The following is a 56,827-nucleotide window of genomic DNA, read 5'->3' as shown; positions in this document are numbered from 1 at the left end:
GCGGCGCAGATCGTGTTGCGGCCAACGCCGAAGCACGAGCAGACCGTCGGTCCGGGGTCAAGCCCGGCTTGCACGGCGCGGCCGGCCAGCAGCGTGGCCCGTTCGCGCGGACCCAGTTCGGGTGCGGCGAACAGCCCGCCCAGCCACGCGCGCGCCGGCAGATCGGGCACGCGCGCCACGAACAGGCAGGCTTCCAGGCGACCGTCGACCAGCAGCGCGGCGCGCAGCATGCCCGCCGACTGATCCTGGTACTCGATCCAGTCGGCGTCTGCATCCGCCGCTTCTCCAGTACCCAGCAATGCACGCGCCATGTCGAGCGTGACCGGTGCGCGCCCGGCCAGCTCATAGCGAATGAAACCGCTGCCGCGCACCCGCGTCCAGTGGGCCACCTGCTCAAGACCGAGATCTCGCCGGCTCATGATGAAGCCATACCAGGCCACGCCGAACGGTTCGATCCGCACGGGCGTGTGCTTGAATTCGGGCTCGCCCGAGACCGGGTCGACGGCCGGATTGACCAGCGCACCCACCCGCGCATCGGACGCCGTCTGCCCGTTCCAGTGAATCGGCACGAACGCGGCGCCGCGCGCGATGCCGCCGCCGTGCGCCACGCGCGCGACCATCGCGCCCCAGCGTGAGCTGATGCGGGCCAGCTCGCCCTCACGCACACCGGCCAGCAGCGCATCGTGCGGATGCAGGTCGACGAACGGCTCGGCCGCGTGGCCGGCCAGGCGCGGCGACTTGCCGGTGCGCGTCATCGTATGCCACTGGTCGCGCAGGCGCCCCGTGTTGAGCACCAGCGGAAATTCACTCGAAGGCACATTGGCCGGTGCGCGCACGCCCGTCGCGATGAAGCGCGCCTTGCCGTCCGGGTACGAAAAACCGCCGCTACCAAACAGGCGCGCGGTGCCCTCCCCCGCTGCATTCACCGGCCACTGCACCGGTTGCAGCGCGTCATACGCGGCGCGGCGCATGCCCACCAGCGGATCGAGCCGGAAGGCGCGGCGGTGGCCATCGTCGTCATTCTTCCAGGCCGACAGGCGCGCGTGTTCGTCGAAGATCGCATGTGCGCTGTCGAAGTCGAACCCGGCATACCCCATGCGCTGCGCGACATCGCACAGCGCGCGCCAGTCGGCCCTCGCCTCGCCCGGCGCCGGCAAAAAGGCGCGCTGGCGCGAGATGCAGCGTTCGGAATTGGTGACCGTGCCATCCTTCTCGCCCCAGGCCAGCGCCGGCAGGGCCACATGCGCGTAGGGCGCCAGGTCGGTGCTGGCCATGACGTCCGATACCACCACCAGTTCGCAGGCCGCCAGCGCACGCCGCACCTGGTCGGCGTCCGGCATGCTGACCACCGGATTGGTCGCCATGATCCACACCGCTTTCACGCTGCCCGCTTCGATCGCGCGGAACAGGTCCACGGCTTTCAGGCCCGGCTTGTCGGCAATGCGCGGCGCATCCCAGAATGTGCGCACGGCGTCGCGGTGCCCTGCGTTGTCCAGGTCCAGGTGCGCCGCCAGCATATTGGCCAGGCCGCCCACCTCGCGCCCGCCCATCGCATTGGGCTGGCCGGTCAGCGAGAACGGGCCCATACCGGGCCGGCCGATGCGGCCGGTGGCCAGGTGGCAGTTGATGATCGCGTTGACCTTGTCGGTGCCGCTGCTGGACTGGTTCACGCCCATCGAGAATGCGGTGACCACTTTATCGGTGCGGGCAAACAGGTCGTAGAACGCGTGCAGGTCGTCCGGATCGAGGCCGCAGGTACGCGCCACGTCATCGCCTGCGTTGGCGACATCGAGCGCCGCATCCAGGCCGGTCGTGTGCGCTGCGACGTAATCAGCATCGAACGCATCGCTGCGTGCCAGGTGCGCGAGCAAGCCGTTGAACAGCGCCACATCGCTGCCGGGTTTTAAAGCCAGGTGCAGGTCCGCCAGCTCGCAGGTGGCCGTGCGGCGCGGGTCGAGCACGACGATCTGCAAGTCAGGACGTGCTTCCTTGGCTTTTACGATGCGCTGGAACAGCGTCGGATGACACCAGGCGGCGTTCGAGCCCACCAGCACGATCGCATCGGCCAGCTCGAAGTCCTCGTAACAGCCCGGCACCACGTCTTCGCCGAAGGCGCGCTTGTGGCCGGCCACGGCGGACGACATGCACAGGCGCGAATTGGTGTCGATATTGGCGCTGCCGACGTACCCCTTCATGAACTTGTTGGCGACGTAGTAATCCTCGGTCAGGATCTGGCCCGACACGTACAGCGCGACCGCGTCCGGCCCGTGCTCGGCGATGATGCGGGCGAAGCCGTCCGCCACGGTATCCAGCGCCTCGTCCCAGCTGGCGCGCACCAGCGCCCCTTTCTTCCGCACGGCCGGATGCAGCAGGCGGCCGTCCAGATCGAGCGTCTCGCCCAGTGCCGAGCCTTTCACGCACAGGCGGCCGCGGTTGGCGGTGTGCTCAAGGTCGCCTTCGATCGTCGCGCCGCCACCGGGCAGCGCGGTCGCTTTCACGCCGCAGCCGACGCCGCAGTAGGGACAGGTGGTACGCACAGCGTGGATCGGAATGGTCATGGGGTAGCTTTCTAGGCAGCCTGCGCGTCGCACAACGCAGGGCCGAACAACAGGCGGTCGCGCATTGCCGAGATGTCGACGCCGCGCCCGATCAGGTCGAAATACCAGGGGCCGTCGGCCACGTCGCCATACAGCACGGCGCCCGTGAGGCGATTGCCGTCGAGGACCAGGCGCTTGTACATGCCGGAGCGGCGGTCGCGCAGCACCAGATCTTGCGTGCCCGGGCGGCCGACGATGTCGCCGGCCGAGTACAGGTCGATTCCCGTGACCTTGAGTTTGGTGGCCACGGCCTGCTGCACGTAGCGGCGGTGGCCGAAGCCGGCCAGGTGCGCCGCGCAGACGCGCGCCTGTTCCCAGATTGGCGCGACCAGGCCGAAGGTCGCACGGCGGTGCTGGACGCATTCGCCTACCGCATACACGCGCGGGTCGTAGCTTTGCAGCGTGTCGTCGACGACGATCGCACGCTCGACATGCAGGCCGGCGGCGCGCGCCAGCGCCACGTTGGGCCGCACACCGGCCGCCATCACCACCAGGTCGGCCGGCAGCGTGACGCCGTTCGAGAGGCGCACCGATGCGACCTTGCCATCACCCAGAATGGCCTCGGTCTGCACGCCCAGCAGGATGCGCAAGCCGCGCCGCTCGAGCGCGCCCTTGAGCAGCAGCGATGCATCGCCATCGAGCTGCTGGTTCAGCAGGCTGCCGGTCAGGTGCACGACCGTCACGTCCATCCCGCGCCGCAGCAGGCCGTTGGCCGCTTCCAGTCCGAGCAGGCCGCCGCCGATCACCACCGCGTGCCGGCCGTCGCGCGCCGCCTGCAGCATCGTGTCGACGTCAATCAGGTCGCGAAAGCCCACCACGCCCGGCAGGTCTGCGCCCGGCACCGGCACGATGAATGGCTGCGAACCGGTGGCCAGCAGCAGGCGGTCATACGCCACCTCGACGCCCGATTGCGAGCGCACGCTGCGGCGGCGGCGGTCGATGGCCACGACCGGGTCGCCCGTGTGCAGCGTGATGCCATGTTCGGCGTACCACGCGCGCGGATGCAGCACGATGTCGTCCTGCGTCTTGTCGCCCGCCAGCACGGGCGAGAGCATGATCCGGTTGTAGTTCACGTGCGGCTCGGCGCCGAACACGGTGATGTCGTACATGCCTGGGGCCAGCGCGAGCAGTTCCTCGACCGTGCGCATCCCGGCCATGCCGTTGCCGACCACCACCAGCGCGGGCCTGTGCGCCGTGTTCATGCGGCCACCCACACGGTGTCGCCATCGATCCGGGCCGGATAGCTCGCCACCGACTGCGCCGGCGCCTCCAGGCACTCGCCGCTGGCCAGGTCGAAGTGCTGCTTGTAGATGGGCGAAGCCACGACGATGCGCTCGCCGATGCTGCCCACCAGCCCGCGCGAGAGCACGGCGGCCTGCGAGTTCGGGTCGTAGTTATCGATGGCGAACACACGCGGCTCAAGGTCGCCGATGCGGAACACGGCCACCTGGCGGCCGTTCAGCAGCGCGCATACGCCGGTGTCGGGGACGATCTCGTCGAGCCGGCAGACCGCCGTCCAGTTGGCAAGTTGGGGGTCACGATGCATGGTCATTCTCCTCAAGCCACAGCGATGGGAATCGTGCGGCGGCGTTCATCGAACGTGGCCGGGCGCACCTGCCCCCGCTCGGGCACGAACACCACGTTGCTGTCTGGTTCTGCGCTGTTGACGAAGTGGCGGAAGCGGCTGCGCACGGCCGGATTGGTAATGGCTTCCTTCCATTCGCAGGCATAGGTGTCGACCACGTGCTGCATCTGCGCTTCGAGTTCATCGCCGATGCCCAGGCTGTCCTCGACCACAACCTGCTTCAGATACTCGAGGCCACCTTCGAGGTTCTCGCGCCAGGTCGACGTGCGCTGCAGGCGTTCGGCCGTGCGCACGTAGAACATCAGGAAGCGGTCGGTCAGGCGCACGACTTCGGCTTCGGTCAGGTTCGATGCGATCAGCTCCGCGTGGCGCGGCTTCATGCCGCCGTTGCCGCACACGTACAGGTTCCAGCCCTTGTCGGTGGCGATCAGGCCCACGTCCTTGCCCTGCGCCTCGGCGCATTCGCGGGTGCAGCCCGAGACGCCAAACTTGATCTTGTGCGGTGCGCGCAAGCCCTTGTAGCGGTTTTCCAGTTCGATGGCAAAGCCCACGCTGTCGCCCACGCCAAAGCGGCACCAGGTCGAGCCGACGCACGATTTGACGGTGCGCAGCGACTTGCCGTAGGCGTGGCCCGACTCGAAGCCGGCGTCGATCAGCTCTTCCCAGATCGCCGGCAGCTGGTCCACGCGCGCGCCGAACAGATCGACCCGCTGGCCGCCCGTGATCTTGGTGTACAGGCCATACTTCTTGGCCACCATGCCCACGGCGATCAGGCCGTCTGCCGTCACTTCGCCACCTGGCATGCGCGGCACGACCGAGTAGGTGCCGTCCTTCTGGATGTTGCCGAGGAAGTAGTCGTTCGAATCCTGCAGGCTGGCGTGCTTCGGCTTGAGCACGAAATCGTTCCACACCGAGGCCAGGATGTTCGCGGCGGTCGGCTTGCAAACGTCGCAGCCCAGGCCCTTCCCGTGGCGCGCCAGCAGTTCGCCAAATTCCTTGATGCCTTCCACGCGCACCAGGTGGTACAGCTCCTGGCGCGAATATGCAAAGTGTTCGCACAGGTGGTTGTTGACGGCCACGCCCAGTTTTTTCAGTTCGGCGTTCAGCACCTGCGTCACCAGCGGCACGCAGCCGCCGCAGGCCGTGCCGGCCGTCGTGCAGCTTTTGAGCGCGCCGATCGTGGTGGCGCCGCCGGCCACCGCCTCGCACAGCGCGCCCTTCGAGATGTCGTTGCACGAGCAGACCTGCGCCGTGGCCGGCAGCTTGTCCACGCCCAGCGCAGGCCGCACGGTGTTGCCGCTTTCGGGAAGGATCAGGTATTCGGGCGCTTCGGGCAGCTCGATCTTGTTGAGCATCGTCTGCAGCAGCGCGCCGTACGATGCGGCGTCGCCCACCAGCACGCCGCCGAGCAGGTACTTGCCGCAACTCGAGACGACGATCTTGCGATAGGTCTGGCGCCGCTCATCCAGGAACTGGTAACTGCGGCTGCCCGGCGTGGTGCCATGCGCGTCGCCCAGGCTGGCCACGTCCACGCCCATCAGCTTGAGCTTCGTGCTCATGTCGGCGCCGGCAAAGCCGCATTCGGCGCCCAGCACATGGCGCGCCGCCGTGCGCGCCATGTCGTAGCCCGGCGCCACCAGGCCAAACAGCTGGCCGCTCCACAGCGCGCATTCGCCGATCGCGTAGATGTGCGGGTCGGACGTCAGGCACTGGCCGTCGATGACGATGCCGCCGCGCGCGCCCAGCTCAAGGCCGGCCTGGCGCGCCAGTTCGTCGCGCGGGCGGATGCCGGCCGAGAACACGATCATGTCGGTGTCCAGACTCGTGCCGTCGGCGAACTGCATGCGGTGGGTCGTGGCGTCGCCATCGACGATGGCCAGCGTGTTCTTGCCGGTGTGGACGCCGACACCCAGTTCTTCGATGCGGGTGCGCAGCACGCGTGCGCCGGCATCGTCGACCTGCACCGCCATCAGGCGCGGCGCAAATTCGACGACGTGCGCCTGCAGGCCCAGGTCGCGCAGCGCCTTGGCGCACTCCAGGCCAAGCAGGCCGCCGCCGATGACGACGCCGATGCGCTGGCGCGTGCCGTCGCCGCGGGCGGCGCATTCCTTCATCTTCTCGAGGTCTTCGATCGTGCGGTACACGAAGCAGTCCTTGCGCTCGGCCCCCGGCACGGGCGGCACGAACGGGTACGAGCCGGTGGCGAGCACCAGGCGATCGTAGGAGACGGCGCTGCCGTCGCCCAGCAGCACCGATTGCGCAGTGCGGTCGATGGCCACCACCTTCGCGTTCAGGCGCAGCACGACGCGCTCGGCCAGCTCGGCGCGCTCGAAGTAGCCCGGCGCGACCAGCGACAGGTCATCCGCACTTTTACCGGCAAAGAATTCCGACAGGTGCACACGGTCGTAGGCCGGGCGCGGCTCTTCGCCCAGCACCGTGACCCGCAGCGGTGTCGCCGGGTCCTGCATGCTGCTGGCAGCGAGCGTTTCGAGGAATTTGTGGCCCACCATTCCGTGGCCGATGACGACGATATGCATGACGTTCTCCTTTATGCTGCAACGGTTGCGGACGGGATGCTGGACGGGATGCGGGACGTGCTGCCGAAGCGCGCGCCAAGCGCGCACAGGCTGGCCACCACCACCAGGCCGCTCAGGATCGTGAGCGTGCTCTGGATGTCACCCGTACCCTTCATCAGGAAGCCGGCGGCGACGGCGCCCACATTGCCCCCGGCGCCGACGATGCCGGCCACCCCGCCCAGCGCCCTGGGTGCCACGAACGGCACCAGCGCATAGGTCGCGCCGCAGGCCATGTGCGTGAACAGGCCGAACACCAGCATGGCCACCACGGCGAACACGATGCCGTCGGCCTGCGCGAACCACAACAGGCCCAGCGCTTCACCGATCATCAGGACGAACAGGATGGTCACGCGGCGATTGACGTCGCCACCGCGCGCTGCGCGGTCCGACAGCCAGCCGCCCAGCGCGCGGGCGAACAGCGCCAGCAGGCCGAAGCTGCCAGCCGCCATGCCGGCCTCGCCCAGGGTCAGGTCGAAATGATCGACGTAGTAGACGGCGGCGATGTTGTGGATGAAGATCTCGATGCCGAAGCAGGCGCCGTAGGTGACGAACAGCAGCCAGGCGCGGTAGTTGCGGCAGCCTTCGGTGAAACTGGCCCAGCCGCCCTTGCCGGCGCTGGCCGGCAGATTGCCGGTCTTGCGCAGGTCGTCGTAGTTACCGGCCGGGCAATCCTGCGTGTAGCGCCAGTAAACAAAGGCCATGATGATCATCATGACGCCCGGGACCACCAGCGCCACACGCCAGCTCATCGACTGGCTCACGCCCAGCATCACGACGGCGGTGAGCAGCAGCGGCATCAGCGCCTGCGCTGCGCCGCCGCCGGCATTGCCCCAGCCGGCAGCGGCCGCGTTGGCGGTGCCGACCACCTTCGGCGAAAACATCACCGACGTGTGGTACTGGGTGATGACGAAGCTGGCGCCGACCGCCCCGATGCCCAGGCGCGCCAGCAGGAATGTTTCGTAGCTCTGCGCCATCGCCACGCCCAGCACGGGAATGGCGCCGATCAGCAGCAGGCCCGTATAGGTCTTGCGCGGGCCGTAGCGGTCGCACAGGGGGCCAACCAGCAGGCGGACAAAAATCGTGATCGCCACCGCCGCGATATTGATGTTGGCGATCTGCTCCATCGACAGGCCGAACTCGCCTTTGATGACGGGCATCAGCGGCGCGCAGGCGAACCACGCGAAGAAGCAAATGAAGAAGGCCACCCAGGTCAGGTGGAAGGCGCGCATCGGCGCGCCCTGGAACGAGAAGAGGTTGATGTTGTCTGCTTTGCCGGTCATGATTTTCGTCCTTGGAAAACAAAAAGGCGTCCGCGCTGCTGCCTGGGGCAGAAGCTGCGGACGCCGTTGTCCTGGTGCCGGCCCGTCGTTGGGCTGGCGTTATATGAAGGAGATCGTCATTGATCCTGTCTCTGTATCAGCAAGAGGCGTGCCACGCGCGGTTCAGGGCGGGGCCGGCAAGGGGCGCATCACGAATGCTGCATTGCGGTGCACCATTCCCCAAGATGATGCACCGGCGTGCACCGCGACCGGCGTCAAGCCGGTGCGAGGCTGGTGGCATAGGTGTGTGGGTCGCTGCCATCCCAGACCCGGCCATCCATCAGCGTGGACGTGCGCAGCGTGGCAGCAGGCAGCGGCGTGCCGGTACGCTCGGCCGCTTCGCGGTACAGGTCGATGCGGTTGACCTGCTGCGCCAGCGCCAGGTAATCGGGATCGGTGCGGAGCAAGCCCCAGCGGCGGTGCTGTGTCATGAACCACATGCCGTCGGACAGCCACGGGAAATTGGCCTCGCCGTCCGCGTAGAAACGCAGACCGTTGTGGCCATGCCAGGCCGCGCCTTCCGAAGGCCCGGCCAGGCAATACTGCAGCGTCTCGCGGCTGGCATTGACATACGCAGGACTGGCCAGCACCTCGGCCGCCGCTTCGCGGTTGGCGCGCGAAGCGTCAAGCCAGCGCGCGGCCTGCAGCAGCGCGGCGATCATGGCGCGGCAGGCATTCGGGTGGGTGGCGGCAAAGGCAGCGCGCGTGCCCAGCGCCTTGCCGGGATGGTTGGGCCACACTTGCTCGCTCGACGCGGCCTGCACACCGGCACCGTCGCGCAGCGCGCGCTGGCCCCACGGCTCGCCCGCACAGAAGCCATCCATATGGCCGGCCGCGAGGCTCGTCGCCATCTGCCCCGGTGGCACTGTCACCAGCTGACAATCCTTCATCGGATCGACGCCCTGCGCCGCCAGCCAGTAATACAGGAACATCGCGTGGTTCCCGGTCGGGAACGTATGCGCCAGCGTCAGGCGCTGCCCGGCCTGCACCAGGCGCGCCAGCCCGCCCGGTTCTGCTGCTGCGTCGGCCCAGGTGCGCGAAAGCGTGATGTTCTGGCCATTCTGGTTCAGGTTCATCAGCACGGCCATGTCGCACTGGCCGGTGCCGATGCCGTTCTGGATCCCGTACACCATGCCGTACAGCGCCTGCGCCGCATCGAGCTGCCCGCCCACCAGGTGCTCGCGCATGCCGGTCCAGGATTGTTCGCGGCTCAGTGCAAAGCGCACGCCGTACAGTTCATCGAAGCCCAGCACCGACGCCATCACCAGCGGCGCGCAGTCGGCCAGTGGCATGAAGCCGATGCGGATGGTCTCGATCTCGGGACGGTCGGTACCGGCGATCCATGCGCCCTTGCCTGCCAATGTCATAGATATCCTGATGTTCTTGTTAGCTGCAGGGCGCTCAGCCCAGCAGGTCTTCCACGTCGATCAGGCGCTGCGCGACGTCGACCAGCTTCATGTTCTTGTTCATGGCCAGGCTGCGCAGACGCTGGTAGGCCTGGTCTTCGGTCAGCTGGTAGCGCGTCATCAACATGCCCTTGGCGCGGTCGAGCACCTTGCGCTCAGCCAGCTTCTGCCGGGTATCGCTCAATTCGTCGAGCAATCGCTGCTCGCGTCGGAAGCGCGCCAGTGCGACGTCGAGCACCGGCTTGACGCGTTCGGCCTGCAGGCCGGCGACGATGTACGCCGACACGCCCGCTTCCAGTGCCGCGTCCATGCTGGCCGGTGCGTCGTCTTCGGTGAACAGCACGATGGGCCGGCGCGCGTCGCGGGTGGCAATCACGATGTGTTCGAGCACGTCGCGGGCGTCGGACTCGCTGTCGAGGATGATCAGGTCGGGCTGCAACTGCGCGATGCGCTCGGGCAGGAACACGTCGGCCGGGAGCGATGCGACCAGGTCGTAGCCCGATTCGAGCAGGCCAATGCGCAGCGCGGTGCTGCGCCGGGTCTGCGCTGCCTGGGCCGCGTCGGGGTCGGCGCCTGGTGCCGTTGCGGACAGCACGACAACAATGCGCAAATGTGGGGTTGTTGTGTCTCGCGGTTTCATGCCGTTTTTGCATGCAAGAATCGTACCGTGTTGCCCCATTGCATTGAATCCTTGCCCTTCTTATGCGTGTACCGATTGTCGAGATATGCGTCAACCGCATATCTTTCCAGTGAGCAACTAAACAATTATTCATTTTGTGAATCGCAGGAATCACGAATGAAAAGTTTTCTTATGACTCGATGACTCTTATACTGCAACGCAACATGACAGTATTTAACCAGGAGCGCAACATGACTGCAGCTATCCAGCAAACCAATTTCTTCGCAGCGGCCATCGCCGCCATCCGTAGTTTCTCGCAAGACCTGTACATCGCCCACGGCGGTTACGCTCCATCGGTGCGGGGTTAATCATGCATCCACTCGAATACCTGACCATCGCACTGGCCGTGCTGACCGTTGCCGCGCGCGTCTCGATGTACCTGCCACGCCCGCCAAAAGGCCCGTTCAAGGCAATGTAAGCAACAGGGCAAACGCCCCGATCAAGGTGGAATAATCCGCCTGTTTCACCAAGCGCCGGCCGTATTTACATACTGCCGGCGTTTGTATTTATAGTAAAAAAACCTTCTCCGATTCGCGCGCCGTGGCAAGTGGCTGCGCTAGAATGCATTCGCATTTCTGGCCAGAAAGCCCCTTCTTTCACTTACCACATACCCATGCGCACACCTGCACTCACCCTCTTTGCGGCCTCGTTCGCGGCCTCGCTGGCATCGATCGCACTGCCGGCAGCAGCAGCACCCACGCCCATCACCCTCGACCAGGCCATGAGCCATCCCGACTGGATCGGCACGCCGGTGGAGGACGCCTGGTTCAGCTGGGACAGCAAGCAGGTGTACTACAAGCAGAAGCGCACCGGCTCGCCCCTGCGCGACACCTTCCAGGCCGGCGCGAACGCCGGCAAGGCGCAGATGGTGAGCGACACCGAGCTGGCGAAGATCGACAGCGCCGACGTGGTCTACAACCGCAACAACACGCGCATGCTGGTCATCCGCAACAACGACCTGTTCGAGCGCGACCTGAAATCGGGCCAGCTGGTGCAGGTCACGCGCGGCGCGACCCGCATCGGCAACGCGCAGTACGCGGCCGACGAGCGCTCGGTGCAGTACCGCATCGGCACCGACTGGTATGTGTGGGACCGCGTCACCCGGGTCACCGGCCCGGCAGCACTGCCGCGCGCCGCGAAGGATCCGAATGCACCGGAAGACGACGCCTACCGCGCCACCGAGCTGCGCCTGATCGAGCACCTCAAGCGCCAGAAGGATGACCGCGACGCGCTGCGCGCCCGCAACGACGAACTGCGTCGGGTCGATGCCTCGATGGCGCCAACGCCCGTCTACCTGGGCGACAAGGTCACGCTGGAGGCAAGTTCGCTGTCGCCGGACGGCCGCTGGCTGCTGGTCGTCACCGCTGCCAAGAGCGCCGACAAGGGCCGCGTGGGCAAGATGCCGCGCTACGTGAACGAGTCGGGCTACGAAGAGACCGAAGACGTGCGCACGCGCGTGGGCCGCAACATGCCGCCAGCGCATTCGCTGAAACTGATCGACCTGCGCACGAATACCGTCAAGGATATCGGCTTCGACACCCTGCCCGGCATCACCGTCGATCCGCTGGCCGCGCTGCGCGCCGCCGCCAAGAAGGATCCACTCAAGGGCAACCGGCCGGTCGTCGTCTCGGGTGGCCGCAACGCGATCGACTGGAGCAGCAACGGCGCCAACGTCGCCGTGATGCTGCGCTCGGTCGACAACAAGGACCGCTGGATCGCCAGTGTCGACCTGCGTGACGCCAGGCTGAAACCCCTGAACCGCGTCACCGACGGCGCCTGGGTCAATTACGACAACGCCGAATTCGGCTGGCTGCCGGACAACCGCACGCTGTGGTACCTGTCGGAAGAATCGGGCTACTCGCACCTGTACACGCAGGACACCATGGGGTCGGCCGCGCCACGCGCGCTGACCTCGGGCAAATGGGAAGCCAGCGACGTGCGCTGGAACGCGGACGGCAGCACCGCCTATATGCTGTGCAACCACGAAGCGCCGGGCGACTACGAAGTCTGCGCCGTGAGCGCCAGGGGCGGCGCGGTGCGCGAAGTAACGAAGCTCGACGGCGTCGAACGCTTCAACCTGTCGCCGGACCAGAACAAGCTGCTGGTGCACTGGTCGTCGAGCTACACGCCGGTCCAGATCGCGACCGTGCCCGTCTCGGGCGGCGCCGCCACCAAACTGACCGATACCCGCACGCCCGACTTCAAGGCGCGTGAGTGGATCGAGCCGCAATACGTGGCCGTGCCATCGAGCGCCGGCGGCGATCCGGTGCACGCCAAGCTGTACCGGCCCGCGCAGCTTGAAACCGGCAAGACCTACCCGGTCGTGATGTTCGTGCACGGCGCCGGCTACCTGCAGAACGTCAGCAAGCGTTATCCGGTCTACTTCCGCGAGCAGATGTTCCACAACCTGCTGGTCCAGCAGGGGTACATCGTGCTGGACATGGATTACCGCGCCTCGAAAGGTTACGGCGCGAAATGGCGCACCGCGATCTACCGCCAGATGGGCCACCCGGAACTGGACGACTACCTCGACGGCGTGAAGTACCTGGTCGGCCAGCAGCAGGGCGACGCCAACAATATTGGCGTGTATGGCGGCAGCTACGGCGGCTTCATGACCTTCATGGCCCTGATGCGCGCACCGGACGTGTTCAAGGCCGGCGCCGCGCTGCGCCCCGTGACCGACTGGACCAGCTACAACCACGAGTACACGGCCAACATCCTCAACACGCCGGACATCGACCCGGAAGCGTATAAAAAATCGTCGCCGATCGAGTACGCGCAGAACCTGAAAGGCCACCTGCTGATCTCGCACGGCATGATCGACGATAACGTGCTGTATCAGGACTCGGTGCGCATGGCGCAGCGCCTGATCGAGATGAAGAAGGACCACTGGGAGATGGCGAGCTACCCGCTGGAACGCCATGGCTACGTGCAGCCGGAAGCGTGGTACGACCAGTACCGCCGGATCTATCAGCTGTTCGAGCGCTCGCTCAAGCAGAAATAATCCACGCGCCGGCAACCGCTGCGCATACCCTGTTTGCATAGGCATTACAGGATGTAAGCGCGATTGCCGGCGGCGCGCGGCTGGTGCACCTTATGACAACCATCACGTCATGAGGTCCTGCCATGCCACGCTCGCGCGCCACCACCCTGCCCCTCCTTGCAGCAACCATGCTGCTGGCTGCCTGCAGCGCCCCGCAGCAGCTGCAAGTGGATAGCGCCGCAGCGCCACCGCCGCCGCCAGCGCCCGGGACGCGGGTCGAGGTGACTGGCAGCGCACTCTCCTCGTATTCAGGCTACGCCGGCGCGCCGCCGACGTCCTTCCAGCGTCGTATCGCCACGATGCCTTATCCGATGCCGCAGTACGCACCTGGCGCCGAGCGCTTCCCCGATGTCCAGGCCAACCGCGCGGTGCTGGTCGAAGAACAGCCAGTGTCCACCTTCAGTAGCGATGTCGACACCGCCTCGTATGCGTACGTGCGGCGCCAGTTGAGCGCCGGCCGGCTGCCGCCACCGGCCGCCGTGCGGGTCGAGGAAATGGTGAACTACTTCCCCTACGCCTATGCCGCTCCTAGCAAGGCCAGCCAGCCATTTGCGCTGACCACCAGCGTCATGCCCAACCCATGGAATGCGGACAACCAGCTGCTGCACGTGGCCGTGCGCGGCTACGATCTGCAGCGCGCCGAACGGCCGCCGATGAACGTCGTGCTGCTGGTCGACGTGTCCGGCTCGATGGCCCCGCAGGACCGCCTGCCGCTGCTCAAGCAGGGCTTTCGCCTGTTCGCACAGGGCTTGCGCGAACAGGACCGGGTGGCGATCGTCACCTACGCCAATGGCACGGCGGTGGCGCTCGAGCCGACCACGGGCAGCGACAAGCAGAAGATCATCGATGCCATCGATGCGTTGCAGGCAGCCGGCGGTACGGCCGGCCGCGATGGCCTGGAGCGCGCCTACGCCATGGCCCAACGCCACTTCGATGCGAAAGCCGTCAACCGCATCATCCTGGCCACCGACGGCGACTTCAATATCGGCGTGAGGGACCCGCGCCAGCTCGAAACCTTCATCGCCGACAAGCGCAAGAGCGGCGTCTACCTGTCGATTTTCGGCGTCGGCGACGGTAACCTGAACGATGCGCTGATCCAGCGCCTGACGCAGTCAGGCAATGGCAATGCTGCCTATATCGACTCGCTGCTCGAAGCGCGCAAGGCGCTGCAAGCTGAACTTGGCTCGACCATGTTCCCGATCGCGAACGACGTCAAGATGCAGGTCGAGTTCAACCCGGCCCGCGTGGCGGCCTACCGCCTGATCGGGTACGAAACGCGCATGCTGGCGCGTCAGGACTTCAAGGACGACAAGGTCGATGCGGGCGACATGGGCGCCGGCCACACGGTGACCGCGATCTACGAGATCACGCCGGCAGCGGGTGCTGCCAAACTGGTCGATCCGCTGCGCTATGGCGGCGGCAAGAAAGCCGCACCCGCGGGCAAAAATGACGAGCTGGCGTTCGTGCGGGTGCGCTACAAGCTGCCGGGCGAGAGCAAGAGCCGCCTGGCCGAGCAACCGGTGCGCCAGGCGACAGCGCGCGCCATGCTGGCCGCCGCGCCGGCTGACCAGCGCTTCGCAGTGGCCGTGGCCGCGTTTGGCCAGCGCCTGCGCGGCGAGCCGCAGGTGAGCGACTACAGCTACGCCGACATCGCCACGCTGGCGAACGACGCCCGGGGCAACGATCCGGACGGCTATCGTGCCGAGTTCGTGAAGCTCGTGCGGATGGCGGAATCGCTGGGCCAGGCCGGGGCGACCGGGCGGCCTTGACCGTTCACGGCGCGCCCAGCATATCCAGCAGCGTCAGCGCCACCACCTTGGTGGCGCTGCGCAAGTCTTCCAGCGCCAGCCGCTCGTCGGCCTTTTTCGCATTGGCCTCCGTGACCGTACGCGGCCCAGCCCCGTACAGCACGGCTGGAATACCGCGCTCGCCGTACAGGCGCGCATCCGCATACAGCGGCGTCCCGACGGCGGGAATGGCTTCGCCCAGCACGGTGTGCGCATTGCGGCGCAGGCTCTCGACCAGCGGCTGCGCGCCGGGCAGCGGGCGCAGAGCCTGCGACAGCAGCAGGCGCTTGACCTCGAGCCGGATGCCGGGCATGCCGGCCACCGCGTCGTCGATCAACGCGCGCACCTGTGCTTCGACCGCGACCGGGTCTTCTTCGGGAATCATGCGCCGGTCGAGCTTCAGCACGACCTTGCCCGGCACCACATTGGTATTCGTGCCGCCGTCGATGCGTCCGACGAGCATCGTCGGCGAATCGATGCCGGGCACGCCCGACTTGATGGTCTTGAGCCGTGGCAGGTCGCCGTAGATCGCATTCAATACCCGCGTGGCTGCCTGCAGCGCATCGACCGCTGTTTCGGGCATCGCGCCGTGGCCGGCCTTGCCGTGCACCGTCACCTCCAGCTGCAGGCAGGCGTTGTGCGCCGTGATAATGCTGTAGCCGAAACCGGCGGCGATCACGTAATCGGGCTGCGTCAGGCCCTGCTCCAGCAGCCAGCCCGGCCCCAGCAGCCCGCCGAATTCCTCGTCATAGGTAAAGTGCAGCTCGACGCCGCCACGCAGCGGCGCGCCCAGGGCTTCGAGCGCGCGCACCGCGAAGACATAGGTGGCAAAGTCGCTTTTCGATACCGCTGCCGCGCGCCCGTACAGGTAGCCGTCTTCGATCACGGCGCCATACGGCGGATGGGTCCAGCCTTCGCCCGGCGGTACGACGTCGCCATGCGCATTGAGCGCCAGCGTCGGCCCGTCTTCGCCATACAGCCGGCGCACGATCAGGTTCGTGATGCTTTCCAGGCCGTAGTCAATCACCTGCTGCGCTGGCACCGCATGCCGCTCGACCGGCCAGCCGGCGCCCTCGAGCATGTCGGCCACGGCCTCGGCGTGCGGCGCGTTGTTGCCCGGCGGCGTATCGGTGGGGATCCGCACGACGGCCTGCAGGAAGTCCACTTCGTCATTGAAGTGCGCGTCGATCCAGTCGGTCAGGCGTGTCTGCAATGCGTTCATGGTGTATTTCCTGTTTTGGCGCCGGCTTCGAACCAGGCCTTGACCACGGCGCGTTCGGCATCGGTCATGTGCGTCAGATTCGCCAGCGGCATGGCCCTGGTTTGCACGGTCTGCTGGTAGATGCGCGCGGCGTTCCGGCCGATCTGCTCGGGTGTTTCGAGCATGACGCCCAGCGGCGCGGCCGCAAAGCCGGGCTGTGTCGGTTGCGCTGCATGGCACGAAACGCAGCGCGCCCCCATGATCGTGCGGACTTCGGCAAAGCGTGCTGCATCGGCCGTCGCGGTAGTAACCACCGGATCGACGCGCACCGGCCGGACTGGCGCCAGCAGCACGCCAAGTCCAAGCAGCAGCACGGCGCCCGCCACAGGGTAACGCCATTCGATCCGGCCCTTGTGGCGCAGGTTGAAGAAATGGCGGATCAACACGCCGGCCAGCATGATCACGCTCAGCACCGCCCACGCATGCGGGTGGTTGTAGGTCATTGCGTAGTGGTTGCTGATCATGATGAACAGCACCGGCAGCGTGAAGTAATTATTGTGGACGCTGCGCTGCTTGGCCCTGATGCCGTGGACCGGGTCGGGTTTCTGCCCCGCCAGCATCGCATTCACCATCTTGCGCTGGCCGGGAATGATCAGCATCGCCACGTTTGCCACCATCATCGTGCCGATCATCGCGCCCACGTGCAGGTACGCCGCACGGCCGCTGAGCAGGTGCGTGAGCACCCAGCTGCTGCCAACCAAAAACAGGAAGATCGTCGCGCCAAAGGCCAGCTGGCGCTGCACCAGCGGTGAGCGGCACAGCAGGTCATAAACGATCCAGCCCACGACCAGGCTGCCGATGCCGATCCCGATCGCCTGCCCGCTCGACAGATCGGCCACGCTGCGGTCGATCATCATCGCTTTCGCATTCATGTAATACACGATGCTCAAGAGCGCAAAGCCCGACAGCCACGTGGAATAGGCTTCCCACTTGAACCAGTGCAGCTCCTTCGGCAGTTCGGCAGGCGCCACCAGGTATTTTTGCGGGTTGTAGAAGCCGCCGCCGTGCACCGCCCACAGCTCGCCGGCCACCCCTTTGCGCTCGAGGTCCGAGCCGGGCGCCGGCGGCTTGATCGTGTTGTCGAGCCAGACGAAGTAGAACGATGCGCCGATCCAGGCGATACCGGTGATGATGTGCAGCCAGCGCAACAGCAGATTGAGCCATTCGAGAACGTAGGGGGCCAGGTATCCGGGGTCGAACATGGGCGTCCTTCAGGGTCGCAGATTCAAGGGAACATACGCAAGCGCGCCAGTGCAACCATGGCGACCGACGGCTTGACGATACGCTGATTTCCATTTCTGCAACAACAAAATCGGCGTATATTCGACATATCCGACTCGATATACAACCAAGATTTCACGGCCATGTCCAGCCTGCCCCGCAACCTCGACCTGCACCTGATCCGCATCCTCTACTTGCTGCTGGTGGAGAAAAACGTTTCGCGCGTCGCGCTCAAACTCAATCAACCGCAGCCCTCGATTTCGGCGTCGCTGCGCAAGCTGCGCGAGCTGACGGGCGATCCGATTCTCGTGCGCGGTGCGCGCGGCATGGTGCCGACGCAGCACGGCGAGGGTCTGCTCAAGCCCGCCAAGCGCATTCTGGACGAAGCTGAGAGCCTGTTCGTGCGCAAGGCGCCGTTCCAGCCCGAAGACGCCACGCGCACCTTCCACATCGCCGCGCCGGATTACCTCGATGCGCGCTTCCTGCCCAATGTGGTGGCGCTGCTGCGCCGCGGCTCGCCCGGCAGCAAGGTCGTGATCCACGCACTGGGGCCGGGGCAGGACTACCTGCGCATGCTGTCCGACGGCGACATGGACCTGGTGATCGCCAACTGGGACGAGCCGCCGGCGCACCTGCACATCTCGAAGCTGTTCGAAGACCCGATCATCTGCACGATGCGCGCCGACAGCCCGTACGCGCGGCGCACGGCGCCGGACGCGATGACGCTCGAGGATTATCTCGACCTGCCCCACGTCGCCCCGACCCAGATGCTGCCCGGGTACCACGGCGTGATCGACGCGCATCTCGAGCGCCTGGGCCTGCAGCGCCGCGTGGCGGTGGAGTCGCCCTACTTCGGCGTAATCCCGTACATGCTCACGCAAAGTGACCTGGTCCTGACCACCGGTCGCCAGTTCATCCGCGCCTTTGAGAAGACGCTGCCTTTGAAAAGCTTCACGGTGCCGGTAAAGTTTCCACCGATGCGCTTTTACCAGTTGTGGCACCAGCGCGTGCACCAGTCGACCGAGCACAAATGGCTGCGCGATCAGGTCAGCAGCGCCGCGCGCGCCCTGGTGCTGGGCTAGTCTATATGCGCAGGCTGCTGGCAGCCATCCGCCAGCCGATATGGGCGCAGCCACCGCCAGCCCGTATGATTGATCGCTTGACCACCATGGAGCGCAGATGACCACGATCGCGACGCTGAACGCCTGCGAGGCCGCCGACTTTGTCGAGGCCCTGCGCGGCATCTACGAACATTCGCCATGGATCGCGGCGCGCGCAGCGCCCGCCCGCCCGTTCGCCAGCCTGGCTGCGCTCAAGCGCGCCTTGCAGTCGGTGGTGGATGCAGCCAGCATCGACGAGCAACTGGGGCTGCTGCGCGCCCACCCGGAACTGGCCGGCAAGGCAGCGATTGCCGGCGCCCTGACGGCCGAATCGACGAGCGAGCAAGCCAGTTCGGGGCTCGACCGCTGCACACTGCACGAGTATGCGCAACTGCATGCGCTCAATGCCGACTACAACGGCCGCTTCGGCTTTCCGTTCATCCTCGCGGTCAAGGGGCCGACCGGCCAGGGCCTGTCGCGCCAGGCCATCATCGCCACCTTCGAGCGGCGCATCGGCAATGCGCGCGGGGACGAGCTGCGCGAAGCGCTGCGCCAGGTGCACCGCATCGCCGAGATTCGGCTGAACGCACTGCTGGGCGTGACGCCGTCGCTTGGCGCGCGCGTGATGGACTGGTGCGAAACGCTGGGCGCCATCAGCGACGTTGAGACGAACCTGACCTGCGCCTACATGACGCCGGCCCACCAGCGCACCGCCGCGTGCATCGCCGGCTGGATGCGCGCGGCCGGCATGACGGTCCACATCGACGCGGTGGGCAATGTCGTCGGCCGCTACGCCGCCGCGCAGCCAGACGCAAAAACCCTGGCGACCGGTTCGCACTACGACACCGTGCGCGATGGCGGCAAGTACGACGGGCGCCTGGGCATCCTGCTGCCGATCGCCGTCGTCGCCGACCTGCACGCACGCGGCCAGCGCCTGCCGTACGACCTGGAGGTGATCGCGTTTGCCGAAGAAGAAGGCGTGCGTTTCCGCAGCACGTTCCTGGGCAGCAGCGCCATTGCCGGCAGCTTCGACATGGGGTTGCTGAGCGCGGTCGACAGCGACAGCGTCACGCTGGGCGACGCGCTGGCGCAGGCTGGCCAAGATCCTGCGCACATCGCCGCCATCGCACGCGATCCGGCGTCGCTACTCGGCTTTGTCGAAGTTCACATCGAACAAGGCCCGGTGCTGCTCGAACGCGGCTTGCCTCTGGGCGTGGTGAACGCGATTGCCGGCAGCTCGCGCTATATCGTCGAACTGCGCGGCGTGGCCAGCCACGCGGGCACCACGCCGATGGGCATGCGGCGCGATGCAGCTGTTGCCGCCGCCGAGATCGTGCTGCTGGTGGAAGCGCGCTGCCGCCAAGGCGCGGCGCTGGTCGGCACGGTTGGCCAGCTCGAGGTGCCGGGCGGCTCGGTCAACGTGATCGCCGGCGCCTGCCGCCTGTCGCTCGACATCCGCGCCGCCGACGATGCGGTGCGCCTGGCCGCAGTGGGCGATATCCTCGCCGGCATCAGCGCCATCTGCGCCGCGCGCGGCATCGGCGAGCGACTGGTCAAGCTGCTGGAGATCGACGCCGTGCCGTGCGCGCCGCGCCTGATGGCGCAGCTGGGCGCAGCGGTGGAACGGGCTGGCCTGCCCCATTTCGAGCTGCCATCCGGCGCCGGCCACGACGCCATGTGCATGGCACAACTGACTGACGTGGCGATGCTGTTCGTCCGCTGCGGCAACGGCGGGATCAGCCACAATCCGCTCGAGACGATGACGGCGGACGATGCCGATATCGCGGGGCGGGTGTTGCTGGACTTTCTGGAACGGGTCGGCAACACGCACGGGTAAGAACGTTCCAAAAGCGATGAACTTGCCTCGCATGAATTCGCGTTTACTACTATTTTTTGAATCGTCACATCAGTCAGGATTACATGCGCACATCTGCTTTGTACTGCTCCCTCCTCATGGGACTGCCATTTTCTACGCTCGCTGCCGAAGTAGAAACGACGCAGGTCTTTTACAGCAACGGGCAACTCGAATATATCGGCTCCGTCGACAGTGACGCGAATCAGCGGCTCTTTGCGCTGTATGAAAAGCTGGCGAAAAAGCCGACGACCCTGTCGATCCGCAGCCTTGGTGGCGACACCAATCCCGGCATGGAACTGGGCGCGTGGGTGCATGCGCACAAGCTGAATGTGAGGGTCATGGAATTCTGTTTTTCTTCCTGCGCCAATTACGTGTTCCCGGCCGCAGTGAAAAAAACTGTCAGCAACTTCGCCATGGTCGGGTATCACGGCGGGCCCGGCGGGCCGTTACAGATTGAGCTGGACGACGCGCTGACCGCTGCCCAGCGCAAGGCTTTGCTGGATGACATCGAGAAACGGCGCGTCCAGAGTGGCCGCCGTGAAGCTGAATTTTATAAAACGATCAGCGTGCGCACCGATCTCAGCACACTCGGGCAAGGTGACCAGTACAAGCCGTATTACGACAAAAATCCGGACGCACTCGGCTGGACCTATTCGCTCGACGACTTTACCCGGCTGGGCGTACGCGATATCAAGGTGATCAATCCGCCCTGGAAGCCGGGCACTGCGTCCGGACAAACGCCCGTAGTGACCATACCGATCGACGTCAAGCCTGCGCCCGCATCTTGAGCGAGCCACCAGCGCGTTCTGCGTGCCGCGCCGTGCTCAAGACGTCCCGAAACTGACGAGGTTGCGTTGCGACTGGTCGCGTGTCACCAGTACGCGGGCCAGTTCCACCGGCACACATGCTTGCTGCGTGAATGTCCGGGACTGCGCCTTGGCAGCCTCCGCAACGCGTTTCTCTTCCGTTACCACGTCATAGTTCCCACGTTTGAAGATCAGATGCTCGATGCCATCGTCACCAGCTGGTGCCGGCTTGACGACGACCAGCGACCAGTGACCTTCATCGCCAACAAATTGCTTGCGCTTCAAGAAGTCATTCACGCGCGCCGCCGCGAGAGCACCGTCGGGCACTCTATCCTGGTAAGGCGTCAGCGGACACAGCAAGGTACCAGCAGGCCACTCCAGACCCACCAGCGGTACGACGGCATCGGGACGCATTTGCGACAGCTGCCGATCGATCGGATGCCGGTCCTGGGCACAGGCGCCGAGCGCCAACAACGCAAGGATGCCGATGGTGCGAAATGATTTCTTCATATGAAGCGTGCCTGTTCGAGGTAACAATGAATCGACCGGTAAGGCACGATCCGTTGATGATTCTTGACTGATCGTTCAAGTATCCTTACATTGTGATTATCTTATAACCTTTCAGCACCGATCCTGTCCCGTGGCCCGCCCGAGAAATTTTGTTGAAGAAGATGTCATCGACAGCGCGGCGGCGGTGTTTGGCCGCCTCGGCTATACAGCGTGCTCGATCGACGATCTCGTCGAAGCGACAGGGCTGCAACGGGGCAGCCTCTACAAAGCCTTCGGTTCCAAGCGGGGTCTCTTTGAAAAAGTATTGCGAAAGACGCTGGCCGGCAACTGGGCAAGCGATGGCGCATCCCTGGATCTGATGATCACGGCGTTGCGGGAACTGGCGAGCTTCGACCTCCCCGTCGCCGACCTGTGTCGTTGCGCACTGGCGGCACATGCATCAAACGCAGCAGAATTGCTTGGCTCCCGTTTACTCGACCATCTACCACGCAAGGAATGACAATGCCACGACTGGAACTGACCGACAGTGAGCTCATCGTCCATCTGGGCAAATGGGAAAAACTGATGGCACTGCACCCTGACGTACGCATTCCCCTCCAGCAGGTACGCGGCGCGACCGAAGACCCCGATTTTGGTGGAGCAAGCGGGTTCAAGCTGGGCCTGCGCCTCCCTGGAACGCATATTCCTTATGTCGTCGCGGCCGGGACTTTTCTCAAGGCAGGCGACAGGCAGTTCGTTTTCACGCGGCGCAAGCTGCACACCATCGTCATCGAACTGGCGGACCATGAATGGACGCGCCTCGTGATCGGCGTGCCCGATGCCCACGCGGCCGCCGCCCACATCAACGCTGCGGTCGCCCGCCTTGGCACCAATGCAGGCTGACCCGCTGCCTGCCTCGATCGCGCCGGTAGATGATGACGTTAAACAGCATGGCGCTTGTCTGCACGCCCCGAGTCGATGGTATGCTAACGCTTACAACTATGACAATGCAAACCCATGTCGACTTATAGCACCCCTGTCCTGACCACCCAACGCCTGATGCTGCGCCCGCTGGCCGCTACCGATGCACGGGCCTTGTACACCATTTTTTCCGACCCTGCCGTCGTGCGCTACTGGAGCGCCGAGCCGTGGACCGACATCTCGATGGCCGAAACCGCCATTGCGCGCGCCCTCGAAGCCTACCGCGACGAGACCGAGCTGCGCTTTGCCATCGAGCTGGCGGGCAGCCGCGAAGTGATCGGCACCGTCGCCCTGCACCACTTCTACAACCAGTACAACCGCTGCGAACTGGGCTACGCCATCGCTAAGGGCCACTGGGGCAATGGCTATGCCAGCGAAGCGATCGAAGCCGTGCTCGATCACGGCTTCAACGAGGTCGGCATCAACCGGGTCGAGGCCGACATCGACCCGCGCAACGACGCATCCGCCCACGTGCTGGAAAAACTCGGTTTTCGCAAGGAAGGCTTCATGCCGCAGCGCTGGCGCGTGCACGGCGAATACGCCGACACCGTGTTCTACGGCCTGCTGCGCGATTACTGGAACGAGCGCAAGGCGTCCTGACGACGATGCAAAGGCCCCCCATGAAAACCATCGCAGCGTGTTCGACCCTGGCGCTTGGGGTTCTTGGGCTGGCCCCGCAATCGGTCGCGGCCCAGGCCACGGTGCCGGCCTGGCGCGAGATCACGATCTACGCCAGCGACGCCAGCTATCCGCAGGCACTCGTGCGGCGTGGCGTTCAGGGCGTGGTCACGATCGAACTCACGCCCGGCATGCGGGGCCGCGAGGCCGCAGCGACGGTGCGCGAGTCATCGCGCTCGGCCGACCTCGACGCGCTGGCCCTTGGCATGGCAAAGCAGCTCGACATCACCAGTGCGGACGGCGCCGCCAGCGGACTGATTACCTACCAGTTCCGCAAGGATCACAGCGCAACCATCGCCACCAAGACCTGCGCCGACTTCAATGTCGATGCGGCGTACCAAAGCGCGACGTTCCCGGAGCGCAGCCTGCGCGGAATGCCCGTGTTCTATGAGAGCGTGGGCAAGCTGATCTACAGCTTTCATCGCGCAGGCGAAAACCGGGCCTTTCCTCCTGTCATTGCGATCCTCGACGCCACGGTGGCCGGCTGCGCGCGCACGCCGCAGGCGGGCATGCTCGACGTGATGCGCCAGGAAGCGCTCAAGCTCATCGCGCCGTAGCACCCATCGTGCAGCGCCGCCGTATTGACACGAAAAACCGTGCCCCGCTCATCCACGCTGACGACCGCTCGCCCCGGCAATCGCACCGTTCATCGGATCGCCCTTGGCCTGCGCCGATTGCATCCCTACAGTAGGGTCATCACTCTTTGAAAGGACTGCACGTGAAAACCATTCATACGCCCGCCAGCCGCTTCCAGTCGATCCTGCGCAACGCCGAAGTGGCCGGCCGCACCACCTGGCGCCTGGCCAAATCCGGGGCGCGCTACCTGACCCGCATGCCGTGGCCGGTGCTGCTGGTGCTTGCCATCGCCCTCGCCGCGCTGGTCACCATCGTGCCGATCGTGCTGGCCCTGTTCGTTGGCCTCCTGGTGCTCAAGTTCGTCGCCGTGGCCGTGTTTGGCCGCCCACAGCGCCGCCTGCGCCACACGAGCGGGGAATAAATCATGGCGGCTGTCCAGATCAACCGCGCGCTCGACTTCGTGCGCGACGCCATGCGCGAAGCGGGCGCCCTGTGGTGGCGCTTCTTCGACTGGCTCGCGCTGATCGAATGGCGCCAGCTGTACCTGGTCTGGTTCCTGGGCTTCGTCGCGGGCTTGTTCGTCAATCTGGTCGAACCGGCGATCTGGTTCATCCTGGTCTCGTTTGGCGTGAAGGTACTCGCCGGCGGCAAGCGCCGCGCCGAACTGCTGGCGCGCGATGCGTCGAGCAAGGCCGACGTGGCCAATCTCGAACGGCGCCTGACCGAAGCGCAGATGGCCACGCTCCAGGCGCAGGTCGAGCCGCACTTCCTGTTCAACACGCTGGCGCTGATCGGCCAGCTGATCGAAACCAATCCGAAGGAAGCCGCGCGCGTGCACGGCCACCTGATCGAATACCTGCGCGCGTCGCTGCCGCAGATGCGCGGGTCGATGGGCAAAGGCGGCACCGGCGGCACGCTGGGCAAGCAGGTCGAACTCTCGCGCGCTTATCTCGCCATCATGCAGGCGCGGATGAAAGAGCGGCTCCAGGTCCGCTTCGAAGTGCCCGATTTTCTGGGCAGCGCGCCGTTCCCGCCGATGATGCTGCAGACGCTGATCGAGAACGCGATCAAGCACGGACTCGAGCCCAAGGTTGCGGGCGGCACGATCGTCGTGCGCTCGCGGGTCGAAGGCGCCACGCTGCATGTCGATGTGCTGGACGACGGCGTCGGCTTTAACCTGCATGCCGGCAGCGGCGTGGGCCTGGCGAATATCCGAGAACGCCTGGCGCTGTTGTACGGCACGTCGGCCGAACTCGTGATCGAAGCACCGGCAACAGGCGGCGCCTGCGTGTCGATTCGCCTGCCGTACCGGATGACCGAAGACGGCTGACCATCTATGCCCACTGCCCTGATTGCCGATGACGAAGCCCTGATGCGCGACCAGTTGCGCTCGCGCCTGCACGAGGCGTGGCCCGAGCTGCGCATCGTTGCCGAAGCTGCCAACGGGGTCGAGGCGGTGGCGCTGGCGGCGCAGCACAAGCCGGACATCGCCTTCCTCGACATCCGCATGCCGGGCATGGGCGGCATCGACGCGGCGCGACAGCTGTACGCCGACTGCCACATCGTGTTTGCCACTGCCTACGACCAGTACGCGGTCGAGGCCTTCGAGCATGGTGCGATCGATTACCTGCTCAAACCGGTGACGCTGGCGCGGCTCGATACCACGGTGGCGCGCCTGCGCCGCCAGCTCGAACACAAGCCGCAGGACATCGGCGCCCAGCTGGCGCGGCTGGCGCAACTGGGCGACCAGCTGCTGGGTCGCGCGGCGCCCTCGTCAAAACCATCGTATCTGCGCTGGATCCAGGCCCAGTCAGGCACCAGCCTGCGGATGGTCGCGACGTCCGAGGTGCTGTTCTTCCAGTCCGACGACAAGTACACGCGGGTGCAGACGGCCACCGCCCAGCACCTGATACGCAAGACGCTCAAGGAACTCGAAGAAGCGCTCGACCCGGACGAATTCTGGCGCATCCACCGCTCGACGCTGGTGCGCGTCGATGCGATCGCCGAAGTGCGGCGCGACCTGCGCGGCCGGCAGATGCTGACGCTGCGCGGGTATCCCGAGGCGCTCGAAGTCAGCCGCAACCACAGCACGCTGTTCCAGCAGATGTAATCGTGCACGACCAACCCGACCTGCCCCCTCCCCCGGCGTATGGCGCAGGCGCCAGTTCGCCTCTTGCCATCTTCTGGATCTTTCTGCTGCTGGGCCTGCGCTCGTTCGGCGGCCCGATCGCCCATCTTGGCTACTTCCGCAATGAATTCGTGCTGCGCCGCCGCTGGCTGGACGACGCACGCTATGGCGAACTCGTCGCACTGTGCCAGTTCCTGCCCGGCCCGGCATCGAGCCAGGTCGGTTTCGCGCTCGGCGTGCTGCGCGGCGGGGGCCTGCTGGGTGGGTGCGCCGCGTGGCTGGGTTTTACCTTGCCGTCGGCGCTGCTGATGCTCGCCTGGGCGCTCGGGGCTGCGGTCACGACCGGCCCGGTGGCTACTGGCGCAGTGCACGGGCTGAAACTGGTGGCGGTCGCCGTTGTCGCGCAGGCCGTGTGGGGCATGGCGGGCACGCTGACGCCCGACTGGCAACGCAAGGTGATTGCCCTGGCCGCCATCGCAATTGTGGTCGTTGCTGCCGGTCCCGGTGGCCAGTTGATTGCCATCGCGGCCGGCGCGCTGGCCGGCTGGGCCTGGTGCCGAGGAGAGGCACCGCACGGCGCTGCCCCGCTCGCGTTTCCGGTGCGCGTGGCGGGCGGCGTGGCCGCGCTGGTCCTGTGTGGTTTGCTGTTCGTGCTGTTGCCCGTCGCCGCCGCTGCCACCCAGTACCGGCCGCTCGCTTTATTCGACGCCTTCTACCGCTCTGGCGCACTCGTGTTCGGCGGTGGCCACGTGGTGCTGCCGCTGCTGCAGGCCGAGACCGTAGCCAGCGGCTGGATCAGCAGCGAAACATTCCTGTCGGGGTATGGCATGGCCCAGGCGCTGCCCGGGCCGCTGTTTGCGTTCGCCGCATTCCTTGGCGCGCAGGCCGGGATGAGCGCTACCGCCGTCGGCGGCGCCTGCGTGGCGCTGGTAGCGTTGTTCTTGCCGGGGCTGCTGCTCGTCTACGGCGCCCTGCCGTTCTGGGCCCGGCTGCAGCGCCAGCGCGCGCTGCGCCACGCTGTCATGGGCGCCAATGCCGCCGTCGTGGGCATTCTCGGCGCGGCGCTGTACAACCCGGTCTGGACGAGTGCCGTGCTCGACCTGCGTGATGCCGCCGTGGCGCTGGCTTGCTTCGTGCTGCTGGTGACGTGGCGCGCGCCCGCCTGGCTGGTCGTGGCCCTGGCCGCCGCAACCGGCGTACTGATGACGCTGGTCTGACGAGCGTCACGTGCCCAATCAGGCCGGGAAATAACGCGTGTTGTCGACATCTTCCATCAGCGTCCCTTGGCGTGGATGCCAATCGAGCACCTCGCGTGTCCAGCTGCACGCTGCCGGCACGTCCATGCCGGCGAAATGCGCCAGCGCGCCAAAGTGCTGCGCTGCTGCAGCGCGCGCGATGCCGGTCACTGGCACGCCCAGCCGGCGTCCGATCGCCCCTGCAATCTCGCTGAATGGGACACCCTCCTCGGCCACGGCGTGATACTGAGCGCCCGGGGCGGCGCGCTCGAGCGCCAGACGAAACACGCGCGCGGCATCCAGACGATGCACCGACGACCAGCGGTTGGCGCCATCGTCGACAAACGCCGCCACCCTTTTTGTACGCGCGAAACCGATCATCATCGGCACCAGGCCATGGTCGCCCTCACCGTGCACGGATGGCGGCAGGCGCACGACCGACGCATTCACACCGCGTGCAACCAGTGCGCTGGCAGCATGTTCCGATGCGCGCGGATAAGCCGGGCTGAGCGGGAACGTCACATCCTCCTCGGTCGCCGGTCGGCCCTGCACATCAAGCACCATGCCAGAGGTGACGACCAGCGGACGATCCGAGCCTCTGAGGGCCGCGCCCAGCGCCTCGATCGCGCGCCGGTCCTGCTGGCAATTGGCGGCGTACCGTGAAAAGTCATGATCGAACGCGGTATGGATCACACCATCGACCGCTGCGACTGCGTCGCGCAGTCCCTCCACCTCATCGAGCGTGCCACGCCATGCCCGCACGCCAAGCGCGGCCAGCGCCGCCGCGCCGGCTTCCGACCGCGTCAGGCCAGTGACGGTGTGGCCGGCAGCGAGTAAATCCTGTACCACGGCAGTGCCGACAAATCCGGTCGCACCGGTAATGAATACATGCATGACATCCTCCTGTTGGGTAGATGTCCACTATCGACGGGCTGCGTATCCGGGTAAAGTAGTGACTTTATACGGGTATAAAAGGTAACAGGATGGATGGGGCAACGAGCCGCGACAATCCGCTGGGCAGCTATCTGAAAGACCGCCGTGCCCGCCTCGACCCGGCAGCGCTCGGGCTGGGCGGCACGCGCCGGCGTACGCCTGGCCTGCGGCGCGAAGAAGTCGCGCAGCGCGCCAGTATCAGCACCACCTGGTACACCTGGCTGGAACAGGGTCGGGGCGGCGCACCGTCAGCTGAGGTCGCTGGGCGCATCGCACGGGCACTGATGCTCACCGGGGCCGAGCGCGAGCACCTGTTCCTGCTGGCCCTGGGCCGGCCACCGGCGCCGCACCATGCGCCGCACGCAGCAATCTCGCCGCGCATCCAGCGCGTGCTCGACGCATTACCGGCCAGCCCGGCCTTCGTCAAGACTGCCAGCTGGGATGTGGTCGCCTGGAACCGCGCCGCCGCGGCGGTGTTTGGCTACGACAGCGCGACGCTCGAGCAACGCAATATCCTGCGCCGCATCTTTTGTGACCCCGCCACGCGCGCCGCCCAGCGCGACTGGGACAGCGTGGCGCGGTTCGTCGTCGCCGCCTTCCGGGCCGACATGACGCGCGCCGGCGTCGATGTCCAGTCGGCGCCGCTGGTCCGCGAGCTGCGCGAGCGCAGCCCGGACTTCGACACGCTGTGGCAAAGCCGGGATGTCGGCACCTACGGCGAAGGCACGAAGCAGTTGCATCATCCGGTAGCCGGCTGGCTCGCGCTGGAATATTCGTCGTTTGCGGTCGATGCTCGCCCGGACCTGTCGATGGTCGTCTACAACCCGGCGACGCCGGAGGATGCGGCGAGGATCACGGCGCTCGTGACCGGCTAAGCTTGCGCGTGCCGGCCTGATCAGCCGAACACGCCCTCGTCCGACCCGTCGCCATCGAAGAACCCGCTCGGCTCATCGCCATGGTTGCTGTCGGCCAGCGGATCGTCAGCCGCGTTCGGTTCATCGATAGCACCGATTCCCGCCTGGTCGGCCAGGGCGCCACCGCTGCTCGTCTCGCCCGCACCATTGTCGGCCAGCAAATGATTGGCACCACCTTCTGCGCCGCCGTGAGCCCCACCATGATCGAGCAGATTGCCGATACCCTGGAACAGGAAGCTGCCCGCGGCCACGCCAGCCGCCGTGGCCGCGATCGTGCCCAGCATGCCGCCGCCGGCGCCGCCCAGGAAGCCGCCGCTGCGGGCTGGTGTTGCTGCACCCTGCGCTGCGCTTTGCACCGGCGCCGGTGACGATGGATTACTTTGCGCCGAATTGCCCCACGTATTCGCGTCGAGGAACCCGCCGCTGCTCTTCGTGGTCTGACGTTCCAGCTCGGCGATGCGCGCCTTGGCATTGCCCAGCGCCTGCTCCACCAGCAGCGCGCGCTGCACAAGCAGGTAAGCGGCATCCGGTTGCTCGGCCACGGCGCGCTGGATCAGCGCATCGGCTTGCGGATCTTTCGTCACGCCACGGGCCTGGACCAGCTGGCCCAGGAAGTCCTGCAAGGTTTTTTCGTCTGACGGGTTCATGATGGTCTCCGGTTGGAAGGTACGATATGCTTACATTGTGGGCCCGTTGTCGAAATTTCAAGCATCTTTGGATTGTCTTCGCTGTTCCGACCAACCGAACCGGGAGCGTTTCATGCCTTCCACCGTCGTCCCCTGCCTGCGTTACCACGACACCCCCGCCATGCTCGCCTGGCTGTGCACGAATTTCGGCTTTACGATACGGCGTTGCATCCCCGGCCGGCAGGGCGAAGTAGCCCATGCCGAGCTCACACTGGGGGATGGCATGGTGATGATCGGCACCCATTCGGAAGATGACTATGGCCGCTTGCTGGCGACACCGGCGCAGGCCGGCGGCTTGCTGACGCAAACGATCTGGCTCCACGTGGATGATGCCGACGCCGTGCATGCCCGCGTGCTCGGCAGCGGCGCGGTGATCACCCAGCCGATCGGCGACGCGCCGCAGGGTGGGCGCGCATTCGCCTGCCGCGATCCGGAGGGCCATCTGTGGCAGGTCGGCACCTACGATCCCTGGGGCGTCGCCTGATGCTGGCTCGGCGCAGCGCTTGTTTGCTATGCTAGCGCCCTTGCGCCGCCTTCGTGATCGGGCGGCCCGTCATATTTAGGGAAAGCACATTATGGTTTCGCTGCAAGAGCAGTTACTCAAGGCCGGCCTGGTCGACAAGAAAAAGGTCAAACAGGTCACACAGGCAAAAAGCAAACAGCACAAGCACGAGCTGCGCACGGGCGTGGAGTCGGTCAACGAAGCGCGCGAAGCAGCGCTCGAGCTGCAGCGCAAGAACGCCGAGCGTGCGCGCGAGCTGAACACCCAGCGCGATGCGGCCGCTGCGCAAAAAGCCATCCTGGCGCAGATCGCGCAGATGGTGCAGAAGAACAAGCAGCCCAAGGGCAAGGGCGACGTCCCTTACAACTTTACGTTCGGTACCAAGATCGAGCGCATCCACGTGACGTCGCAGATCGTCGAGCACCTGGTGGCGGGCCGCCTGGTAATCGTGCACATGAATGGCAGCTTCGAGCTGGTGCCGCGCATCATCGGCGAGAAAATCGCCCAGCGCGATGCGTCGATCGTCGTGCAGATCAAGAAGAAAGTACAGGAAGTGGAAGAGGACGATCCGTACGCGGACTTCAAGATTCCGGACGATCTGATGTGGTAATGGTGGGTTGTAACGCGGTTGGAACGGCGTTGCAACGCCGTTCCAGTACTACATTATTTCTTGGTCTTGTCTTCGATGTTCTGCGTCGCTGAGCCGGTCCGGCTCGCGCTCGAGGTACGCTCGGTCTGCTTCTTAGGCTGACCCATGCCTGCCGCCGTGGTTTCCTGCTTGCTGGTGCCCTGGAAATCGGTCGAGACCGAGTTCGCACTGTCTTCCGGCTCCGCTGCAGGATTGGCGCGCTTGTCCGCAGTGCCCATCACCGGTGCTTTTTGCTGGGTAGCCCCTGCTTTGGCTGGCTGCGGCGTGGTTGGGGTGGTCTGGGCTGCGGCACTTGCCGCGATGACGACGCCACTAAGCAAGACGATCAATTTTTTCATAACAAGCTCCAAGTCGATATGTATATATCATCAATTTGTGATCAACTTGGCGATTACAAGGGCTGATTGATCGAAGCTGCGATCATGGCGCGCAGACGTTTCTGCGCGCCATGAACACTTTCCTTCAGGACTGCAGGTCCTGGCCCCCGAACGCATTCGGTAACTGCGCCGCTGCCGTGGTCTCGAACATGGCACCCGTCAGATTGGTCAGGATCACCGGCAGTTCATTGCCACCCAATTCCAGGATCACTTGCCGGCAAGCGCCGCACGGCGCGATCGGACCTTCGGTCTGGCCGATCACGGCCAGCGCTGCAAAGTCGCCTGGCTTGTAGCCGTTGGCAATGGCGCTGAAGAACGCCGTGCGCTCTGCACAATTGCACAGGCCGTAGGCGGCATTTTCCACATTGCAGCCGCGGAAGATGCGGCCATCCTTGCATTCGAGCGCTGCGCCCACCTGGAAGTTGGAATACGGCGCGTACGCCAGCTCGCGCGCGGCGCGCGCTTCATCGATCAGTTTTGTGTAAGTCATGGTGTTTCTTTCAAGGACGGACGATGCGGTGAATCATTGGCTCGGCAGCCGGCTGCGTGTCGCCGATCTGGTAAGCCGCCTGCACCTGACGTACAGCGCGCTCGGCCGCCTCCGCCGAACGTGCATGCACCATGGCCAGCGGCTGGCCAACGGCGATCCCGTCACGCAGTTCAACCAGGCCCGTCAGGCCCACGGCGAAGTCGATGCTGTCCTGTGGCCGCACACGCCCGCCTCCCAGCGCGACGACCGCGAGGCCCAGGCCACGGGTGTCGACCGAGACGGCATAGCCGGCCTGCAGGGCTGGCGCGGGCACGATAACGGGCGCCGTTTCCAGATGCGCGTCCGGCTTGTCCATCAGGTCGGCCGGGCCGCCCAGCGCCGCAACCATGCGCGCGAAGCGCTCGGCCGCCTCGCCCGAATCGAGTGCGGTTTGCAGCTTGGCACGTGCTTCGGCATCCGTGCCTGCCAGGCCCGAAATCACCAGCATCTCCGCGCACAGCGCCATCGTCACTTCGTGCAGGCGTGCCGGGCGCGCCTTGCCGGTCAGGTAATCGATGGCGACGCGCACTTCCACCGCATTGCCGGCTGCGTGGCACAGCGACTCGTTCATGCCGGTCAGGATGGCCGACGTGCGGGTGCCGGCGCCATTGCCGACGCTGACGATCGATTCGGCCAGTTCCAGCGATTTCTCCGCCGTCGGCATGAAGGCGCCGCTGCCCACTTTCACGTCCATCACCAGCGCATCGAGACCCGCCGACAGCTTTTTCGACAGGATCGAGCCGGTGATCATGGCCACCGATTCGACGGTCGCCGTGGTGTCGCGGATGCTGTAGAAGCGCTTGTCAGCCGGCGCCAGCTGCGCGGTTTGGCCGATGATGGCGACGCCAACGTCTTTCACCACCTTGCGGAAGGTGTCCGGGTCGGGCACGGTGCTGTAGCCGGGGATCGCGTCGAACTTGTCGAGCGTGCCGCCGGTGTGGCCCAGGCCCCGGCCCGAGATCATCGGCACGAAGCCACCGCAGGCCGCGATCATCGGGCCGAGCATCAGCGAGACGACGTCGCCGACGCCGCCGGTCGAGTGCTTGTCGACGACCGGGCCTGGCAGGTCCAGTGATGTCCATTCCATGACCTGGCCCGAGTCGCGCATCGCCAGCGTGAAGGCGACGCGTTCATCCATCGTCATGTCGTTGAAGTAGACCGCCATCGCCAGCGCAGCGATCTGGCCTTCGGTGACGCTGCCGTCAGGGATGCCGCGGACAAAAAACTGGATCTCTTCGGCCGACAGGATGCCGCCATCGCGTTTTTTGCGGATGATTTCTTGGGGGAGGAACATGGGGACGTCTCTATCAATTATTGGCTTCAAAACGTCATTCCCGGCCTTGGCCGGGAATGACGTTGTTGTGGATTGGTGGTGTGTTACACGCCGTACGGGATCCAGACGTTCTTCACCTGGCTCGCATGCTGCAGCACGACACGGCCGCCAGCCTGCTTCGGATCGAACCAGTCGCGCCCTTTCGCGCCGCCGGTCCAGGTGCGCTTGAGCGTCTCGCTCGACAGGCGCTCGACTTCAGCACACCCCTCGGCCGAACCGTCGTGGCGCCACACGGCATCGATCTCGCCGTGCGAGGCCAGCGTGCGCGCCAGTTCGTCGGCCGAACCAGTGACGATATTGAGCGCCCCACCCGGCAGGTCCGACGTATCGAGCACCTGATACAAATCGATCGCCGACAGCGGATACTGCTCCGACGGTACCGCCACCACGCGGTTGCCCAGCGCCAGCGCCGGGGCGACCAGCGAGATGAAGCCCAGCAGCGGGTTCTCGTTCGGGCACACGATGCCGATCACGCCCACCGGTTCGTTCAGCGCCACGGTGATGCCGTGCATCGGCGGCTGGTGCACCTGGCCGTCGTACTTGTCGGCCCAGGCAGCCCAGTAGAACAGGCGCTCGACCGAGGCGGCCACTTCGCGCGCGGCGTCGTTTGAGCCGGTCTGCTGCGCAATGCGCGCGGCGAATTCGTCGGCGCGGATCGCCAGGTTCTCGGCGATGTAGTACAGCACCTGCGCGCGATTGTGCGCCGTGGCCTTGGCCCAGCCGGCCGCCTTGTGCGCCGCTTCGACCGCGTTGCGGATGTCCTTGCGGCTGCCTTCGCCGATGTCGGCCAGGAAGGCGCCGTTGGCGCCATTGATCGCGCGGCTGTAGGCGCCGTCAGGGCGCGCCTGCTTGCCGCCGATGTACAGCTTGGCGGTGCGGTCGATCGCGAACGGGCTGTCGGTGTCCGCTGCTTTCACTGCGCCCTTCGCGGCAAACACCGGCGCGGCAGGCCGTGCATCTTCCGACAGCGGCGTCAGGTATTCGTACATGCCTTCCTTGCCGCCTTCGCGGCCATAGCCCGATTCCTTGTAGCCGCCGAAACCGCAGCCTGCATCGAACTGGTTCGCCGTGTTGATCCAGACCACGCCGGCCTTGATCTGCGGGACGACGTCCAGCGCCAGGCTGATCGACTCGCTCCAGACGCAGGCAGCCAGGCCGTAGACGGTGTTGTTCGCCAGTTGCACGGCTTCCGCCGGGGTGCGGAAGCTCATCGCCACCAGCACCGGCCCGAAGATTTCGGCCTGCGCTACGGCGGCCGACGTCGACGCGCCCGTGATCAGGGTTGGCAGATACCACGAACCCGCCGTCGACAACTCGCCCGTCGGTTGCCAGACTTCGCAACCTTCGGCGCGGGCCGATTCGACCAGACCGTGGATGCGCTGCTGCTGCACCGGATCCACCAGTGCGCCGATGTCGTTCGACTTGTCCAGTGGCGAACCGACACGCAGGGTTTCCATGCGCGCCTTGACCTTCTTGATGAAGCGCTCGTACACCGATTCCTGCACCAGGAGGCGCGAACCGGCGCAGCAGACCTGGCCCTGGTTGAACCAGATCGAGTCGACCAGGCCTTCGACGGCGGCGTCCAGGTCGGCGTCATCGAACACGATGAAGGGCGACTTGCCACCCAGTTCGAGCGACAGCTTCTTGCCGCTGCCAGCGGTCGACTTGCGGATCAGGCGACCGACTTCGGTCGAGCCGGTGAACGCGATCTTGTCGATGCCCGGATGATTGACGATCGCCTCGCCCACGCGGCCATCGCCCGTGACGATATTGACGACACCGGCCGGCACGCCAGCGCGCTGGCAGATTTCGGCAAACAGCAAGGCGGTCAATGGCGTGTACTCGGCCGGCTTGAACACCACGGTGTTGCCGGCAGCCAGCGCCGGCGCGATCTTCCACGCCAGCATCAGGAGCGGGAAGTTCCACGGCACGATCTGGCCGACGACACCGACGGCGCGGTAGTCCGCGAACTCTTCGGCCTGCAGCTGCGCCCAGCCGGCGTGATGGTAGAAATGGCGGGCCACGAGCGGCAGGTCGGCGTCGCGCGTTTCGCGGATCGTCTTGCCGTTGTCGAGCGTTTCGAGCACGGCGAACAGGCGCGCATGCTTTTGCAGCAGGCGCGAAAGCGCGTACATGATCTTGGCGCGGCCATGGCCACCCAGCGCGACCCAGCCCGGCTGCGCGCGGCGCGCGGCTGCGACGGCACGTTCGACATCATCGTCCGTCGCCTGCGTGACCTGCGCCAGTTCGACGCCATCGGCCGGATTGGTCGTGGCGAACGTTTCACCGGCGTCGCTCCAGGCGTTGTCGATGAAGAGGCCAAAGCGGCGCTCGTGACCGTCCAGCCATGCTTGCGCTTCCTTGGTGGTCTCGAGAGCGGGGCCGTAGTCCATGGTCTGAAGAATCTCTTTAATTGTTGGCATGACGTATCCGGATTTAAGGTTGCGCGTGACGATGGGCGGCCGAGTAGTTCCCGGTCACGTAGTGCTCGAGCTGACGTTCGATGTCGGTCAGGAGGCTCGATGCACCGATGCGGAACAGGTGCGGCTGCAGCCAGTCGTTGCCCAGTTCTTCCTTCATCACGGTCAGGTATTGCAGCGCCGACTTCGCGGTCGAGACGCCGCCGGCCGGCTTGTAGCCGACCTGGAAACCGGTCAGTTCGTGGTAGTCGCGAATCGCGCGCACCATCACCAGCGAGACCGGGATGGTGGCGTTCACGCCTTCCTTGCCGGTCGAGGTCTTGATGAAGTCCGCGCCGGCCATCATGCAGACCCACGAGGCTTTCGCTACATTCTCCAGCGTGACCAGGTCACCGGTGGCCAGGATGGCTTTGACGTGCGCGTCGCCGCAAGCCTGGCGGTACGCGACCATCTCGTCGTACAGCGCCTGCCAGTTGCCGAGCAGGACGTGCTGGCGCGTGATGACGATGTCGATTTCGGTGGCGCCGGCAGCGACTGACAGTTCGATCTCGCGCAGCTTGGTTTCCATGCTCGACAGGCCGGCCGGGAATGCCGTGGACACCGCGGCGATCGGCAAGCGGCCCTGCAACACCTTGACGGCCGGCGTGATCATCTCGTGATAGACGCAGACGGCGCCGGTGCTGAGGGTCTCGAGACCCAGCGCGGCCATCAGGTCGGCGCGCAGCGGGCGCATCGCCTTCATGCACAGGCGCTCGACGCGGCCCGGCGTGTCGTCGCCCGACAGCGTGGTCAGGTCGATGCACTCGATCGCGCGCACCAGCCATGCGGCCTGGTATTCCTTCTTCACCGTGCGGCGGTTCGCGAGGCTGGCGGCGCGGCGGTCAGCCGCGTTGCGGTTGACCTTGAGACTGTTGATCAGGCCAAGGTCCAGGTCCATGGCGACGTTGCGTTTGAAGTCCAGCGGCTGGCTCATAGCTGTGCGATTCCGTTCGAGAGTGGTTTGACGCCGAGGTGCTTGGCCAGCGTGGCGCCGATGTCCGAGAAGGTGTCGGCGACCGGCAGTTCCTGCGGCGCGACGTTCGGGCCGAAGAAGATCATCGGGATGTGTTCGCGGGTATGGTCCGAACCCGGCGCGGTCGGGTCGCACCCGTGGTCGGCGGTGAGAACGACCAGGTCGCCGTCCTTCAGCTTGGCCATGAATTCCGGCAGGCGCGCATCCAGCTCGTGCAGCGCATTGGCGTAGCCGGCGACGTCGCGGCGGTGGCCGAAGTGCATGTCGAAGTCGACGAAGTTGACGAACGTGAGCGACTTGTCGCCCGCTTCGTCGGCCACTTCGAGCAGGCGGTCAAAGAGCGCCATATTGTCCGGGCCCTTGATCAGGCGCGTGACGCCCTGCCCTGCATAGATGTCGCTGATCTTGCCAAGAGCGAAGACGTCGCCGCCGGCATCCTTGACGTGGTCCAGCAGCGTCGGCGCGACCGGCGGCACGGCGTAGTCGTGGCGGTTCGACGTGCGCTTGTAGTCGCCGTTGGCGCCCGTGAACGGACGCGCGATCACGCGGCCGATGTTGTACGGCTTGACCAGTTCATAGGCCGCTTCGCAGACGGCGTACAGGCGCTCCAGACCGAAGTGCTCTTCGTGCGCAGCGATCTGCAGCACCGAGTCTGCCGACGTATACAGGATCGGCTTGCCGCTGGCGACGTGCTCATCGCCGAAGTCGTTGATGACGGTGGTGCCCGAGGCGTGGCAGTTGGCCAGCCAGCCCGGCACGCCGGTCAACGCCTGCAGCTTGTCAGTCAGCTCCTTCGGGAACGACGGCACGGTCTTCGGGAAGTAACCCCAGTCGAACAGCACCGGCACACCGGCGATTTCCCAGTGGCCGCTCTGCGTGTCCTTGCCGGTCGACTGTTCGCGCGCGATGCCCCAGGCGCCGGTGAAACCGTCGCGCTGGCTGAAACCCGGCGCCCATTCGCCGCTGGCCTTGTGGCCGGCCGCGCCCAGGCCGAGGCGCTCGAGATTCGGCAGCGCCATCGGCTTGCCTTCCTTCGCAGCCCATTCGGCGATGTGGCCGAAGGTGTTGGCGTCAAGGTCGCCATATTTGTCGGCATCGGGCAGCGCGCCCAGGCCGAAGGAGTCCAGCAGGAGGATGAATGCACGGGACATTGGATCGCTCGCTTTCGGTAAGTGTGATTAAGCGTCTGCGCGTGGGGTCGAACCAAGGCGCTCGATATACGCGTGGATCAGCGTGACCATGTCCTTGGCCGCGATCGCCGCGTACTTCAGGGTCTGCTCGTGCGACAGCGCGAACGGCGACAGGCCTTCGGCCAGGTTCGTGATTGCCGAGACGGCCGTCACTTTCAGGCCACAGTGGCGCGCCGCGATCACTTCAGGGATCAGCGACATGCCGACGACATCGGCGCCCAGCGTCTTGAAGGCGCGGATTTCGGCGACGGTCTCGAAGTGCGGGCCGGCAGCGGCCAGGTACACGCCTTCATTCAGCACGATGCCCTTCTCTTTGGCGACGGCCTTGACCTGCTCGCGCGTCTCGGCGTCATACGCATTGGACATGCTGAAGAAGCGCGGGCCGAAGCGCTCGTCGTTCGGGCCCGACATCGGGCTGCCTGGCAAGAAGTTGATGTGGTCGGTGATCGCGACCAGCGAGCCGGCATCGGCTTCGATGTTCAGCGAGCCGGCGGCGTTGGTCACGAACAGCAGTTCGCAGCCGATCTGCTTCAGGGTACGCACGGCGTTGGTCATCACGCCCGGGCCGTAGCCTTCGTAGAAGTGGCCGCGGCCCTTCATGCAGGCGACCGGCACGCCGGCCAGTTCGCCCAGCACCAGTTCACCGGCGTGGCCGTGCACGGTGCTGATCGGGAAGCCCGGCAGGTCGGCGTAGCTGATCGAGACGGCGTCCGTCATCTGTTCGGCCAGCACACCCAGTCCGGAGCCGAGGATCAGCGCGACGCGCGGTGCAAAGCCCGGCTTGCGGGCGCGGATGATGTCGGCGGCGTCGAACGGGAGATTGCTGGACATGTTATTCCTTGTGAGGTCTGGTGATTTGGGGAAGTGGGGATGAGGCTGGAACGGCCTTCGCAGGCGCGGCGGCATCTGGTCAGCTGAATATTATAACTATGCATGAATGCCGATATGTATGGCAAATACACTTTTTCTTCCCGATTTATATGTTTTCGCGATAAATTAGCAGGACCACGCCGACGTTGACGGCGCCATGACAAATGTCTAGCATTGCCGGACATAAGTTTAAACCAGTCTGCCGAGCGATGCCCAAAAAAGACCAGTTGTACGAGCTGATCCGCGCCAACCCGTTCATCTCCCAGCAAGACATGGCTGCCCGGCTGGGCCTGTCGCGTTCGGCCGTGGCCAACTACATTGCTACGCTCGTGCGCGAGCGGCGCATCCTCGGCCGCGCCTATGTGCTGCCGGATCACCGTCCCGTCGTCTGTATCGGCGCGTCGAATCTCGACCGCAAGCTGCGCTCGCTCGGCCCGCTGGCCCTGGGCACATCGAATCCGGCGCGCCAGACCGAGTCGTTCGGCGGCGTGGCGCGCAATATCGCCGAGAACCTCGCGCGCCTGGGCGCCCCGACGAGTCTCATCACGGCAGTCGGCCCGGACGCCTCGGGCCGCGCGCTGCTCGCGCATGCCGACGAAGCCGGCATCGATACGCGCAGCGTGCTGCTGGTCGACGGCACGGCCAGCGGCACCTACACGGCGGTGCTCGATGAAGATGGCGAAATGCGTGTCGCGCTGGCCGACATGGCGATCAACGACGCGCTCACGCCCGCGTTCTTTGCCAGCCGCGCGCCGCAGCGCGCCGGCGCCGCGCTGATCGTGGCCGACCTGAACCTGCCGCAGGATGCCGTGGCCGGGTTGCTGGGCGACGCACTGGCGAGTGGCGTGCCGATGGTCGTCGTCGCCGTGTCCGAACCGAAGATCAACCGCCTGCCGCGCGACCTGCGCGGCCTGCGCCTCTTGATCCTGAACCTGGGCGAGCTGGCAGAGCGCGCCGGCCGCGCGATGGACAGCGAGGCCGCGATCGCGCGCGCCTGCGCCAACTTGCAGGCCGACGGCGCGCAGGACGTGATCGTCACGCGCGGCGCGCAGGGCGTCATGTTTACCACGCCCGATGGCCTGCGCAGCCTGGCCGCGCCGGTCGTCGACGTCGTCGACGTCACCGGCGCCGGCGACGCCTTTGCCGCCGCCGTCTGCTGGAGCCTGTACAGCGGCGCGACCTCGCTCGACCTGGCCTGCCGCCGCGGCCTGGCGCTATCCTCCATGACCATCGGCTGCGCGCAGACGGTCTGCCCCCAACTTGCGCCCGGCCTGCTCGACGAACCGGCCGGTAGCCAACTCCCTATTACTGATTAACCAGAAACCACCCATGCACAACTTCCTCCTGCTCTCGCCCGAAGTGGCCGCCGCCCGCACCGCCGGCAAACCGATCGTCGCCCTCGAGTCGACCATCATCTCGCACGGCATGCCGTACCCGCAGAACGTGCGCACCGCGCGCGAGGTCGAGCAGATCATCCGCGACGCCGGCGCCGTGCCGGCCACGATCGCCGTCATCGCCGGCAAGATCTGCATCGGCCTGTCGGACGAGCAGCTCGAACTCCTCGGTTCCTCGCCCGACGCGATGAAAGTGAGCCGGCGCGATCTGGCCTACGTGCTGGCGCAGGCGCGCCTGGGCGCGACCACCGTTGCCGCGACGATGATCTGCGCGCAGCTGGCCGGTATCGAAGTGTTCGTCACCGGCGGCATCGGCGGCGTGCACCGCGGCGCCGAAACGAGCTTCGACATCTCGGCCGACCTGCAGGAACTGGCGCAGACCAGCGTGGCGGTCGTCTGCGCCGGCGTCAAATCGATCCTCGACATTGGCCTCACGCTCGAATACCTGGAAACGCATGGCGTACCGGTGATCAGCGTCGGCCAGCCGGGCTTTCCCGCTTTCTTCACGCGCGAGAGCGGCTTCCAGGCCGACTTCCAGATCGACTCGCCCGAAGACCAGGCGGCGTTCATCCGCACCAAGTGGCAGCTTGGCCTGGCCGGCGGCGTTGTGGTGAGCAATCCGGTACCGGCCGACGCCGCGATGGCGCCGACTGAGATCGACGCCATCATCACGCAGGCGCTGGGCGAGGCTGCCAGCCAGAACGTGACCGGCAAGAAGGTCACGCCGTTCCTGCTGGGCCGCATCAAGGAACTCACGGAGGGCCGCAGCCTGGCCACCAATATCGCGCTGGTCAAGCACAACGCGCTGATCGGCGCGCGCCTGGCCGTGGCGCTGAACCACCGCGCGGCCTGAGTCGTCAGCGTAGCCGCCCATGTCGATCGACCTGAAACAACTGAAGTACTTCCTGGCCGTGGCTGAAGAGAAAAGCTTCAGCCGCGCCGCCGAGCGCCTGCACATATCGCAGCCACCGCTGTCGCAGCAGATCATGAAGCTCGAAAGCGAATTGGGCGTGCGCCTGTTTACCCGCACCACGCGCAGCTTCGAGCTGACCGTGGCCGGACGCGCGCTGATGGTCGAAGCAGCCGACCTGCTGGGCCGGATGCGCATGACGATCGATACCATCCGCCAGATCGACCGCGGCCAGGTGGGCCGGCTGCGCGTGGGCATTGTCGGCTCGGCGATGTGGGGGCCGATCCCTGGCCTGCTCGAACGCTTCCAGACCGATTTCCCGCGCGTGACGTGGACGATCCACGAGCTGGGGCCGAACGACCAGTGGGAAGCACTGCGCAACAAGCAGATCGACGTGGGCTTCTGGCGCGAGCCGCGCATCGAACCGGACGTGCTGAAAGCGGCCAACCTGCGCCAGGAGTTGTGCTTCAAGGAGCAGTTCTGCGTGGCGGTCAATGCGCGCCATCCGCTCTCCAGCCGGGATGCGATCTCGCTGCTCGACATCGCCGGCGAGCCGATGCTCACCCTGCACCTGGACCAGTCGGCCGAGCCGCGCTACTTAATGCAATGCTGCGTGAACGCGGGCTTCGAGCCGACCATTTTCCAGGAAGCGGCCGAGCCACAGACGCTGCTGGCGATGGTGGGGGCCGGCCTGGGCGTGGCCCTGATGCCGGAAACGACAAGCCGCATCGGCTGGCCGGGGGTGCGCTTCCTGCCAATTAACGAGCATGCGCCGTCGGCGAACCTGTATATCAGTTACCCGGCGCAGGACGATGCACCGGTGGTGCGGGCATTTCTCAAAATTCTTTTCCCCGATCCGCCAGCAGTGTGAACAATCGAACCGTTTTTGTCCCGTAAAGCATTGCCTTTCTGCACACATGGGTATAATTTCTAGGCAGAAAACTACGCACGATTGAGGCCAATTAATTATTTTTTAACTTTGGGTCCGGTATGATAGTTATCAAGACCATCAATTTTCCAGAGGAGCTCGTATGACTACAGCAACGCCGCGCTACGACGGGCTCCGCCTGAAAAAATTCGACGACGCCGTGTTCGATGACATCGACACGCTGCGCTCGGCGATCGACGACCGCATTGAACAACTATTGAGCGCAAACGGCCAGTCCGACAGCCTGGCCAAGGCCATGCGCACGTCGGCCCTGTCCGCCGGCAAGCGCATGCGTCCGCTGCTGGTCATGCTGGTCGCGCGCGACCTCGGCTGCGCCTCGCCTGCCCTGATCGATGTGGCCTGCTCGGTCGAACTGGTGCACGCAGCCTCGCTGATCCTCGACGACCTGCCGTGCATGGACGACGCCAGCCTGCGCCGCGGCAAACCGGCAATCCACATCCAGTTTGGGCAGGACGTCGCCATCCTGGCCTCGGTGGCCCTGCTCAGCCGCGCCTTTGGCGTGCTGTCGCAATCCCAGGATATCCAGCCGGCCACCCGCGCGCGCCTGGTCGCGACGCTGGCGCAGACGGTGGGCGACCAGGGCCTCGTGCGCGGCCAGTTCGAAGACCTGCACGGCGGCGCGCGCTCACCCGAGGCGATTGCCACCACCAACGAACTCAAGACCGGCCTGCTGCTGGGCGTTGCCGTCGATATGGCAGCGATCATGTGCCACGCCGACGAAAGCGTGTCGCAGCAGTTGCGCGCCTTCGCACTGGCGGCCGGCCAGGCATTCCAGATCAAGGATGACTTCCTCGACGGCGCCGGCAACGACAGCGCGATCACGGGCAAGGACACCGGCAAGGACATCGGCAAGGCCACCCTGATCAACACGCTCGGCTTCGACGAAGCGCAGCGCCGCCTGTCGGCCTGCCTGATCGAGGCTGATCGCTGCCTGGGCGCCGCCATCGGCGGCAAGGGCCGCACGCGGCACTTCATGGGCGCGCTGTTCGCCAAGGAAGCCAAGGGCACGCGCTTCGTCGCCGAACCCGCCAAGCCGCGCGAACTGCGCCCGAGTCACCAGCTGGCCGAGTTGCGCCTGAACTGAATTCCCCTGATCTGATCACCCCTCGCATGACGCACTTCGCGGTCGTGGCTCCGGCCCTGTATAGCCACTTCAACACGCTGATGGTGCTGGCGCGCGAACTCGTCACGCGCGGCCACCGCGTCACCTTCATCCACCGCCCGGACGCTGCCGCCTACGTCAAAGATGCGCGCGTCGGCTTTCACGCGATCGGCGCTGCCACCCATCCGGCCGGTTCGCTGCCTGCGATGCTCGCACGTGTGGCCAATCCCGGCAGCCCGCTGGGCCTGCGCCGCGTGATCCTCGACATGGCCGCCAGCACCGAGATGCTGTGCCGCGAACTGCCGGCCGCGCTGAAGGCGCTGCAGGTCGACTGCGTGCTGGCCGACCAGATGGAAGCGGCCGGCGGCATGGTCGCCGAAAGTATCGGCATGCCGTTCATCTCGATCGCGTGCGCCCTGCCCGTCAACCGCGAGCCGGGCATCCCGCTGCCCGTGATGCCGTTCGTGTACGAAGACAGCGAGCGCGCCTTCAAGATCGTCGAAGGCAGCACGCGCGTCTATGACTGGATGATGGGCCCGCACCACCGCGCGATCGCGGCACAGGCCGAACGCCTTGGCCTGCCACCACGCAGCATGCTGCACGAATGCCTGTCGCCGCTGGCGCAGATCGCGCAGATCGTGCCGGGCTTCGATTTCCCGCGCCGCGAACTGCCAGCGCATTTTCACCATGTCGGGCCGCTGCACGCGGCCAATGTGGCGCCGGCCTTGAGCCCTGAAGAACTGGCGCCGTTCCTGCCGCCGGCATCCAGCACGCGCCCGTTCATCTACGCGTCGCTTGGCACGCTGGTGAGCGACCGCTACAGCCTCTTCAAGCGCATCGCCAAAGCCTGCAAGCAGCTCGATGCTGACCTCTTGATCGCCCATTGCGGCGGCCTGAGTGACGCGCAGGTGCGCTCGCTCGAAGCCATCGGCACTACGCGCGTGCACGCGTACGTGCCGCAACTGGCCGTGCTGGAACGTGCCAACGCCATCGTCTCGCATGCGGGTGCGAACACGATCATGGAAGCGGTCGCGGCGCGCACACCGATCCTGGCGCTGCCGATTGCCTTTGACCACCCGGGCGGCGCGGCACGTGTCGAGTACAGCGGCGTGGGGCTGCGCGCCTCACCGCGCATGAGCAGCGTGGCCGACCTGACGCGCAAGCTGCGCCGGCTGCTGACCGAGCCGGATTTCGCCGCACGCATGGCGCCGCTGTCCGACGCAATCCGCGTTGCCGGTGGCGCGCCGCGCGCAGCCGACATCATCGAGGCTGCACTGCACCTGCCGACGGCGGTGGCCAGCCATGGATGAGCGCAGCAACAGTAGCCGCACCAGCATCGACCACGACCTGATTCTGGTCGGCGGCGGCCTCGCCAACAGCCTGATTGCCTGGCGCCTGCACACCGAGCGCCCCGAACTGCGCATCCTGCTGCTCGAGCAGGGCCCGCACCTGGGCGGCAACCATACCTGGTCATTCCACGACAGCGACCTGAGCGCGGCCCAGCAGCGCTGGATCGCGCCGCTTGTTTCGCACCGCTGGCCCGGCTACGACGTCCTCTTTCCCGAGCATGTGCGCGCGCTGAATGGCGGCTACGCCAGCATTGCCTCGCCCGATTTTGCGCGCACGATCGAGGCTGCCCTCGGCCCGCTGCTGCGCACCGGCGTGCGGATCGACGCCGTCACGCCCACGAGCGTGCGGCTGGCCGATGGCACGCTGCTGCATGCGCACGCCGTCATCGACGGGCGCGGCCCCAGCGCCAGCCCGCACCTGGCCCTGGGCTACCAGACCTTTCTGGGCCAGGAAGTGCGCCTGCACGCGCCGCACGGTTTGACGCAGCCGGTGATCATGGATGCGAGCGTGGCCCAGCAAGGCGGCTACCGCTTCGTCTACCTGCTGCCGTTCGGCCCCGACCGCGTGCTGATCGAGGACACCCATTACGTCGACAGCGCGGTCTGGGAACCGGAACGGCTGCGCGCCAATATCGCCGCCTACGCCGCCGGGCGCGGCTGGCAGATCCGCGACGTGCTGCGCGAAGAACAGGGCTCGTTGCCGATCGTGCTGGCCGGCGACTTCGACCGCTTCTGGGATGCCCTCGATGGCCAGCCAACCGTCGGCCTGCGCGCCGGCCTGTTTCACCAGACGACCGGGTATTCGCTGCCGGTAGCCGTGCGCCTGGCCGAGCGCATCGCGGCCCTGCCCGACCTGGCGGCGCCATTTGCGGCACAATCGCTGTTTGCTGCGATCCGAAAAGAAGCGCGCGACGAATGGCAGCGCCAGGGCTTTTTCCGCATGCTCAACCGCATGCTGTTCATGGCCGGCAGCCCCGACCACCGCTGGCAGGTGATGCAGCGCTTTTACCGCCTGGGCGCGCCGATGATCGCGCGCTTTTACGCCGGCCGCCTGACATTCGCCGACAAGCTGCGCCTGTTGACCGGCAAACCGCCGGTCCCGGTCATGGAAGCCTTCGTCGCCGTCCGCAAGACACAACCCAATCAGATCAGGAATCCCGAATGAACCAGATGAAAATCGAACCCAAGCGCGCCGTCGTGATCGGCGCCGGCTTCGGTGGCCTGGCCCTGGCCATCCGGCTGCAGGCCGGCGGCACGCAGACCACCCTGCTCGAAAAACGCGACAAACCGGGCGGCCGTGCCTATGTCTACGAAGACCAGGGTTTTACCTTCGACGCTGGCCCCACCGTCATCACGGATCCGACCGCGATCGAAGAACTGTTCACGCTGTGCGGCAAGAAGATCGGCGACTATGTCGAGATGCTGCCAGTCACGCCGTTCTACCGCCTGTGCTGGGAAGACGGCACCTTCTTCGACTACGCAAACGACCAGGAAGCGCTCGACCGCCAGATCCATGCCCTCAATCCGGCTGACGTGGCTGGCTACCAGCGCTTTCTCGCCTATTCGAAAGCCGTGTTCGACGAGGGCTACCTGAAGCTGGGCGCGGTGCCGTTCCTGTCGTTCCGCGACATGATCAACGCCGGCCCGAAGCTGGCGCGTCTCGAAGCATGGAAGAGCGTCTACAGCATGGTCTCGCGCTTCGTGAAGAACGAGCACCTGCGCCAGGCGTTCTCGTTCCATTCGCTGCTGGTGGGCGGCAATCCATTTGCCACCAGCTCGATCTACACGCTGATCCACGCGCTGGAACGGCGCTGGGGCGTCTGGTTCCCGCGCGGCGGCACCGGTGCGCTCGTCAATGGCCTCGTGCGCCTGTTCCAGGACATGGGCGGCAAGCTCGAACTGAACGCCCCGGTGGCGCGCATCGAAACCGTCGGCAACCTAGCCAGCGGCGTGCGGCTGGAAGATGGCCGCTGGTTCCCGGCCGACGCCGTTGCGTCGAACGCCGACGTCGTGCATACCTATGCCAACCTGCTGAGCAACCATGGTCGCGGCAGCAGCCAGGGCGAAACGCTGCGCAAGAAACGCTGGAGCAATTCGCTGTTCGTGATCTACTTTGGCCTCAACAAGCACCATGAGCAACTGCAGCACCACACGGTCTGCTTCGGCGCGCGCTACAAGGACCTGATCACCGAGATCTTCAAGAGCGACAAGCTGGCCGACGACTTTTCGCTGTACCTGCACGCGCCGTGCGTGACCGACCCGTCGCTGGCGCCACCGGGCTGCGGCAGCCACTACGTGCTCGCGCCCGTGCCGCACCTGGGCAATGCGCCGATCGACTGGGATGTCGAAGGGCCGCGCTACCGCGACCGCATCTTCGACTACCTCGAGAAACGCTACATGCCGGGCCTGCGCAGCCAGCTCGTCACGAGCCGCATCTTCACGCCGAATGACTTCCGCGACGAGCTCAATGCGCACGTGGGCTCGGCCTTCTCGCTCGAGCCGATCCTGACGCAAAGCGCCTGGTTCCGCCCGCACAACCGCGACGCCGAACTGCCGAACCTGTACCTGGTCGGCGCCGGTACCCACCCCGGCGCGGGCGTGCCGGGCGTGATCGGTTCGGCCAAGGCCACGGCCGGCCTGATGCTCGAAGGTGTCAACGCGGGAGCGCATGCCGGAGGGCTGCGATGACGACAGAGGCCGGCCAGAACCTGATGGCGCACGCGACCCAGACCATCGAGGTCGGGTCGAAGAGCTTTGCAGCGGCGGCCAAACTGTTCCCGCCGGCCACGCGGCGCGCCGTGCTGATGCTGTATGCGTGGTGCCGTCACTGCGACGACGTCGTCGATGGCCAGGAACTGGGTTTTGCCAGCGCCCCGGTGGCGCAGGCCACGCACAATGCGCCGTTCGAACTCGACCGGCTGTACGACAACACCCGCCGCGCCTACGAGGGCGAGCCGATGCGCGATCCGGCCTTTGCCGCGTTCCAGGAAGTGGCGCTGGGCCACGCAATCGCGCCGCGCTATGCCTACGACCACCTGGCCGGCTTTGCCATGGACGTCAACGAGGCGCGCTACCGCACGATCGACGACACGCTGCGCTACTGCTACCACGTGGCCGGCGTCGTCGGCCTGATGATGGCGTCGATCATGGGGGCGCGCGATGAAGCAGTGCTCGACCGGGCCTGCGACCTGGGGCTCGCGTTCCAGCTGACGAATATCGCGCGCGACATCATTGACGACGCGGCCATCGGCCGTTGCTACGTGCCCGATGCGTGGCTGATCGAGGCCGGCATCCAGCCGGATCTGGTCGCGCTGCCGCGCCACCGCGCCGCGCTGGCGACAGTGGCCGCGCGCCTGGTGGACCATGCGGAGCCGTACTACGCGTCGGCGTCGATTGGTCTGGCAGCGCTGCCGCTGCGCTCGGCTTGGGCGATTGCCACGGCGCGCAATGTGTATCGGCAGATCGGGGTGGAAGTGAAACGGCGCGGACCGCGCGCGTGGGACAAGCGGGTCGGCACGTCAAAGGCGACCAAGCTGCGCCTGCTCGCGCTGGGCGGGCTGCAGGCGCTGGCCTCGCGCCTGCAGTCTAGTCGCGAGCTGCCGGTGCGGCGTGGTCTGTGGCAGCGGCCTGGCCGCGCGGACCCCGCAACTGGTTCTGCTGGGCCTGCAACTGCTGTTTGAGTTTGGTGACGGGCGGCGCGTACAGGAAGCCGAACGACACGGCGCCCTCCTTACCCTCGACCGCATGGTGCATGCGGTGGGCCTGGTACAGGCGCTTGAAGTAGCCGCTGCGCGGCACGTAGCGGAACGGCCAGCGCTGGTGCACCAGGCCGTCGTGGGCGATGAAATACAGCAGGCCGTAGCCGGTCATGCCGGCGCCGATCCATTCGATCCGCCCGTAACCGCGCGTGCCGAACCAGATCAGGGCGATGGCGATGCCGGCAAAGACGACGGCGTACAGGTCGTTCTTTTCGAACCAGCCGGTGCGCGGCTCATGGTGCGAGCGATGCCAGCCCCAGCCGAAGCCGTGCATGATGTACTTGTGCGCGACGATGGAAAACAATTCCATGAAGGCGATGGTGGCGATAACGATGAGCGCGTTGAGCAGCATAATGAAGTAAGCGCCTAGATGGGGTGGCGGGCATGGAAGCGGATGCCGATAGCCTAACATGCGACCGTCGCGCACGGTAGGGCAGCATCGGCGGCAGGCGGTCAAACACGATACACCAACAATTGAATCATTGGAGAATACATGCAATCGACTTTCCGTACCCTGCTGCTCGCAGCAGCATTCTGCGCCGCAGGCAGCGCCTCGGCCGCCTCGATCGAAGTGCGCGTCCAGGGCGTCACGGCCAAGGGCAAGGTGCTCGTCGCCGTGTGCGACAAGAACACCTTCCTGAAGGATTGCGCGTATTCCGGCTCGGCCCCGGCCAAGGCAGGCGAAACGGTCGTCACGGTCGACGGCGTACCGACCGGTTCGTGGGCCGTGCTGTCGTATCAGGACGAGAACGACAACGGCAAGCTCGATCGCAACGTGCTGGGCATCCCGAAAGAACCGTACGCATTCAGCCGCGACGCCCGTGGCCGTTTCGGTCCGCCGAGCTTCGAGGATGCGGCGTTCGAGCTGCGTGACGAGAAAGCCGTCACCACGATCAAGCTGCGCTGATCGCTGTCAGTGCGTCGCGCCGCCTGCTTCGCGCAGGTCGGTGTCGACGCCGAGCGTGACTTCCACCGCCAGTTTGACCCCGGCGATGATGTCTTCCAGCGCCATCGACGGTGGCGCATCCGGTCGCGCGGCCGCCTGCTCCGGCAAAAACGGCACGTGGATGAAGCCCGCCTTGATCGGCTGCGGCTGGTTCGAAGCGTGGTGCATCAAGCCATAGAACACATGGTTGCAGACGAACGTGCCGGCAGTCTGCGAGACCCCCGCCACCAGCCCTTGTTCTCGCAGCGCGTGCACGATCGCCTTGATCGGCAGCGTCGAGAAATAGGCGGCCGGACCGTCGGCGGCAATCGCCGTATCGACCGGCTGCTGCCCGCCGTTGTCCAGGATCGACGCATCGTCGACATTGATTGCCACCCGCTCGACCGAGATATCGGGCCGCCCGCCCGCCTGGCCGACCGCGATGACAACATCCGGATGCAGCTCGTCGATCAGCGCCGTCAGATCCTCGATAGCGTCGCCGAACACGCACGGCAACTGGCGCACCTCGACCTGGAAGCCCTCGCCCTGCCACCCTTCCAGCGAGCGCACAGCCTCCCAGGCCGGATTGATGGTGGCGCCATTGAACGGCTCGAAGCCCGTCAGCAGAACAGTCTTGATCATCACAGGTTCATCAAAAAGTAGAGCAGGAAGATATTCGCTACCAGGATCGGCAGCGCACTCGGAATCTGGGCCCGGATCACGGCGTTCTTGTCGGGCAGTTCCAGCAGCGCCGCCGGCACGATATTGAAGTTGGCCGCCATCGGCGTCATCAGGGTACCGCAATACGCGCTGAACATGCCGATCGCCGCCATCACGGCCGGGTTGGCGCCGTACACCCCCACCAGCACCGGGATCCCGACGCCGCCGGCCATGACGGGAAACGCGGCAAAGCCGTTGCCCATCACGATCGTAAATAGCGCCATGCCGAGGCAGTACACGGCGACCGCGATGAACGCCGAGTCCAGGCCGATATAGGTCGTCGTCAGGTGCGCCACGGCCTTGCCCACGCCCGCTTCGGAAAACAGCAGGCCCAGCACCGCCAGGATGTGCGGCAGCACGACGGCCCAGCTCATGGCATCGACGAGGCGGCGCGCTTCACGCACGCCCTGCAGCGGCGTGGCGCGCGTGAGCCAGCACGCGGCAATCAGCGCCACGACTGCGCCGCAGCCCATGCTCACGATGGTGATGTGGGCAGGGTCGAGCAGCGGAAGGCCGCCCAGCTGCACGTCCTTCAATAAAGTCGCGCCGATGACGGTTACCAGCGGCAGCAGCAGCGCCGGGATGAACAGGCGGTTGCCCAGCCGCGCAGCGCTGGCCTGGCGCGCTTCCGGCGCCAGCGCCTTGGGCTGGCCGGCTTTCACGCCACCAAAGCCGGCCAGCAGCGCCATGCCGATCATCAAGGCCCCGACCGCCGCCAGCGGCAGCGCTTCGCCTGCCAGGTACAGCAGCGCGTACAGGCCCCAGAACAGGGCCGTCGTGACCCGGCGCGGATTGCTGCGGTCCACCAGGTTCATGATGGCCACGGCCGCCAGCAGCAGGCCGATGAGGATGTAGAAGTGATCGATCGACAGCGTCATGCGGCGCCCTTCTCGTCCAGCACGGCGCGGGCAATCTCGGCGTCCAGGCGGCGCAGGTTCCAGGCGTGGATGACGAACGCCGTGATCGCCGTCGGGATACCCCACAGCGCGATGTGCAGCGGATTGACCTCGATGCCTGCGGCTTGCAGGATCGTGTGCATCAGGACGATGGCGCCGAACGCGACAAAAATGTCTTCGCCGAAGAACAGGCCGATGTTATCGGTGGCAGCCGACATCGCGCGGATGCGGTAGCGGATGCGCTGTGGCAGCGGGCCGTGCTGCGCTTCGGCCGCCGCTTCGGCCATTGGCGCGACCAGCGGGCGCACCATCGTCGGATGACCACCCAGGCTGGTCAGGCCCAGCGCCGCCGTGCTCTCGCGCGCGAACAGGTAGACGATCAGCAGGCGCCCGGCGGTGGCCGAGCGCACCTTGCCAATGGCGGCCTGGGCGCGGTCACGCAGGCCGAAGCGCTCGAGCAGCCCGATGGCGGCCAGCGGCAGCAGCAGGATCAATGGCAGGTTGCGGGTCTTGAGGAAGGCGGCGCCGAGCGTTTCGAGCAGCGTCATGACCGACATCGCGGCGGCAACGCCCGTGACGCCGCAGGCGGCCACGGCCACCAGCACCGGATTGGCGCGCAGCACAAACCCGACCACGATGACGGCCACGCCGAGCAGTGGCCACAGATTCACAGCAGTTTGCATTGCATTCCCCGGCGGTGATAAACGCGGGCAATCTTACCCGATGTTCATGGGGCGCCGAGGCGAATGTCGGATGAAGGTTAGCCGGGCCGGACAGGATTGGTCGCCAGGTCGCCGACGACCGTATTCCACTGGCGCACGTGGAAGGCGCGCACGAGGCCATTGAGCACGTACGGGTCGCGCGCCGCGAACAGCTGCACCAGCTCTGCGGTCTCGCAGTTGAACAGGAGGACCGCCTTGTCGGCCGGCTCGGCCATGGCGCCGGCGAGGATCAATTCGCCACGTTCCTGCGCTTCCCACGCCAGCGCCAGGTGGGCGTCGCGAAATTCGCCGCGGCGTTCGAGATAGTCGGGGGCCAGATCATAGGTCAGAAGAAAATGCACGAAGACTCCAGAAGATGGCGCGAGGCCGGATGCAACAATCCTACCGGAAAGCCGAACAAGTGGCGCAAGCGTGCTGTCCGGCATCGCTACCATGGGACAGACTCTGCCATGTTGGAATAAAACAACTTTGTAGGCTGCCAAACCGTCATGGAACATGCATAGAAGAATGCTTCTAAGAACAAAACTCGACAGCAGGCGTAGACTTGCAAGCATGGACACCTCGAAAAAAATGGCGGCGGGAATCACTGGACTGGCCAGCATGCTGTGGCTGGGCCTGACCGCTGCCGTCGCGGCCAACCAGCGCCGCCTGGTGTTCAATCCCACGCTCGTGCGCGAAGTCAAAAGCCCTCGTTCGAGTGGTCATCGCACGCGCCCCGTCGTCCTGCGCGCCAAGGACGGCACGCGCCTGGCCGGCTGGCTGATGACGCCAATTATTCCTGGTCCGCGACCCGCCGTACTGTACTTCGGCGGGCGCTCCGAAGAAGTGTCCTGGGTCGCACGCGACGCCGGCAAGCTGTTCCCCAACATGACCGTGCTGGCGATGAATTACCGCGGCTATGGCGATTCGCAAGGCATCCCGGCCGAAATCCACATGATCGAGGACGGCGCCCTGCTCTACGACTGGCTCGCCACACGCGGCCAGGTCGACCCGCAGCGCATCGCCGTCGTTGGCCGCAGCCTGGGTTCGGGCGTCGCCGTGCAGGTGGCCCGCGAGCGCCCGGCGCATTCGGTCGTGCTGATCACGCCGTACGATTCGATCCTGGCGATTGCCAAGCGGCGTTTTCGCGTGATGCCCATCGAATACATGCTGCGCCACCGCTTCGAGTCGATCAAGTACGCACCGATGCTCAAGGCCCCCACCTACGTGCTGCGCGCCGCCAGCGACGATGTCGTGCCCCACTTTCATACCGACCTGCTGGTGGCCAAGCTGGGCGCGCTGGTGGCCGACGAGGTGGTGCCGGACTCCGACCACATGACCATCCCGTACCTCGCAGCGACGCACAACATGGTTGCCAGTTTCCTGACGCGCCAGTTCAATCAACCGGTGACGCCGGCTGCCGCGGCCGCCGTGGCCGATGCCGTGGCCAATGCCACGCCACCGGTCGAAACGACGGCGGCAGCGCCCGATCTGGCCCTCGCCACAAAATAATCGCTGAATTTGTCAGCATTTATATTTCCAGTGAATAAATTGGGAAGTAAAATCGTATTTGTCATCAACTTGCAGCTTGATGCATATTTGACAGCTTGTGCCCGAAGGGCGCGGGCCTGGCCCCAACGACCCTCCCCAGATACAAACCGTAACCACTTGCACGGCGCCGTGCTGCGACAATCGCGCAGCCGATCCCATCGCAAGGCATGCGGCGGGTACAATATCGCTATTCCAGGAGCTCAACCATGAAATTCAAGCAACTCAGCATCACCGTGGCGGCCATGTGCCTTGCCGGCAGCGCGCTGGCAGCGCCATCGACCGCACCGATCGCCGCGCCGAAATTCGGCATGGTCTACGATGCGGGCGGCAAGTTCGACAAGTCGTTCAACCAGTCGGCCTTCGAGGGCCTGCAGCGCTTCTCGAAAGAGACCGGCGTGAAGGTGTTCGAGGTCCAGGCCAATAGCGATACCCAGGCCGAGCAAGTCATGCGCGGCCTGGCGCGCAAGAAGGTCGACCTGATCGCCGCCATCGGTTTCTCGCAAACCCAGGCCGTGCAAAAAGTCGCCCGTGAATTCCCGAACGTGCGCTTCATCCTGATCGACAGCGTGGCGCAAGGCCCGAACATCGAATCGGTGATGTTCAAGGAGCAGGAAGGCGCGTACCTGGTCGGCGTGGCATCGGCCATGGCCTCCAAGACCAAGAAGCTCGGCTTTGTCGGCGGCATGGACATTCCGCTGATCCGCGCGTTCGCCTGCGGCTACGGCCAGGGCGCCAAGGCGCAGGCGCCAAAAGCTGAAATCATCCAGAACATGGTCGGCACCACGGCAGCAGCCTGGAACGACCCGGCCAAGGGCGGCGAGCTGGCACGCGCGCAATTTGACCGTGGCGTGGACGTGGTCTTCGCCGTGGCCGGCGGCAGCGGCATGGGCGCGCTGCAGATGGCCAAGACCAAGGGCAAGCTGGCCGTGGGCGTCGACTCGAACCAGAACTACCTGCACCCGGGCACGATGCTGACCTCGATGGTCAAGCGCGTCGATGTGGCAGTGTATGACTCGTTCATGGCTGTCAAGAAAGGCACCTGGAAAGCAGGCGTCACCTACAAGGGCCTGAAAGAAGGCGGCGTCGACTGGGTGCTGGACAAGGATAACCGCGCGGTCGTCACGCCGGAAATCGAAAAGCGCGTCAACGGCGTACGCCAGGACATCATCAACGGCAAGATCAAGGTCATCGATTACCGCGCCGGCAGTTCCTGCCCGGTCTGATCACCTTCATTCCATTCGAAGCGCGCCGCGCCGGTTGATTACCGGTCCGGCGCGCTTTTGAATGATAAGCACACTTCCTTTTTACGACAGATCGCAATGCAGCCAGCCGTAGAATTTCGCAACGTGAGCAAGGCCTTCGGGCCGGTGCAGGCGAACGCCGACGTCAGCTTCTCGATCGCCAAGGGTTCGATCCATGGTGTGATCGGCGAAAATGGCGCGGGCAAATCCACCCTGATGAGCATCCTGTACGGCTACTACCATGCCGACAGCGGGCAGCTCGTCATCAACGGCAAGGAGCAGCAGATCCGCTCGAGCCAGGAAGCCATCGGGCTCGGCATCGGCATGGTGCACCAGCACTTCATGCTGGTCGAGAACATGACGGTGCTCGACAACGTGATGCTGGGGGCCGAAGGCGCCTTCAAGCTGTCGAAGAAACGCCGCGAAACCGAAGTGAAGCTGCGCGAAATCTGCGCGCGCTACCACCTCGACGTCGATCCGCTGGCTGTGATTTCGGACCTGTCGGTGGGCGCGCAGCAGCGCGTTGAAATCCTCAAGCAGATCTACCGCAGCGCCGAGATCCTGATCCTGGACGAGCCGACAGCCGTGCTCACCACGCAGGAAATCGCGTCGCTGTTCGACATCCTGCGGCTGTTCAAGGAACAGGGCAAGACCATCATCCTGATCACCCACAAGCTGGGCGAGATCATGGACATCACCGACCAGGTGACCGTGATGCGCGCGGGCCGCCTGGCCGGCGCCGTCGCCACGGTCGACACCAGCAAGGAGCAGCTGGCCAACATGATGGTCGGCCGTCCGATCGAAGGCAACCTGCCGCGCAAACCGTATGCGCCGGGCGCCCCGGTGCTGCAGGTCGAGAACCTGCAACTGAAGGACGCCAACGGCGTGCAGCTGCTGGGCGACATCGCCCTCTCGGTGCGCGCTGGCGAAATCGTCGCCATTGCCGGCGTGTCGGGCAATGGCCAGAGCGAGCTGATGCACATCCTGTCGGGCATGCGCCTGCCGACCTCCGGCACCGTGACAGTGGAAGGCAAGCCCCTGCCCTGGGCCGGCCGCTCGAACGCCGACGGCCTGCCCGCCGAGCTGCGCGACATGGGAATCGGCCACGTGCCGGAAGACCGCCTGCGCGACGGCGTGATCAAGGATTTTTCGGTGATGCAGAACACCGTGTTCGGCTACCAGGAGCGCGTCACGAAGGGCATGGGCCTGTTCGATTTCGACGCCATCGCCAAGCGCTGCGCCCATTTGCTCGAAGCCTTCGATGTGCGCCCGAAAGACCCCAATGTGCGTATCGGCCTGCTCTCGGGCGGCAACCAGCAGAAGGTCGTGATCGCGCGCGAAGTCTCGGCGGCGCCCAAGCTGCTGCTGGTGGGCCAGCCCACGCGCGGCGTGGACATCGGCACCATCGAGAGCATCCACACGCAACTGCTGCGCCTGCGCGACGAAGGCGTCGCGATCCTGCTGGTCTCGACTGAGCTGGAAGAAGTGCGCGCGCTGGCTGACCGCATCATCGTGATGTCGGGCGGGCGCATTACCGGCGAATTGCCGATCGACGAATTCGACACGACCCGCATTGGCCTGTTGATGGGCGGGATGCACAAATCATGAAAACCACTGAACTCCCACGCTGGGCCTCGGGCTTTGTCCTGCCGGTCCTGAATCTGCTCTCTGCCCTGCTGGTCGCGGCGCTCGTGATCCATCTGCTGGGCGAAAGCCCGGTCGAGTCGCTGCAGATCCTCGTCAACAGCGCCGTCATCAATCCGGAAGGCCTGAGCTACACGCTGTTCTATGCGTCGACCTTCGTGTTCACCGGCCTGGCCGTCTCGATCGCGATGAAGGCGGGCCTGTTCAACATCGGCGCCGAAGGCCAGATGTATCTGGGCGGCCTGGGCCTGACGCTGGCGATGCTGGCGTTCGATGCGACGCTCTCGCCGTGGCTCCTGATCCCGCTGGCGATCGTGGCCAGCGCTGTCTTTGGCGCGGCCTGGGCCTTCCTGCCCGGCTACCTGCAGGCCAAGCGCGGCAGCCACGTGGTGGTCACGACCATCATGTTCAACTTCATCGCCGCCGGCCTGATGAACTTCATCATCGTCAAGTACATGATTCCCGAGGGCGACCAGAACCCGGCCAGCCGCACCTTCACCGACGCTGCCGCGATCCCGCTGCTGTCGAACTGGCTGCCGTTCTTCGGCGAGAGCACGCCGCTGAACCTGGCCTTCCTGCTGGCCCTGGTCGCGCTGGTGGTCTACTGGGTGGCCGTGTCGCGTTCGAGCTGGGGCTACCGCCTGCAGGCCACCGGCCTGAACGCTAATGCCGCGCACTATGCGGGCGTGCGCATCAGCCGTACGATCATCATTGCGATGCTGATCTCGGGCGCCCTCGCCGGCCTGGCGGCGGTGAACTCGATCCTCGGCTCGACCCATTACCTGAGCCTGAATTTCCCGGCAGGCGCCGGCTTCATCGGCATTGCGATTGCGCTGATGGGCCGCCAGCACCCGGTGGGCATCCTGCTCTCGTCGATCCTGTTCGGCGCGCTGATCCAGGGCGGGTTCGACCTGTCGCTGGAAAAACCGAACATCCCGCAAGAGACCTTT

The 56,827-nt window shown here is 65.7% G+C and carries 53 protein-coding genes (2 of these 53 only partly in view); 29 read left to right on the top strand and 24 right to left on the bottom strand.

Features of this window, described 5'->3' with window-relative positions:
• The 7 genes from AC56LY_RS01820 to AC56LY_RS01790 form a co-directional block, all read right to left on the bottom strand.
• Positions 1-2,558, bottom strand: partial view of a molybdopterin-dependent oxidoreductase gene (locus AC56LY_RS01820; RefSeq protein WP_499576026.1) — the 5' portion only. The gene continues 136 nt to the left of window position 1, outside the view; 2,558 of the gene's 2,694 nt are visible here — the first part of the coding sequence; the start codon lies at positions 2,556-2,558; its stop codon lies beyond the left edge, outside the window.
• Between the two features lie 11 nt (positions 2,559-2,569).
• On the bottom strand, positions 2,570-3,799 hold the full coding sequence (locus tag AC56LY_RS01815; protein WP_499576022.1) for an NAD(P)/FAD-dependent oxidoreductase: 1,230 nt from the start codon (positions 3,797-3,799) through the stop codon (positions 2,570-2,572).
• The gene (nirD, locus tag AC56LY_RS01810; RefSeq protein WP_499576019.1) at positions 3,796-4,143 is read right to left on the bottom strand and encodes a nitrite reductase small subunit NirD; all 348 of its coding nucleotides are present in this window, start codon (positions 4,141-4,143) and stop codon (positions 3,796-3,798) included. Before nirD ends, AC56LY_RS01815 begins: the two co-directional genes overlap by 4 nt.
• An 11-nt stretch (positions 4,144-4,154) precedes the next feature.
• Positions 4,155-6,719, bottom strand: a complete 2,565-nt coding sequence (gene nirB, locus AC56LY_RS01805) for a nitrite reductase large subunit NirB (protein ID WP_499576017.1) — start codon at positions 6,717-6,719, stop codon at positions 4,155-4,157.
• Between the two features lie 11 nt (positions 6,720-6,730).
• Positions 6,731-8,038, bottom strand: a complete 1,308-nt coding sequence (locus AC56LY_RS01800) for an MFS transporter (protein ID WP_499576015.1) — start codon at positions 8,036-8,038, stop codon at positions 6,731-6,733.
• A gap of 254 nt (positions 8,039-8,292) precedes the next feature.
• Complete coding sequence (locus AC56LY_RS01795) at positions 8,293-9,444, bottom strand: CmpA/NrtA family ABC transporter substrate-binding protein (RefSeq protein ID WP_499576013.1); 1,152 nt, start codon at positions 9,442-9,444, stop codon at positions 8,293-8,295.
• A gap of 34 nt (positions 9,445-9,478) precedes the next feature.
• Entirely contained in the window at positions 9,479-10,123 is a 645-nt protein-coding gene (locus tag AC56LY_RS01790) for an ANTAR domain-containing response regulator (protein WP_183557494.1), read from the bottom strand.
• A gap of 652 nt (positions 10,124-10,775) precedes the next feature.
• On the opposite strand from AC56LY_RS01790, the gene AC56LY_RS01785 reads away from it, so the two are divergent.
• Both AC56LY_RS01785 and AC56LY_RS01780 read left to right on the top strand, forming a co-directional pair.
• Entirely contained in the window at positions 10,776-13,166 is a 2,391-nt protein-coding gene (locus tag AC56LY_RS01785; protein WP_499576010.1) for a S9 family peptidase, read from the top strand.
• Between the two features lie 122 nt (positions 13,167-13,288).
• On the top strand, positions 13,289-14,974 hold the full coding sequence (locus tag AC56LY_RS01780; protein ID WP_499576009.1) for a vWA domain-containing protein: 1,686 nt from the start codon (positions 13,289-13,291) through the stop codon (positions 14,972-14,974).
• Positions 14,975-14,978: 4 nt separating this feature from the next.
• On the opposite strand, the gene AC56LY_RS01775 is transcribed toward AC56LY_RS01780, so the two are convergent.
• Both AC56LY_RS01775 and AC56LY_RS01770 read right to left on the bottom strand, forming a co-directional pair.
• On the bottom strand, positions 14,979-16,214 hold the full coding sequence (locus tag AC56LY_RS01775) for a M20/M25/M40 family metallo-hydrolase (RefSeq protein ID WP_499576007.1): 1,236 nt from the start codon (positions 16,212-16,214) through the stop codon (positions 14,979-14,981).
• Positions 16,211-17,455: a urate hydroxylase PuuD gene (locus AC56LY_RS01770; protein WP_499576005.1), complete on the bottom strand. Its 1,245-nt coding sequence runs from the start codon at positions 17,453-17,455 to the stop codon at positions 16,211-16,213. Before AC56LY_RS01770 ends, AC56LY_RS01775 begins: the two co-directional genes overlap by 4 nt.
• 162 nt (positions 17,456-17,617) lie before the next feature.
• On the opposite strand from AC56LY_RS01770, the gene AC56LY_RS01765 reads away from it, so the two are divergent.
• From AC56LY_RS01765 to AC56LY_RS01755, 3 genes are all read left to right on the top strand, one after another.
• Entirely contained in the window at positions 17,618-18,556 is a 939-nt protein-coding gene (locus AC56LY_RS01765) for a LysR substrate-binding domain-containing protein (protein ID WP_499576003.1), read from the top strand.
• A 97-nt stretch (positions 18,557-18,653) separates the two neighbouring features.
• Positions 18,654-20,411, top strand: coding sequence for an allantoate amidohydrolase (locus AC56LY_RS01760; protein WP_499576001.1), 1,758 nt, complete (start codon positions 18,654-18,656; stop codon positions 20,409-20,411).
• 83 nt (positions 20,412-20,494) lie between these two features.
• Positions 20,495-21,217 carry a hypothetical protein gene (locus AC56LY_RS01755; protein WP_499575998.1) on the top strand — a complete coding sequence of 241 codons (723 nt, stop codon included), beginning with the start codon at positions 20,495-20,497 and terminating at the stop codon, positions 21,215-21,217.
• Between the two features lie 36 nt (positions 21,218-21,253).
• Here AC56LY_RS01755 and AC56LY_RS01750 read toward each other — a convergent pair whose 3' ends face one another.
• Entirely contained in the window at positions 21,254-21,745 is a 492-nt protein-coding gene (locus AC56LY_RS01750; RefSeq protein ID WP_499575996.1) for a hypothetical protein, read from the bottom strand.
• A gap of 130 nt (positions 21,746-21,875) precedes the next feature.
• On the opposite strand from AC56LY_RS01750, the gene AC56LY_RS01745 reads away from it, so the two are divergent.
• The 8 genes from AC56LY_RS01745 to chrA all read left to right on the top strand — a co-directional run bounded on the left by AC56LY_RS01745 (position 21,876) and on the right by chrA (position 27,304).
• Positions 21,876-22,244 (top strand): TetR/AcrR family transcriptional regulator, encoded by a 369-nt coding sequence (locus AC56LY_RS01745; RefSeq protein ID WP_499575992.1) that lies wholly within the window; start codon positions 21,876-21,878, stop codon positions 22,242-22,244.
• A 2-nt stretch (positions 22,245-22,246) separates the two neighbouring features.
• Complete coding sequence (locus AC56LY_RS01740) at positions 22,247-22,627, top strand: hypothetical protein (protein ID WP_499575989.1); 381 nt, start codon at positions 22,247-22,249, stop codon at positions 22,625-22,627.
• Between the two features lie 114 nt (positions 22,628-22,741).
• Positions 22,742-23,305 (top strand): GNAT family N-acetyltransferase, encoded by a 564-nt coding sequence (locus AC56LY_RS01735; RefSeq protein ID WP_499575988.1) that lies wholly within the window; start codon positions 22,742-22,744, stop codon positions 23,303-23,305.
• A gap of 20 nt (positions 23,306-23,325) precedes the next feature.
• A complete protein-coding gene (locus AC56LY_RS01730; protein WP_499575984.1) occupies positions 23,326-23,940 on the top strand; it encodes a TonB family protein in 615 nt (204 codons plus the stop codon).
• Positions 23,941-24,101: 161 nt separating this feature from the next.
• A complete protein-coding gene (locus AC56LY_RS01725) occupies positions 24,102-24,380 on the top strand; it encodes a hypothetical protein (protein WP_332530174.1) in 279 nt (92 codons plus the stop codon).
• Between the two features lie 3 nt (positions 24,381-24,383).
• A complete protein-coding gene (locus AC56LY_RS01720; RefSeq protein WP_499575981.1) occupies positions 24,384-25,289 on the top strand; it encodes a sensor histidine kinase in 906 nt (301 codons plus the stop codon).
• Positions 25,290-25,295: 6 nt separating this feature from the next.
• Entirely contained in the window at positions 25,296-26,069 is a 774-nt protein-coding gene (locus AC56LY_RS01715) for a LytR/AlgR family response regulator transcription factor (protein WP_499575977.1), read from the top strand.
• A 2-nt stretch (positions 26,070-26,071) separates the two neighbouring features.
• Positions 26,072-27,304, top strand: a complete 1,233-nt coding sequence (chrA, locus tag AC56LY_RS01710) for a chromate efflux transporter (RefSeq protein WP_499575975.1) — start codon at positions 26,072-26,074, stop codon at positions 27,302-27,304.
• Between the two features lie 18 nt (positions 27,305-27,322).
• Here the strand turns inward: chrA and AC56LY_RS01705 are convergent, their stop codons facing one another.
• Entirely contained in the window at positions 27,323-28,216 is an 894-nt protein-coding gene (locus AC56LY_RS01705) for an SDR family oxidoreductase (RefSeq protein ID WP_499575973.1), read from the bottom strand.
• Between the two features lie 89 nt (positions 28,217-28,305).
• Between AC56LY_RS01705 and AC56LY_RS01700 the strand changes: the two genes are divergently transcribed.
• Positions 28,306-29,130 (top strand): helix-turn-helix transcriptional regulator, encoded by an 825-nt coding sequence (locus AC56LY_RS01700; protein ID WP_499575972.1) that lies wholly within the window; start codon positions 28,306-28,308, stop codon positions 29,128-29,130.
• A gap of 20 nt (positions 29,131-29,150) precedes the next feature.
• On the opposite strand, the gene AC56LY_RS01695 is transcribed toward AC56LY_RS01700, so the two are convergent.
• Positions 29,151-29,816: a DUF2076 domain-containing protein gene (locus AC56LY_RS01695; protein WP_499575971.1), complete on the bottom strand. Its 666-nt coding sequence runs from the start codon at positions 29,814-29,816 to the stop codon at positions 29,151-29,153.
• 112 nt (positions 29,817-29,928) lie between these two features.
• Between AC56LY_RS01695 and AC56LY_RS01690 the strand changes: the two genes are divergently transcribed.
• On the top strand, positions 29,929-30,339 hold the full coding sequence (locus AC56LY_RS01690; RefSeq protein ID WP_499575969.1) for a VOC family protein: 411 nt from the start codon (positions 29,929-29,931) through the stop codon (positions 30,337-30,339).
• Positions 30,340-30,430: 91 nt separating this feature from the next.
• The gene (locus tag AC56LY_RS01685) at positions 30,431-30,967 is read left to right on the top strand and encodes a DUF2058 domain-containing protein (protein ID WP_183557442.1); all 537 of its coding nucleotides are present in this window, start codon (positions 30,431-30,433) and stop codon (positions 30,965-30,967) included.
• 53 nt (positions 30,968-31,020) lie between these two features.
• Here AC56LY_RS01685 and AC56LY_RS01680 read toward each other — a convergent pair whose 3' ends face one another.
• The 7 genes from AC56LY_RS01680 to xapA all read right to left on the bottom strand — a co-directional run bounded on the left by AC56LY_RS01680 (position 31,021) and on the right by xapA (position 38,698).
• Positions 31,021-31,344: a hypothetical protein gene (locus tag AC56LY_RS01680; protein WP_499575967.1), complete on the bottom strand. Its 324-nt coding sequence runs from the start codon at positions 31,342-31,344 to the stop codon at positions 31,021-31,023.
• Positions 31,345-31,468: 124 nt separating this feature from the next.
• Complete coding sequence (locus AC56LY_RS01675) at positions 31,469-31,873, bottom strand: cytidine deaminase (RefSeq protein WP_482897567.1); 405 nt, start codon at positions 31,871-31,873, stop codon at positions 31,469-31,471.
• Positions 31,874-31,883: 10 nt separating this feature from the next.
• On the bottom strand, positions 31,884-33,206 hold the full coding sequence (gene deoA / locus AC56LY_RS01670) for a thymidine phosphorylase (protein ID WP_499575966.1): 1,323 nt from the start codon (positions 33,204-33,206) through the stop codon (positions 31,884-31,886).
• 83 nt (positions 33,207-33,289) lie between these two features.
• Positions 33,290-35,668 (bottom strand): aldehyde dehydrogenase family protein, encoded by a 2,379-nt coding sequence (locus AC56LY_RS01665; RefSeq protein WP_499575965.1) that lies wholly within the window; start codon positions 35,666-35,668, stop codon positions 33,290-33,292.
• A gap of 13 nt (positions 35,669-35,681) precedes the next feature.
• Positions 35,682-36,638, bottom strand: coding sequence for a deoxyribose-phosphate aldolase (deoC, locus tag AC56LY_RS01660; protein WP_499575964.1), 957 nt, complete (start codon positions 36,636-36,638; stop codon positions 35,682-35,684).
• Positions 36,635-37,828 carry a phosphopentomutase gene (locus tag AC56LY_RS01655; RefSeq protein ID WP_499575962.1) on the bottom strand — a complete coding sequence of 398 codons (1,194 nt, stop codon included), beginning with the start codon at positions 37,826-37,828 and terminating at the stop codon, positions 36,635-36,637. The genes deoC and AC56LY_RS01655 overlap by 4 nt, the downstream gene beginning before the upstream one ends.
• Before the next feature lie 27 nt (positions 37,829-37,855).
• Positions 37,856-38,698, bottom strand: coding sequence for a xanthosine phosphorylase (xapA, locus tag AC56LY_RS01650; protein ID WP_258836453.1), 843 nt, complete (start codon positions 38,696-38,698; stop codon positions 37,856-37,858).
• A 248-nt stretch (positions 38,699-38,946) separates the two neighbouring features.
• Between xapA and AC56LY_RS01645 the strand changes: the two genes are divergently transcribed.
• The 8 genes from AC56LY_RS01645 (at position 38,947) to crtB (ending at position 48,121) form a co-directional block, all read left to right on the top strand.
• Positions 38,947-40,053: a carbohydrate kinase gene (locus AC56LY_RS01645; RefSeq protein WP_499575960.1), complete on the top strand. Its 1,107-nt coding sequence runs from the start codon at positions 38,947-38,949 to the stop codon at positions 40,051-40,053.
• Between the two features lie 13 nt (positions 40,054-40,066).
• Positions 40,067-40,984, top strand: coding sequence for a pseudouridine-5'-phosphate glycosidase (locus tag AC56LY_RS01640; protein ID WP_499575958.1), 918 nt, complete (start codon positions 40,067-40,069; stop codon positions 40,982-40,984).
• 19 nt (positions 40,985-41,003) lie between these two features.
• Positions 41,004-41,912 carry a LysR family transcriptional regulator gene (locus AC56LY_RS01635; protein WP_499575956.1) on the top strand — a complete coding sequence of 303 codons (909 nt, stop codon included), beginning with the start codon at positions 41,004-41,006 and terminating at the stop codon, positions 41,910-41,912.
• A 160-nt stretch (positions 41,913-42,072) separates the two neighbouring features.
• Positions 42,073-43,074, top strand: coding sequence for a polyprenyl synthetase family protein (locus AC56LY_RS01630; protein WP_499575953.1), 1,002 nt, complete (start codon positions 42,073-42,075; stop codon positions 43,072-43,074).
• Positions 43,075-43,100: 26 nt separating this feature from the next.
• Entirely contained in the window at positions 43,101-44,402 is a 1,302-nt protein-coding gene (locus AC56LY_RS01625; protein WP_499575951.1) for a glycosyltransferase, read from the top strand.
• Positions 44,395-45,606 carry a lycopene beta-cyclase CrtY gene (crtY, locus tag AC56LY_RS01620; protein ID WP_499575949.1) on the top strand — a complete coding sequence of 404 codons (1,212 nt, stop codon included), beginning with the start codon at positions 44,395-44,397 and terminating at the stop codon, positions 45,604-45,606. The genes AC56LY_RS01625 and crtY overlap by 8 nt, the downstream gene beginning before the upstream one ends.
• Complete coding sequence (locus AC56LY_RS01615; protein WP_499560110.1) at positions 45,603-47,129, top strand: phytoene desaturase; 1,527 nt, start codon at positions 45,603-45,605, stop codon at positions 47,127-47,129. Before crtY ends, AC56LY_RS01615 begins: the two co-directional genes overlap by 4 nt.
• Positions 47,126-48,121 (top strand): 15-cis-phytoene synthase CrtB, encoded by a 996-nt coding sequence (crtB, locus tag AC56LY_RS01610; RefSeq protein WP_499575947.1) that lies wholly within the window; start codon positions 47,126-47,128, stop codon positions 48,119-48,121. Before AC56LY_RS01615 ends, crtB begins: the two co-directional genes overlap by 4 nt.
• Here the strand turns inward: crtB and AC56LY_RS01605 are convergent.
• Positions 48,027-48,551, bottom strand: a complete 525-nt coding sequence (locus AC56LY_RS01605) for a sterol desaturase family protein (protein ID WP_183557398.1) — start codon at positions 48,549-48,551, stop codon at positions 48,027-48,029. The genes crtB and AC56LY_RS01605 overlap by 95 nt on opposite strands.
• Positions 48,552-48,692: 141 nt before the next feature.
• On the opposite strand from AC56LY_RS01605, the gene AC56LY_RS01600 reads away from it, so the two are divergent.
• Positions 48,693-49,106, top strand: coding sequence for a DUF2141 domain-containing protein (locus AC56LY_RS01600; protein WP_499575943.1), 414 nt, complete (start codon positions 48,693-48,695; stop codon positions 49,104-49,106).
• A 6-nt stretch (positions 49,107-49,112) separates the two neighbouring features.
• Here the strand turns inward: AC56LY_RS01600 and pcp are convergent, their stop codons facing one another.
• The 4 genes from pcp to AC56LY_RS01580 form a co-directional block, all read right to left on the bottom strand.
• The gene (gene pcp, locus AC56LY_RS01595; protein WP_499581911.1) at positions 49,113-49,763 is read right to left on the bottom strand and encodes a pyroglutamyl-peptidase I; all 651 of its coding nucleotides are present in this window, start codon (positions 49,761-49,763) and stop codon (positions 49,113-49,115) included.
• Positions 49,764-49,765: 2 nt separating this feature from the next.
• Positions 49,766-50,722 (bottom strand): DUF979 domain-containing protein, encoded by a 957-nt coding sequence (locus AC56LY_RS01590; protein ID WP_499575941.1) that lies wholly within the window; start codon positions 50,720-50,722, stop codon positions 49,766-49,768.
• The gene (locus AC56LY_RS01585) at positions 50,719-51,423 is read right to left on the bottom strand and encodes a DUF969 domain-containing protein (protein WP_499575938.1); all 705 of its coding nucleotides are present in this window, start codon (positions 51,421-51,423) and stop codon (positions 50,719-50,721) included. The genes AC56LY_RS01590 and AC56LY_RS01585 overlap by 4 nt, the downstream gene beginning before the upstream one ends.
• A 77-nt stretch (positions 51,424-51,500) precedes the next feature.
• The gene (locus AC56LY_RS01580; protein WP_499575936.1) at positions 51,501-51,803 is read right to left on the bottom strand and encodes a YciI-like protein; all 303 of its coding nucleotides are present in this window, start codon (positions 51,801-51,803) and stop codon (positions 51,501-51,503) included.
• 211 nt (positions 51,804-52,014) lie between these two features.
• Between AC56LY_RS01580 and AC56LY_RS01575 the strand changes: the two genes are divergently transcribed.
• The 4 genes from AC56LY_RS01575 to AC56LY_RS01560 form a co-directional block, all read left to right on the top strand.
• On the top strand, positions 52,015-52,953 hold the full coding sequence (locus AC56LY_RS01575; protein WP_499575931.1) for an alpha/beta hydrolase: 939 nt from the start codon (positions 52,015-52,017) through the stop codon (positions 52,951-52,953).
• Positions 52,954-53,198: 245 nt separating this feature from the next.
• A complete protein-coding gene (locus AC56LY_RS01570) occupies positions 53,199-54,215 on the top strand; it encodes a BMP family lipoprotein (RefSeq protein WP_183557378.1) in 1,017 nt (338 codons plus the stop codon).
• A 96-nt stretch (positions 54,216-54,311) separates the two neighbouring features.
• A complete protein-coding gene (locus AC56LY_RS01565; RefSeq protein ID WP_499575926.1) occupies positions 54,312-55,841 on the top strand; it encodes an ABC transporter ATP-binding protein in 1,530 nt (509 codons plus the stop codon).
• A protein-coding gene (locus tag AC56LY_RS01560; RefSeq protein WP_499575923.1) for an ABC transporter permease crosses the window boundary here: on the top strand, positions 55,838-56,827 show its 5' portion. Its footprint extends 117 nt past the window's final position; the window shows 990 of its 1,107 coding nt (coding positions 1-990); its start codon is at positions 55,838-55,840; its stop codon lies off the right edge, out of view. Before AC56LY_RS01565 ends, AC56LY_RS01560 begins: the two co-directional genes overlap by 4 nt.

Source organism: Telluria sp. ZT3P25 (genome assembly GCF_059685895.1).
This window is presented reverse-complemented; position numbering and strand designations above follow the sequence as displayed.

Bases quoted from the DNA above. Each gene is read 5' to 3' on its own strand.
- AC56LY_RS01815 (WP_499576022.1), bottom strand. From the start codon at position 3,799: ATGAACACGGCGCACAGGCCCGCGCTGGTGGTGGTCGGCAACGGCATG.
- nirD (WP_499576019.1), bottom strand. From the start codon at position 4,143: ATGCATCGTGACCCCCAACTTGCCAACTGGACGGCGGTCTGCCGGCTC.
- nirB (WP_499576017.1), bottom strand. From the start codon at position 6,719: ATGCATATCGTCGTCATCGGCCACGGAATGGTGGGCCACAAATTCCTC.
- AC56LY_RS01800 (WP_499576015.1), bottom strand. From the start codon at position 8,038: ATGACCGGCAAAGCAGACAACATCAACCTCTTCTCGTTCCAGGGCGCG.
- AC56LY_RS01795 (WP_499576013.1), bottom strand. From the start codon at position 9,444: ATGACATTGGCAGGCAAGGGCGCATGGATCGCCGGTACCGACCGTCCC.
- AC56LY_RS01790 (WP_183557494.1), bottom strand. From the start codon at position 10,123: ATGAAACCGCGAGACACAACAACCCCACATTTGCGCATTGTTGTCGTG.
- AC56LY_RS01785 (WP_499576010.1), top strand. From the start codon at position 10,776: ATGCGCACACCTGCACTCACCCTCTTTGCGGCCTCGTTCGCGGCCTCG.
- AC56LY_RS01780 (WP_499576009.1), top strand. From the start codon at position 13,289: ATGCCACGCTCGCGCGCCACCACCCTGCCCCTCCTTGCAGCAACCATG.
- AC56LY_RS01775 (WP_499576007.1), bottom strand. From the start codon at position 16,214: ATGAACGCATTGCAGACACGCCTGACCGACTGGATCGACGCGCACTTC.
- AC56LY_RS01770 (WP_499576005.1), bottom strand. From the start codon at position 17,455: ATGTTCGACCCCGGATACCTGGCCCCCTACGTTCTCGAATGGCTCAAT.
- AC56LY_RS01765 (WP_499576003.1), top strand. From the start codon at position 17,618: ATGTCCAGCCTGCCCCGCAACCTCGACCTGCACCTGATCCGCATCCTC.
- AC56LY_RS01760 (WP_499576001.1), top strand. From the start codon at position 18,654: ATGACCACGATCGCGACGCTGAACGCCTGCGAGGCCGCCGACTTTGTC.
- AC56LY_RS01755 (WP_499575998.1), top strand. From the start codon at position 20,495: ATGCGCACATCTGCTTTGTACTGCTCCCTCCTCATGGGACTGCCATTT.
- AC56LY_RS01750 (WP_499575996.1), bottom strand. From the start codon at position 21,745: ATGAAGAAATCATTTCGCACCATCGGCATCCTTGCGTTGTTGGCGCTC.
- AC56LY_RS01740 (WP_499575989.1), top strand. From the start codon at position 22,247: ATGCCACGACTGGAACTGACCGACAGTGAGCTCATCGTCCATCTGGGC.
- AC56LY_RS01735 (WP_499575988.1), top strand. From the start codon at position 22,742: ATGTCGACTTATAGCACCCCTGTCCTGACCACCCAACGCCTGATGCTG.
- AC56LY_RS01730 (WP_499575984.1), top strand. From the start codon at position 23,326: ATGAAAACCATCGCAGCGTGTTCGACCCTGGCGCTTGGGGTTCTTGGG.
- AC56LY_RS01720 (WP_499575981.1), top strand. From the start codon at position 24,384: ATGGCGGCTGTCCAGATCAACCGCGCGCTCGACTTCGTGCGCGACGCC.
- AC56LY_RS01715 (WP_499575977.1), top strand. From the start codon at position 25,296: ATGCCCACTGCCCTGATTGCCGATGACGAAGCCCTGATGCGCGACCAG.
- AC56LY_RS01705 (WP_499575973.1), bottom strand. From the start codon at position 28,216: ATGCATGTATTCATTACCGGTGCGACCGGATTTGTCGGCACTGCCGTG.
- AC56LY_RS01700 (WP_499575972.1), top strand. From the start codon at position 28,306: ATGGATGGGGCAACGAGCCGCGACAATCCGCTGGGCAGCTATCTGAAA.
- AC56LY_RS01695 (WP_499575971.1), bottom strand. From the start codon at position 29,816: ATGAACCCGTCAGACGAAAAAACCTTGCAGGACTTCCTGGGCCAGCTG.
- AC56LY_RS01690 (WP_499575969.1), top strand. From the start codon at position 29,929: ATGCCTTCCACCGTCGTCCCCTGCCTGCGTTACCACGACACCCCCGCC.
- AC56LY_RS01685 (WP_183557442.1), top strand. From the start codon at position 30,431: ATGGTTTCGCTGCAAGAGCAGTTACTCAAGGCCGGCCTGGTCGACAAG.
- AC56LY_RS01680 (WP_499575967.1), bottom strand. From the start codon at position 31,344: ATGAAAAAATTGATCGTCTTGCTTAGTGGCGTCGTCATCGCGGCAAGT.
- AC56LY_RS01675 (WP_482897567.1), bottom strand. From the start codon at position 31,873: ATGACTTACACAAAACTGATCGATGAAGCGCGCGCCGCGCGCGAGCTG.
- deoA (WP_499575966.1), bottom strand. From the start codon at position 33,206: ATGTTCCTCCCCCAAGAAATCATCCGCAAAAAACGCGATGGCGGCATC.
- AC56LY_RS01665 (WP_499575965.1), bottom strand. From the start codon at position 35,668: ATGCCAACAATTAAAGAGATTCTTCAGACCATGGACTACGGCCCCGCT.
- deoC (WP_499575964.1), bottom strand. From the start codon at position 36,638: ATGAGCCAGCCGCTGGACTTCAAACGCAACGTCGCCATGGACCTGGAC.
- AC56LY_RS01655 (WP_499575962.1), bottom strand. From the start codon at position 37,828: ATGTCCCGTGCATTCATCCTCCTGCTGGACTCCTTCGGCCTGGGCGCG.
- xapA (WP_258836453.1), bottom strand. From the start codon at position 38,698: ATGTCCAGCAATCTCCCGTTCGACGCCGCCGACATCATCCGCGCCCGC.
- AC56LY_RS01645 (WP_499575960.1), top strand. From the start codon at position 38,947: ATGCCCAAAAAAGACCAGTTGTACGAGCTGATCCGCGCCAACCCGTTC.
- AC56LY_RS01640 (WP_499575958.1), top strand. From the start codon at position 40,067: ATGCACAACTTCCTCCTGCTCTCGCCCGAAGTGGCCGCCGCCCGCACC.
- AC56LY_RS01635 (WP_499575956.1), top strand. From the start codon at position 41,004: ATGTCGATCGACCTGAAACAACTGAAGTACTTCCTGGCCGTGGCTGAA.
- AC56LY_RS01630 (WP_499575953.1), top strand. From the start codon at position 42,073: ATGACTACAGCAACGCCGCGCTACGACGGGCTCCGCCTGAAAAAATTC.
- AC56LY_RS01625 (WP_499575951.1), top strand. From the start codon at position 43,101: ATGACGCACTTCGCGGTCGTGGCTCCGGCCCTGTATAGCCACTTCAAC.
- crtY (WP_499575949.1), top strand. From the start codon at position 44,395: ATGGATGAGCGCAGCAACAGTAGCCGCACCAGCATCGACCACGACCTG.
- AC56LY_RS01615 (WP_499560110.1), top strand. From the start codon at position 45,603: ATGAACCAGATGAAAATCGAACCCAAGCGCGCCGTCGTGATCGGCGCC.
- crtB (WP_499575947.1), top strand. From the start codon at position 47,126: ATGACGACAGAGGCCGGCCAGAACCTGATGGCGCACGCGACCCAGACC.
- AC56LY_RS01605 (WP_183557398.1), bottom strand. From the start codon at position 48,551: ATGCTGCTCAACGCGCTCATCGTTATCGCCACCATCGCCTTCATGGAA.
- AC56LY_RS01600 (WP_499575943.1), top strand. From the start codon at position 48,693: ATGCAATCGACTTTCCGTACCCTGCTGCTCGCAGCAGCATTCTGCGCC.
- AC56LY_RS01590 (WP_499575941.1), bottom strand. From the start codon at position 50,722: ATGACGCTGTCGATCGATCACTTCTACATCCTCATCGGCCTGCTGCTG.
- AC56LY_RS01585 (WP_499575938.1), bottom strand. From the start codon at position 51,423: ATGCAAACTGCTGTGAATCTGTGGCCACTGCTCGGCGTGGCCGTCATC.
- AC56LY_RS01575 (WP_499575931.1), top strand. From the start codon at position 52,015: ATGGACACCTCGAAAAAAATGGCGGCGGGAATCACTGGACTGGCCAGC.
- AC56LY_RS01570 (WP_183557378.1), top strand. From the start codon at position 53,199: ATGAAATTCAAGCAACTCAGCATCACCGTGGCGGCCATGTGCCTTGCC.
- AC56LY_RS01565 (WP_499575926.1), top strand. From the start codon at position 54,312: ATGCAGCCAGCCGTAGAATTTCGCAACGTGAGCAAGGCCTTCGGGCCG.